The organism is Pseudomonas sp. NGC7, from assembly GCF_047159675.1.
GTDB lineage: Bacteria > Pseudomonadota > Gammaproteobacteria > Pseudomonadales > Pseudomonadaceae > Aquipseudomonas > Aquipseudomonas kermanshahensis.
Window position 1 is genome coordinate 2,315,149 of sequence record NZ_BAAFZY010000001.1, and the last position, 55,252, is coordinate 2,370,400.

57 protein-coding genes and 1 pseudogene (2 of these 58 running past the window's edge) are annotated in these 55,252 nt (G+C 62.8%); 31 read left to right on the plus strand and 27 right to left on the minus strand.

Annotation, left to right across the window (positions count from 1 at the left end; translation table 11 throughout):
- Positions 1-96 carry the start of a transcription-repair coupling factor gene (gene mfd / locus ACMCNM_RS10570; RefSeq protein ID WP_412764308.1) on the minus strand. 3,354 nt of this gene lie to the left of the window's left edge, so 96 of the gene's 3,450 nt are visible here — the first part of the coding sequence; the start codon lies at positions 94-96; its stop codon lies beyond the left edge, outside the window.
- 167 nt (positions 97-263) lie between these two features.
- On the opposite strand from mfd, the gene ACMCNM_RS10575 reads away from it, so the two are divergent.
- The 3 genes from ACMCNM_RS10575 to sthA all read left to right on the plus strand — a co-directional run bounded on the left by ACMCNM_RS10575 (position 264) and on the right by sthA (position 4,516).
- A complete protein-coding gene (locus ACMCNM_RS10575; RefSeq protein ID WP_027596617.1) occupies positions 264-1,727 on the plus strand; it encodes a glyceraldehyde-3-phosphate dehydrogenase in 1,464 nt (487 codons plus the stop codon).
- Between the two features lie 194 nt (positions 1,728-1,921).
- Positions 1,922-2,920: an FAD:protein FMN transferase gene (locus tag ACMCNM_RS10580; protein WP_186682252.1), complete on the plus strand. Its 999-nt coding sequence runs from the start codon at positions 1,922-1,924 to the stop codon at positions 2,918-2,920.
- 201 nt (positions 2,921-3,121) lie between these two features.
- Complete coding sequence (gene sthA / locus ACMCNM_RS10585; RefSeq protein ID WP_027596615.1) at positions 3,122-4,516, plus strand: Si-specific NAD(P)(+) transhydrogenase; 1,395 nt, start codon at positions 3,122-3,124, stop codon at positions 4,514-4,516.
- A 48-nt stretch (positions 4,517-4,564) separates the two neighbouring features.
- On the opposite strand, the gene ACMCNM_RS10590 is transcribed toward sthA, so the two are convergent.
- Positions 4,565-5,281, minus strand: a complete 717-nt coding sequence (locus ACMCNM_RS10590) for a glycerophosphodiester phosphodiesterase (protein WP_186682250.1) — start codon at positions 5,279-5,281, stop codon at positions 4,565-4,567.
- A gap of 30 nt (positions 5,282-5,311) precedes the next feature.
- Positions 5,312-5,896: a PilZ domain-containing protein gene (locus tag ACMCNM_RS10595; protein WP_412764309.1), complete on the minus strand. Its 585-nt coding sequence runs from the start codon at positions 5,894-5,896 to the stop codon at positions 5,312-5,314.
- 93 nt (positions 5,897-5,989) lie between these two features.
- Here ACMCNM_RS10595 and ACMCNM_RS10600 point away from each other — a divergent pair, with 93 nt between their 5' ends.
- From ACMCNM_RS10600 to ACMCNM_RS10610, 3 genes are read left to right on the plus strand one after another with little or no spacing between them, the layout of a single operon-like run.
- Positions 5,990-7,240 (plus strand): lipoprotein-releasing ABC transporter permease subunit, encoded by a 1,251-nt coding sequence (locus ACMCNM_RS10600; RefSeq protein ID WP_027596612.1) that lies wholly within the window; start codon positions 5,990-5,992, stop codon positions 7,238-7,240.
- Positions 7,241-7,247: 7 nt separating this feature from the next.
- Entirely contained in the window at positions 7,248-7,931 is a 684-nt protein-coding gene (gene lolD / locus ACMCNM_RS10605; protein WP_172960376.1) for a lipoprotein-releasing ABC transporter ATP-binding protein LolD, read from the plus strand.
- A 56-nt stretch (positions 7,932-7,987) separates the two neighbouring features.
- Positions 7,988-9,229, plus strand: a complete 1,242-nt coding sequence (locus tag ACMCNM_RS10610) for a lipoprotein-releasing ABC transporter permease subunit (RefSeq protein ID WP_027596610.1) — start codon at positions 7,988-7,990, stop codon at positions 9,227-9,229.
- Between the two features lie 136 nt (positions 9,230-9,365).
- On the opposite strand, the gene ACMCNM_RS10615 is transcribed toward ACMCNM_RS10610, so the two are convergent.
- Complete coding sequence (locus ACMCNM_RS10615) at positions 9,366-10,718, minus strand: heavy metal sensor histidine kinase (protein WP_412764310.1); 1,353 nt, start codon at positions 10,716-10,718, stop codon at positions 9,366-9,368.
- Positions 10,715-11,395, minus strand: a complete 681-nt coding sequence (gene cinR / locus ACMCNM_RS10620) for a two-component system response regulator CinR (RefSeq protein ID WP_412764311.1) — start codon at positions 11,393-11,395, stop codon at positions 10,715-10,717. The genes ACMCNM_RS10615 and cinR overlap by 4 nt, the downstream gene beginning before the upstream one ends.
- 162 nt (positions 11,396-11,557) lie before the next feature.
- Between cinR and ACMCNM_RS10625 the strand changes: the two genes are divergently transcribed.
- Together ACMCNM_RS10625 and queF are read left to right on the plus strand one after the other, a co-directional pair.
- Positions 11,558-12,064 carry a plastocyanin/azurin family copper-binding protein gene (locus ACMCNM_RS10625; RefSeq protein ID WP_412764312.1) on the plus strand — a complete coding sequence of 169 codons (507 nt, stop codon included), beginning with the start codon at positions 11,558-11,560 and terminating at the stop codon, positions 12,062-12,064.
- 67 nt (positions 12,065-12,131) lie between these two features.
- Entirely contained in the window at positions 12,132-12,962 is an 831-nt protein-coding gene (gene queF / locus ACMCNM_RS10630) for an NADPH-dependent 7-cyano-7-deazaguanine reductase QueF (RefSeq protein WP_252827203.1), read from the plus strand.
- A 128-nt stretch (positions 12,963-13,090) separates the two neighbouring features.
- On the opposite strand, the gene ACMCNM_RS10635 is transcribed toward queF, so the two are convergent.
- A complete protein-coding gene (locus ACMCNM_RS10635) occupies positions 13,091-13,354 on the minus strand; it encodes a DUF4404 family protein (protein ID WP_186703861.1) in 264 nt (87 codons plus the stop codon).
- A gap of 122 nt (positions 13,355-13,476) precedes the next feature.
- The gene (locus ACMCNM_RS10640; RefSeq protein WP_186682238.1) at positions 13,477-14,040 is read right to left on the minus strand and encodes a phosphonoacetaldehyde phosphonohydrolase-related protein; all 564 of its coding nucleotides are present in this window, start codon (positions 14,038-14,040) and stop codon (positions 13,477-13,479) included.
- 191 nt (positions 14,041-14,231) lie between these two features.
- Here ACMCNM_RS10640 and ACMCNM_RS10645 point away from each other — a divergent pair, with 191 nt between their 5' ends.
- On the plus strand, positions 14,232-14,939 hold the full coding sequence (locus tag ACMCNM_RS10645; protein WP_027596604.1) for a VacJ family lipoprotein: 708 nt from the start codon (positions 14,232-14,234) through the stop codon (positions 14,937-14,939).
- Positions 14,940-14,982: 43 nt separating this feature from the next.
- On the opposite strand, the gene ACMCNM_RS10650 is transcribed toward ACMCNM_RS10645, so the two are convergent.
- Positions 14,983-15,282, minus strand: a complete 300-nt coding sequence (locus tag ACMCNM_RS10650) for a PilZ domain-containing protein (RefSeq protein WP_027596603.1) — start codon at positions 15,280-15,282, stop codon at positions 14,983-14,985.
- Positions 15,283-15,552: 270 nt separating this feature from the next.
- Here ACMCNM_RS10650 and rssB point away from each other — a divergent pair, with 270 nt between their 5' ends.
- Both rssB and rssC read left to right on the plus strand, forming a co-directional pair.
- Entirely contained in the window at positions 15,553-16,737 is a 1,185-nt protein-coding gene (gene rssB / locus ACMCNM_RS10655; RefSeq protein WP_027596602.1) for a two-component system response regulator RssB, read from the plus strand.
- The gene (rssC, locus tag ACMCNM_RS10660; RefSeq protein WP_027596601.1) at positions 16,734-17,216 is read left to right on the plus strand and encodes an anti-sigma factor antagonist RssC; all 483 of its coding nucleotides are present in this window, start codon (positions 16,734-16,736) and stop codon (positions 17,214-17,216) included. Before rssB ends, rssC begins: the two co-directional genes overlap by 4 nt.
- Positions 17,217-17,329: 113 nt before the next feature.
- Here rssC and ACMCNM_RS10665 read toward each other — a convergent pair whose 3' ends face one another.
- The 10 genes from ACMCNM_RS10665 to ACMCNM_RS10710 form a co-directional block, all read right to left on the minus strand.
- Positions 17,330-19,195 carry an alkaline phosphatase D family protein gene (locus ACMCNM_RS10665; protein WP_412764313.1) on the minus strand — a complete coding sequence of 622 codons (1,866 nt, stop codon included), beginning with the start codon at positions 19,193-19,195 and terminating at the stop codon, positions 17,330-17,332.
- A 179-nt stretch (positions 19,196-19,374) separates the two neighbouring features.
- Positions 19,375-20,301, minus strand: a complete 927-nt coding sequence (gene tal / locus ACMCNM_RS10670; RefSeq protein ID WP_412764314.1) for a transaldolase — start codon at positions 20,299-20,301, stop codon at positions 19,375-19,377.
- A gap of 227 nt (positions 20,302-20,528) precedes the next feature.
- Positions 20,529-20,789: a hypothetical protein gene (locus ACMCNM_RS10675; protein WP_265970312.1), complete on the minus strand. Its 261-nt coding sequence runs from the start codon at positions 20,787-20,789 to the stop codon at positions 20,529-20,531.
- A gap of 25 nt (positions 20,790-20,814) precedes the next feature.
- Positions 20,815-21,825, minus strand: coding sequence for a tRNA dihydrouridine(20/20a) synthase DusA (gene dusA / locus ACMCNM_RS10680; protein ID WP_099453399.1), 1,011 nt, complete (start codon positions 21,823-21,825; stop codon positions 20,815-20,817).
- Between the two features lie 807 nt (positions 21,826-22,632).
- A complete protein-coding gene (locus ACMCNM_RS10685) occupies positions 22,633-23,148 on the minus strand; it encodes a hypothetical protein (RefSeq protein WP_143491104.1) in 516 nt (171 codons plus the stop codon).
- Positions 23,149-23,461: 313 nt separating this feature from the next.
- On the minus strand, positions 23,462-23,695 hold the full coding sequence (locus ACMCNM_RS10690) for a hypothetical protein (RefSeq protein ID WP_027596596.1): 234 nt from the start codon (positions 23,693-23,695) through the stop codon (positions 23,462-23,464).
- A gap of 562 nt (positions 23,696-24,257) precedes the next feature.
- The gene (locus tag ACMCNM_RS10695) at positions 24,258-24,695 is read right to left on the minus strand and encodes an acetyltransferase (protein WP_412764315.1); all 438 of its coding nucleotides are present in this window, start codon (positions 24,693-24,695) and stop codon (positions 24,258-24,260) included.
- 213 nt (positions 24,696-24,908) lie between these two features.
- A complete protein-coding gene (arsH, locus tag ACMCNM_RS10700) occupies positions 24,909-25,610 on the minus strand; it encodes an arsenical resistance protein ArsH (protein ID WP_186682226.1) in 702 nt (233 codons plus the stop codon).
- A gap of 9 nt (positions 25,611-25,619) precedes the next feature.
- Entirely contained in the window at positions 25,620-26,090 is a 471-nt protein-coding gene (locus ACMCNM_RS10705; RefSeq protein WP_027596594.1) for an arsenate reductase ArsC, read from the minus strand.
- Positions 26,091-26,118: 28 nt separating this feature from the next.
- The gene (locus tag ACMCNM_RS10710; RefSeq protein WP_099453403.1) at positions 26,119-26,466 is read right to left on the minus strand and encodes a metalloregulator ArsR/SmtB family transcription factor; all 348 of its coding nucleotides are present in this window, start codon (positions 26,464-26,466) and stop codon (positions 26,119-26,121) included.
- A 622-nt stretch (positions 26,467-27,088) separates the two neighbouring features.
- Here ACMCNM_RS10710 and ACMCNM_RS10715 point away from each other — a divergent pair.
- The 10 genes from ACMCNM_RS10715 (at position 27,089) to ACMCNM_RS10760 (ending at position 37,168) form a co-directional block, all read left to right on the plus strand.
- Positions 27,089-27,376 (plus strand): DUF3077 domain-containing protein, encoded by a 288-nt coding sequence (locus ACMCNM_RS10715; RefSeq protein ID WP_258703843.1) that lies wholly within the window; start codon positions 27,089-27,091, stop codon positions 27,374-27,376.
- Positions 27,377-27,624: 248 nt separating this feature from the next.
- Positions 27,625-28,719, plus strand: a complete 1,095-nt coding sequence (sfnG, locus tag ACMCNM_RS10720) for a dimethylsulfone monooxygenase SfnG (RefSeq protein ID WP_412764316.1) — start codon at positions 27,625-27,627, stop codon at positions 28,717-28,719.
- Between the two features lie 130 nt (positions 28,720-28,849).
- Positions 28,850-29,449, plus strand: coding sequence for a DUF2491 family protein (locus tag ACMCNM_RS10725; RefSeq protein WP_412764317.1), 600 nt, complete (start codon positions 28,850-28,852; stop codon positions 29,447-29,449).
- 12 nt (positions 29,450-29,461) lie between these two features.
- Positions 29,462-29,887, plus strand: a complete 426-nt coding sequence (locus ACMCNM_RS10730) for a DUF350 domain-containing protein (RefSeq protein WP_027596588.1) — start codon at positions 29,462-29,464, stop codon at positions 29,885-29,887.
- Between the two features lie 16 nt (positions 29,888-29,903).
- Positions 29,904-30,632, plus strand: a complete 729-nt coding sequence (locus ACMCNM_RS10735; RefSeq protein WP_225935667.1) for a DUF1190 domain-containing protein — start codon at positions 29,904-29,906, stop codon at positions 30,630-30,632.
- A gap of 2 nt (positions 30,633-30,634) precedes the next feature.
- Positions 30,635-31,792 carry a glutathionylspermidine synthase family protein gene (locus ACMCNM_RS10740; protein ID WP_412764318.1) on the plus strand — a complete coding sequence of 386 codons (1,158 nt, stop codon included), beginning with the start codon at positions 30,635-30,637 and terminating at the stop codon, positions 31,790-31,792.
- Between the two features lie 264 nt (positions 31,793-32,056).
- Complete coding sequence (locus tag ACMCNM_RS10745; protein WP_027596585.1) at positions 32,057-32,539, plus strand: formate dehydrogenase subunit gamma; 483 nt, start codon at positions 32,057-32,059, stop codon at positions 32,537-32,539.
- Complete coding sequence (locus tag ACMCNM_RS10750; RefSeq protein ID WP_412764319.1) at positions 32,533-34,092, plus strand: formate dehydrogenase beta subunit; 1,560 nt, start codon at positions 32,533-32,535, stop codon at positions 34,090-34,092. The genes ACMCNM_RS10745 and ACMCNM_RS10750 overlap by 7 nt, the downstream gene beginning before the upstream one ends.
- A complete protein-coding gene (fdhF, locus tag ACMCNM_RS10755) occupies positions 34,089-36,968 on the plus strand; it encodes a formate dehydrogenase subunit alpha (protein ID WP_412764320.1) in 2,880 nt (959 codons plus the stop codon). Before ACMCNM_RS10750 ends, fdhF begins: the two co-directional genes overlap by 4 nt.
- Entirely contained in the window at positions 36,965-37,168 is a 204-nt protein-coding gene (locus ACMCNM_RS10760; protein WP_412764321.1) for a formate dehydrogenase subunit delta, read from the plus strand. Before fdhF ends, ACMCNM_RS10760 begins: the two co-directional genes overlap by 4 nt.
- Before the next feature lie 130 nt (positions 37,169-37,298).
- On the opposite strand, the gene ACMCNM_RS10765 is transcribed toward ACMCNM_RS10760, so the two are convergent.
- Entirely contained in the window at positions 37,299-38,162 is an 864-nt protein-coding gene (locus tag ACMCNM_RS10765; RefSeq protein ID WP_412764322.1) for a universal stress protein, read from the minus strand.
- Between the two features lie 154 nt (positions 38,163-38,316).
- On the opposite strand from ACMCNM_RS10765, the gene ACMCNM_RS10770 reads away from it, so the two are divergent.
- Positions 38,317-38,934, plus strand: a complete 618-nt coding sequence (locus ACMCNM_RS10770; protein ID WP_027596580.1) for a tRNA-(ms[2]io[6]A)-hydroxylase — start codon at positions 38,317-38,319, stop codon at positions 38,932-38,934.
- 34 nt (positions 38,935-38,968) lie between these two features.
- Here the strand turns inward: ACMCNM_RS10770 and ACMCNM_RS10775 are convergent, their stop codons facing one another.
- Positions 38,969-39,289, minus strand: coding sequence for a DUF883 family protein (locus ACMCNM_RS10775; RefSeq protein WP_027596579.1), 321 nt, complete (start codon positions 39,287-39,289; stop codon positions 38,969-38,971).
- Between the two features lie 127 nt (positions 39,290-39,416).
- Between ACMCNM_RS10775 and ACMCNM_RS10780 the strand changes: the two genes are divergently transcribed.
- The gene (locus ACMCNM_RS10780) at positions 39,417-39,680 is read left to right on the plus strand and encodes a hypothetical protein (RefSeq protein WP_027596578.1); all 264 of its coding nucleotides are present in this window, start codon (positions 39,417-39,419) and stop codon (positions 39,678-39,680) included.
- Positions 39,681-39,684: 4 nt separating this feature from the next.
- On the opposite strand, the gene ACMCNM_RS10785 is transcribed toward ACMCNM_RS10780, so the two are convergent.
- Positions 39,685-40,164, minus strand: coding sequence for an LEA type 2 family protein (locus tag ACMCNM_RS10785; protein ID WP_099453414.1), 480 nt, complete (start codon positions 40,162-40,164; stop codon positions 39,685-39,687).
- Positions 40,165-40,300: 136 nt separating this feature from the next.
- Between ACMCNM_RS10785 and ACMCNM_RS10790 the strand changes: the two are divergent.
- The 7 genes and pseudogenes from ACMCNM_RS10790 to zapE form a co-directional block, all read left to right on the plus strand.
- A pseudogene (locus ACMCNM_RS10790) lies at positions 40,301-40,804 on the plus strand (RNA polymerase sigma factor); the annotation flags it as partial.
- Between the two features lie 7 nt (positions 40,805-40,811).
- On the plus strand, positions 40,812-41,684 hold the full coding sequence (locus ACMCNM_RS10795) for a FecR family protein (RefSeq protein WP_238348928.1): 873 nt from the start codon (positions 40,812-40,814) through the stop codon (positions 41,682-41,684).
- Positions 41,685-41,857: 173 nt separating this feature from the next.
- Positions 41,858-44,239 (plus strand): TonB-dependent receptor, encoded by a 2,382-nt coding sequence (locus ACMCNM_RS10800; protein WP_412764323.1) that lies wholly within the window; start codon positions 41,858-41,860, stop codon positions 44,237-44,239.
- Between the two features lie 182 nt (positions 44,240-44,421).
- Positions 44,422-45,501 carry an extracellular solute-binding protein gene (locus ACMCNM_RS10805; RefSeq protein WP_085274169.1) on the plus strand — a complete coding sequence of 360 codons (1,080 nt, stop codon included), beginning with the start codon at positions 44,422-44,424 and terminating at the stop codon, positions 45,499-45,501.
- Between the two features lie 147 nt (positions 45,502-45,648).
- Positions 45,649-45,966: a hypothetical protein gene (locus ACMCNM_RS10810; protein WP_027596572.1), complete on the plus strand. Its 318-nt coding sequence runs from the start codon at positions 45,649-45,651 to the stop codon at positions 45,964-45,966.
- A 22-nt stretch (positions 45,967-45,988) separates the two neighbouring features.
- Positions 45,989-47,137, plus strand: a complete 1,149-nt coding sequence (locus tag ACMCNM_RS10815; RefSeq protein WP_412764324.1) for a PQQ-dependent sugar dehydrogenase — start codon at positions 45,989-45,991, stop codon at positions 47,135-47,137.
- Positions 47,138-47,311: 174 nt separating this feature from the next.
- Positions 47,312-48,418: a cell division protein ZapE gene (zapE, locus tag ACMCNM_RS10820; protein WP_339550585.1), complete on the plus strand. Its 1,107-nt coding sequence runs from the start codon at positions 47,312-47,314 to the stop codon at positions 48,416-48,418.
- Between the two features lie 139 nt (positions 48,419-48,557).
- Here zapE and ACMCNM_RS10825 read toward each other — a convergent pair whose 3' ends face one another.
- From ACMCNM_RS10825 to yegQ, 6 genes are all read right to left on the minus strand, one after another.
- Entirely contained in the window at positions 48,558-49,556 is a 999-nt protein-coding gene (locus tag ACMCNM_RS10825; RefSeq protein WP_412764325.1) for an alpha/beta fold hydrolase, read from the minus strand.
- 75 nt (positions 49,557-49,631) lie between these two features.
- A complete protein-coding gene (locus ACMCNM_RS10830; protein ID WP_412764326.1) occupies positions 49,632-50,069 on the minus strand; it encodes a YqaA family protein in 438 nt (145 codons plus the stop codon).
- Positions 50,069-50,497, minus strand: coding sequence for a DUF411 domain-containing protein (locus ACMCNM_RS10835; RefSeq protein ID WP_027596567.1), 429 nt, complete (start codon positions 50,495-50,497; stop codon positions 50,069-50,071). The genes ACMCNM_RS10830 and ACMCNM_RS10835 overlap by 1 nt, the downstream gene beginning before the upstream one ends.
- Before the next feature lie 14 nt (positions 50,498-50,511).
- Complete coding sequence (locus tag ACMCNM_RS10840) at positions 50,512-51,381, minus strand: copper resistance protein B (protein WP_412764327.1); 870 nt, start codon at positions 51,379-51,381, stop codon at positions 50,512-50,514.
- On the minus strand, positions 51,374-53,062 hold the full coding sequence (locus ACMCNM_RS10845) for a copper resistance system multicopper oxidase (protein WP_412765914.1): 1,689 nt from the start codon (positions 53,060-53,062) through the stop codon (positions 51,374-51,376). Before ACMCNM_RS10845 ends, ACMCNM_RS10840 begins: the two co-directional genes overlap by 8 nt.
- A gap of 81 nt (positions 53,063-53,143) precedes the next feature.
- Positions 53,144-54,478 carry a tRNA 5-hydroxyuridine modification protein YegQ gene (yegQ, locus tag ACMCNM_RS10850; protein WP_412764328.1) on the minus strand — a complete coding sequence of 445 codons (1,335 nt, stop codon included), beginning with the start codon at positions 54,476-54,478 and terminating at the stop codon, positions 53,144-53,146.
- A 130-nt stretch (positions 54,479-54,608) separates the two neighbouring features.
- Here yegQ and ACMCNM_RS10855 point away from each other — a divergent pair, with 130 nt between their 5' ends.
- Positions 54,609-55,252 carry the 5' portion of an AI-2E family transporter gene (locus tag ACMCNM_RS10855; protein WP_027596563.1) on the plus strand. It continues 421 nt past the right edge of the window, so only the first 644 of its 1,065 coding nucleotides appear in the window; it begins with the start codon at positions 54,609-54,611; its stop codon lies beyond the right edge, outside the window.

Sequence of the window (55,252 nt, forward strand, 5' to 3'; positions counted from 1 at the left end):
TTCGGCAATGGCAAGGCTGAGGGCGGCACCGGGCAGGTTGCCCCAGGTTTGTTTGCCGGCCGTGGCCGACAGTTGCGGTAGGCGCAGAACTGACACGGGAGATTGCACTCCAAGCGTTGCGGCAAAGACACCGATTGTACCGGTGCCGGTGCCTGCTGTCAGGCTCCAAAGGCCATGAACACTGGCTCTGGCTGCCGCGACAGGCGCTCATTGCCCGTTCCGCGTTGGGGCGTCATAATGTAGCCCCTTTTTTCTGTCCCTACATGTGGAAGGTTCCCGTGACTCAGAAGCCCGACCAGTGTCTTGGTGAGTGGATTGATCGTGAAGCATTGGCTGAAGCGATGATCCCGCTTATCGGTCAGCTCTACCGCAACAACAACGTGGTGAGCTCGATTTATGGCCGCAGCCTGATCAACCGTTCGGTTATCTCGATCCTCAAAGCCCACCGCTTTGCGCGTCATCGTCAGACCGACGAGACCGAACTGTCTGTCCACGAGACGTTCCCTCTGCTCAAGGCCATGAGCGAGCTGAAACTGGGCGCCGCTTCGGTTGACCTGGGCAAGCTGGCCAACAAGTTCAAGCAGGAAGGCAACGGCCGCAGCGCCGAGCAGTTCGTGCGTGAAGAGCTGGCTGACGTAGTTGGCCAACAGAACGCTTCGGCCCGTAAAGGCACCGACGTCGTCCTGTACGGTTTCGGCCGCATCGGCCGCCTGCTGGCGCGCATCCTGATCGAGAAGACCGGTGGTGGCGACGGCCTGCGCCTGCGTGCCATCGTCGTGCGCAAAGGCGCCGAGAACGACTTGGTCAAGCGTGCCAGCCTGCTGCGCCGTGACTCGGTGCACGGCCCGTTCGATGGCACCATCACCATCGACGAAGCCAACAACACCATCACCGCCAACGGCAACCTGATCCAGGTTATCTACGCCAAGAACCCGAGCGAAGTCGACTACACCCAGTACGGCATCGACAACGCGCTGATCGTCGACAACACCGGTGTATGGCGTGATGCCGACGGCCTGGGCCAGCACCTGGCCTGCCCGGGCGCTGCCCGCGTGATCCTCACCGCACCTGGCAAGGGCGCGCTGAAGAACATCGTGCACGGCATCAACCACGGTGACATCACTGCCGATGACAAGATCATCTCGGCCGCTTCCTGCACCACCAACGCCATCGTGCCGGTGCTGAAGGCTGTCAACGACAAGTACGGCATCGTCAACGGCCACGTCGAAACCGTTCACTCGTTCACCAACGACCAGAACCTGATCGACAACTTCCACAAGGGCAGCCGCCGTGGCCGTGCCGCGCCGCTGAACATGGTTATCACCGAGACCGGTGCCGCCACTGCAGCCGCCAAGGCACTGCCCGTGCTGAAGGGCAAGCTGACCGGCAACGCGATTCGCGTACCGACGCCGAACGTCTCGATGGCTATCCTGAACCTGAACCTGGAAAAGCCCACCACCCGCGAAGAGATCAACGAGTACCTGCGCCAGACGGCCATGCACTCGGAGCTGCACAAGCAGATCGACTTCGTCAGCTCGCAGGAAGTGGTTTCGACCGACTTCGTCGGCTCGCGCCACGCCGGTGTGGTTGACGCAGAGGCGACCATCGCCAACGACAACCGCGTTGTGCTGTACGTTTGGTACGACAACGAATTCGGTTACAGCTGCCAGGTAGTTCGTGTGATGGAAGACATGGCTGGTGTGAACCCGCCAGCGTTTCCACGCTGATTCGCTTGTAAGGCAATGAAAAAACGGGAACCTTCGGGTTCCCGTTTTTTTTGCCTAGCATTTATGTTGTCTCTACTGGCCTCTTCGCGGGTAACCCCCCCACAGGTTCGTCTGCGTTCTTGAGGGCGGTGCAATACCTTGTGGGGGCGGGTTTACCCGCGAAGAGGCCAGTGTCGGCGACCGAGAGTCCGAATTTGCGCGCAGCCCTCCTGTTCATCCTGATGCTCCTCACCGCCTGCAACCAGGGCCCGACCCTTGAGCGCCTGGGCGGCCCGACCATGGGCAGCAGCTACAGCATCCAGTACGTCCGCGCCCCCGGTGGCCCGGCCCCAGCCCAGGTGCAGGCTGAAGTCGAAGCCATCCTCCAGGACATCGACCAGCACTATTCCACCTACCGCAGCGATTCCACTGTCAGCCAGTTCAACCAGCTGCCGGCCAATCAATGCCTGGCATTGCCATCAGACATGCTCGACCTGGTCCGCTTCGGCCAGCAGTTGGCGGCGCAAAGTGCCGGCGCCTTCGACCTCACTGTCGAGCCGCTGCTCGACCTCTGGGGCTTCGGCCCCCAGGCCCGTCACGAGCAGGTGCCCGACCCGCGAGCCCTGGCCCAGGCCCGCCTGCGCGTGGGCTACCAGCACCTGCGCATCGAAGGCCAGGCATTGTGCAAGGATGCCCCGGTGGAACTGGATTTCAACAGCATCGCCGCCGGCCACGCCGTCGACCTGATCGCCCAGCGCCTGCAGGCCATGGGCATCAGCAGTTTCATCGCCGAAGCCACCGGCGAGCTCAAGGCGGTTGGCCGCAAACCCGACGGCAGCCCGTGGCGCATCGCCCTCGAGCTGCCCCGTGAAGACCGCCAGATCGCCCGCCAAGTCATCCCGGTGGATGGGCTTTCGGTATCGACCTCGGGTGACTATCGCCACTATTTCGAGCAGAATGGCCGGCGCTATTCGCACACCTTCGATGCCCGTCTCGGGCGCCCGGTCGCGCACGACCTGGCTGCGGCCACTGTGCTCGACGCCTCGGCGCTGAAGGCTGACGGGTTCTCGACCCTGCTGCTGATTCTCGGCCCCGAGCGCGGCTGGGATTTCGCCGTCAGCCATAACCTTGCCGCCGTATTGGTGACTCGGGCCGAGGGTGGCTTCGTCTCCCGAGCGACCCCAGCGTTTGCACGGGCAATGAAAGGCGAGTGAAAGCGCAAGGATGGATGATCGCCAGGGAATCGGTGAACCACATGTAGTGCAGGCAAAATTGGCCTACGACGCGACCAAGGGTTAATGTGCGCGGCGTTCACGCTTGATTAGACTGCAACCGAATTTTCTCATGGCGCCCCGGCGACATGATCGCGCCCCGCGAGCCACCGTGACTCGCGGGCCAGTTCTGAAGGAGTACGCATGGCTGTCTACAACTACGACGTAGTGGTGCTGGGTTCCGGCCCGGCCGGAGAAGGCGCGGCAATGAACGCCGCCAAAGCAGGGCGCAAGGTGGCGATGGTCGACAGCCGTCGCCAGGTCGGCGGCAACTGCACCCACTTGGGCACCATCCCGTCCAAGGCACTGCGTCACTCGGTGCGGCAGATCATGCAGTTCAACACCAACCCGATGTTCCGCGCCATCGGCGAGCCGCGCTGGTTCTCCTTCCCGGACGTGCTCAAGAGCGCCGAAAAGGTCATTGCCAAGCAGGTCGCTTCGCGCACCGGCTACTACGCTCGCAACCGTGTCGACCTGTTCTTCGGCACCGGCAGCTTCGCCGACGAGCAGACCATCGAAGTGGTCTGCCCCAACGGTGTGGTCGAAAAGCTCAACGCCAAGCAGATCATCATCGCCACCGGCTCGCGCCCGTATCGCCCGGCCGACATCGACTTCCACCACCCACGCGTCTATGACAGCGACACCATCCTCAGCCTCAGCCACACCCCGCGCAAACTGATCGTCTACGGCGCCGGCGTGATCGGTTGCGAATACGCCTCGATCTTCAGCGGCCTGGGTGTGCTGGTCGAGCTGGTCGATAACCGTGGCCAGCTGCTGAGCTTCCTGGATTCGGAAATTTCCCAGGCGCTGAGCTACCACTTCAGCAACAACAACATCACCGTGCGCCACAACGAGGAGTACGACCGGGTCGAAGGCTTGGACAACGGTGTGATCCTGCACTTGAAGTCGGGCAAGAAGATCAAGGCCGACGCCTTGCTGTGGTGCAACGGCCGTACCGGCAACACCGACAAGCTGGGCCTGGAAAACATCGGCATCAAGGTCAACAGCCGCGGCCAGATTGAGGTCGACGAGGCCTACCGCACCACCGTGTCGAACATCTACGGTGCCGGTGACGTGATCGGTTGGCCGAGCCTGGCCAGTGCCGCCCATGACCAGGGCCGTTCGGCTGCGGGCAGCATCGTCGACAATGGCAGCTGGCGCTTCGTCAATGACGTGCCGACCGGTATCTACACCATTCCGGAGATCAGCTCGATCGGCAAGAACGAGCAGGAACTGACCCAGGCCAAGGTACCGTACGAAGTGGGCAAGGCCTTCTTCAAGGGCATGGCCCGCGCGCAGATCGCCGGCGAGCCACAGGGCATGCTGAAAATCCTGTTCCACCGCGAAACCCTGGAAATCCTCGGCGTGCACTGCTTCGGCTACCAGGCTTCGGAAATCGTCCATATCGGCCAGGCGATCATGAACCAGCCGGGCGAGCTGAATAACCTGAAGTACTTCGTCAACACCACGTTCAACTACCCGACCATGGCCGAAGCCTATCGGGTAGCTGCCTACGACGGCCTGAACCGGCTTTTTTAAGCGGCTCCGACCGGTGGCCTGAGCCGGTCGGGGATACCGATTTCAGCCCTACCCGAGGGTGGTCTTGGCCAAACCGGGAAAGTCTGTAATCAGGCTGTCCACGCCAAAATCAGCGAGCCGGCGCATCAGTGCCGGTTCGTTGACTGTCCACACCGACACATGCAACCCCTGGCCCTGGGCTTTGAGCAGGCGCTCTGGGGTGCACAGTGTCCAGTTCAAGGCCAGCAACTCGCAGCCGTAGTTTTGCGCGACCTTCAGTGGGTCGAGCCAGGCGTATTCGGCCACCAGCCCGCGAGACACGTCGGGTACCAGCTCTTGTGCGGCGCCCAGCACTTCGCGTGAGCTCGAGGTGATGGTGACCTTGTCCAGCAGGCCGTATTGCTGGGCCAGTTCACGAATGGCCAGCACCGTGGTGGCGGCGCGGGTGCGCGAGGCACTCTTGACCTCCAGCTGCCAATGCTCGAAGGCGCATTTTTCGAAGAGTTCTTCCAGTTTCGGGATAGGGCAGGGCTGCACATGGCCCGGGCCGCCTTTGCGTGCGTCATAGGTGACCAGGTCGGCTGCCGGGTGCTCGACCACCTTACCGCGCCTGCCGGTGGTGCGCTTGAGCGTCGAGTCGTGGATCACCATCAGTTCGTTGTCGGCCGACAGGTGCAGGTCCAGTTCACAGCGATTGACGCCGTGGGACAGGCACTGGCGGAAGCTGTTCAGGGTATTCTCGGGCGCTTCGCCCTTGGCGCCGCGATGGCCGTAGATCAGGGTCACGTTCGTTCCTTCAATTCAAGGGGAAGAGGCTCAGGAGGCAGGGTCATTCTGCTCCAGCTGCTGGCGCCGTTGTTGTTGCTGGCGCTGCAGGATGTATCGGGCCAGCAGTTGGCGCTGGGCGTCGGTCATGTCGATGAATTCGGTGCCGACCTCAAAGCCGCCGTCAGGGCGTGGGTCGCAGTGGGTGACCTTGCCGCGCAGCAGCAGGCCGTGGGCGCGGGGCATCAGCACCATCTTCACCTTCACGCGGGTGTCGGGGGCGATGGCCTGGGCCTGGGTGAACTCGATGCCGCCTTCGGAGATGACCACTGTCTGCGGCTGGCCGACCTCACCGATGAGGGTTTGCGCGACCACGGCGCTGAGCAGGTCGAGGCGTTTGCTTTGCGCGCGCAAAAACGCCGCCAGGGTGCGGTCCTTGTCACTCAGCTGGCGCAGCAGGTGCTGGGCTTCGAAGTCGGACAGGTGCAGCTCGCTGAGCAGGTTGAACAGCGGCGAATCATCCTGCAACACTTCTGGGTCAAGGGCTTCAGCCGCGCTCAAGGGGTTGATTTGAAGTGCGATCCGATCTGCGATGCGGTAGTATTCGCGGCGATCTTCTTCGTCTAATGTCGTCATGGCGAACCCATGGTAGCGGCGGTGGTCCGAGTGTAAAGCCGCCGTAAGCGCCCCGCCACAAGGACGTTCCCTTTCATCCGAACAAGCCCCGACATGTTCAGACCTCTTTTCGCATTCATCGGCACGCGTTATACCCGTGCCAAACGTCGCAATCACTTCGTCTCGTTCATTTCCCTGACCTCGATGATCGGCCTCGCCCTGGGCGTGGTGGTCATGATCGTGGTGCTCTCGGTCATGAACGGTTTCGACCACGAGATGCGTACCCGCGTGCTCGGCATGATTCCCCATGCCACGCTCGAGAGCGGCCAGCCGCTTGACGACTGGCCTGCGCTTGCCCAACAAGTAAAGCAGAATCCGCAGGTGGTGGCGGTAGCGCCCTTCACCCAGATGCAGGGCCTGCTGACCCATGAAGGCAAGGTGCAGAAGGTGCTGCTCAATGGCATCGACCCGGCCCGCGAGCGCGAGGTGTCGATCATCGACAACTTCGTCCAGCAAGGCCGTCTCGACCAGTTGGCACCGGGCGAGTGGGGCATCATGATCGGCGACAAGGCTGCCGCCAAGCTGGGTGTGGCCATCGGCGACAAGCTGACCTTCGTCGCCCCCGAGGTCAGCGTGACCCCGGCCGGCATGTTCCCGCGCATGAAGCGCTTTACCGTGGTCGGTACCTTCCACGTGGGCGCCGGTGAAATCGACGGTTACCTGGGCTTGACCAACATCAGCGACCTGTCCCGCCTGCACCGCTGGAAACCGAACCAGGTGCAAGGCCTGCGGCTGAAGTTCGACGACCTGTTCCAGGCGCCGCGCGTGGCCTGGTCTATCGCCCAGCAGCTGGGCGAGCAGGAGTTCTACAGCCGTGACTGGACCCGCACCCATGGCAACCTTTACCAGGCGATCCGCATGGAAAAGGCCATGATCGGCCTGCTGTTGCTGCTGATCGTGGCGGTGGCGGCGTTCAACATCATTTCTACCCTGGTGATGGTGGTTAATGACAAGCGCGGCGACATCGCGATCCTGCGCACCCTCGGCGCCACGCCTGGGCAGATCATGGCCATCTTCATGGTGCAAGGTACGGTGATCGGGGTGATTGGCACCTTGATCGGCGCCGGCGTCGGCATTCTTGCCGCGCTCAACGTGAGTGCGGCGATTGCCGGCATCGAGAAGCTGATCGGGCACAAGTTCCTCAACGCCGACGTGTATTTCATTGATTACCTGCCGTCGCAGATCATGGCCAATGACGTGTACATGGTCTGTGCCGCGGCACTGGTCCTGAGTTTCTTCGCCACCCTGTATCCGGCCTGGCGTGCGGCCCGCACCCAGCCTGCAGAGGCGCTACGTTATGAGTGAGTCGCGCATGAGTGATAAAGCCGTTCTGAGTTGCCGCAACCTGGGCAAGTCCTACGACGAGGGCCCGGAGTCGGTGCAGGTGCTGTCTGGCTTGCAGCTGGAGCTGCACCCGGGTGAACGCGTGGCCATCGTCGGCAGCTCGGGCTCTGGCAAGAGCACCTTGCTCAACCTGCTTGGCGGCCTCGACACGCCTACCCAGGGCAGTGTCTGGCTGGCGGGCGAGGAGCTGTCGGCCCTGGGTGAGCGCGCGCGTGGCCTGTTGCGCAACCGGGCACTGGGCTTCGTTTACCAGTTTCACCACCTGCTGCCCGAGTTCACCGCCATGGAGAACGTGTGCATGCCGCTGTTGATCGGCCGCACCGCCATCCCTGAGGCGCGTGAGCGCGCCGAGGCTCTGCTCAAGCGCGTCGGCCTTGGCCACCGCCTGCACCACAAGCCTGCTGAGTTGTCCGGCGGTGAGCGCCAGCGTGTGGCGATCGCCCGCGCCCTGGTCAACCGCCCGGGCCTGGTGATGCTCGACGAGCCGACCGGCAACCTCGACCACCATACCGCCCAGGGCATCCAGGAACTGATGCAGGAGCTGTCTAGCGCTTCGCGTACCGCGTTCCTGGTGGTGACCCACGACCTCAACCTGGCGCGCCAGATGGACCGTGTGTTGAAACTCGACGACGGTCACCTGGTGGCGATCTGAGCCGCTTGCACGGGGTGGCCTGAGCTGCCCCGCAACTCTTTCATTGGGTGTTTTACATGTTCAGACCCTTGCCCTTGTTCATTGGTGCTCGCTACACCCGTGCCAAGCGCCGCAACCATTTCATCTCGTTCATCTCGATGACCTCGATGATCGGCCTGTCGCTGGGCGTGCTGGCGATGATCGTGGTGCTGTCGGTAATGAACGGCTTCCAGCGCGAGATGAGCTCGCGCATCCTCGGCCTGGTGCCCCATGCCAGCATCCTTGGTGTGCAGCCGCTGGATGACTGGCGCACCGTCGCCGATGCCGCCCTGAAGGACCCGGCGGTGATGGCCGCGGCGCCAATCACCGAAATGGAAGGCATGCTCTCTTACAAGGGCGCGATGCAGCCGATCCAGGTCAGCGGCATCGACCCGGCAGAGGAAGGCAAGGTTTCGATTGTCGGCCAGCATATTGTCCAGGGCCGCCTGCAGGACCTTAAGCCAGGTGAGTTTGGCGTGGTGCTCGGTGAGCTGAGCGCGCGGCGTTTTCGCTTGAACACGGGCGACAAGCTGACCCTGATCGTGCCGGAAATCAGCAAGGCGCCGGGTGGCATCACCCCGCGCATGCAGCGCCTGACCGTGGTCGGTATCTTCAAAGTCGGCGCAGAGCTGGATGGCTCGCAGGCGTACATTCACGTCGCCGATGCGGGCGAAATGCAGCGTTGGGCGCCGGGCCAGGTACAAGGCGTGCGGCTCAAGCTGCATGACCTGTATGCGGCGCCGCAGGTGTCCAAAGCCATCGCGGCCGGCCTGGGCGATGCCTACCGTGCTGATGACTGGTCGCACACCCAAGGCAGCCTGTTCAGCGCCATGAAGATGGAAAAGACCATGATCGGCCTGCTGCTGATGATGATCATCGCGGTGGCGGCGTTCAACATCATTGCCACGTTGGTCATGGTGGTGAACGACAAAGGGCCGGATATCGCCATCCTGCGCACCCTGGGTGCCACGCCTGCGCAGATCATGGGTACGTTCATGGTCCAGGGCAGCTTGATTGGTATTGTCGGGACCTTGATCGGCGGTGTGCTGGGGGTGATTGCCGCGTTCAATGTCAGCCAGATCGTTGGCTGGCTGGAGCGGGTCAGCGGCCAGCATATCTTCACCTCGGACGTGTACTTCATCAGCAGCCTGCCGTCGGAACTGCAGTGGGGCGATGTGGTGATCATCTGTGCGGCGGGGTTGGTGATGAGCTTCTTGGCGACCATTTACCCGGCGTACCGGGCATCGCAGGTGCAGCCGGCGATTGGCCTGGCGGTTTGAAGCGCTGATCCGCGTTCATTGTAGGAGCAGCCTTGTGCTGCGAAGAGGCCGGTGCAGGCAAACAGGTTGCTGCAGCCTGCACCGGCCTCTTCGCAGCACAAGGCTGCTCCTACACGCCGATGCAGGAGCTGCGGTTCTATTGATTGCCAGGTAACTCGATCACAAACCGCGTCCAGCCACCCTCGCACTCTGCCCGTATACGCCCACCATGCGCCTGCACGATCGACCGGGTAATCGCCAGCCCTAACCCAGCGTGCTCCGTGCTGCCTTCGCGCCGCGCCGGGTCCACACGGTAGAACCGGTCAAACAAGCGGGGCAATGCAGCCGGTGCGATTGCCTCCCCGGTATTGGCCACGCAAACCCGCAAGCCAGGCTCCAGCGTCACGCGTACCTGCCCACCGGGTGGGGTGAAGCGCAAGGCATTGTCGAGCAGGTTCGACAACGCGCGGCGCAGCATGGGCCGATCCCCCTGCAACAGCAGCTGGCCTTGGCGCAGCAGCGTCACGTCGCGGTCCTCGGCCAGCGGCGCGTAATACTCCAGCAATGCATCGACATCTTCATGCAGTGCCAGCGTGGCTTGGCCAGGCACCAGAAGGCCATGGTCGGCCTTGGCCAGGTACAGCATGTCGTTGATCATCTGCGCCATCCACTGCAGCTCCTCCAGGTTGCCATGCAAGGCCTCGCGGTACTCCTCAAGGCTGCGCGGGCGGGTGAGGGTGACCTGGGTGTGGGTCAGTAGGTTGGACAGTGGTGTGCGCAGTTCGTGGGCGATGTCGGCGGAGAATGCCGACAGGCGCTGGAAGGCATCGTCCAGGCGCTGCAGCATGGCGTTCACGGTGGTGGCCAGTTCGGCCAGCTCTTCCGGCATCTGCGCCACTGGCAGCCGGGTGGTCAGCGAGCGGGCCGACACGCTGGCCGCAACCTGGCCCATCTGCCGCAGCGGCCTCAGCCCCCGGCGTACGGCCCAGGCACCGAGCAGGGCGGTGGCCAGGGCCGAGAGGCCGACCGTTAGCCAGATCAGGCGCTGCATGCCCTGCAGGAAGTGCTGATGGTGGGTGATGTCGAGGTACAGGGTCAGCTGCGCAGACTGCGGGTCGGCCGGGTTCAGGGGCATGGCCAGGCTGCGGTAGTCGGCGCCGTCGGTGTGCAAAGTGGCAAGCCCAGAGGGCGGCGTGGTGTTGGGCAATTGCGTGCGGCTGTCGAACCACGGCGTACCGTCATGGCCGCTGATGCGCAGGGCCAAGTCGGCCTGGTGGCTGAGTTCATCGCGCAGGGCGGGGAGGCGGGCGCCCAGTTCGGCGGGCCCGACGACGCCGGCCAGCTGCGTGCGAAACAGCGACAGGCGAGATTCCAGCAACTGTTGGTCGAGTTCGATGAAGTGCTGCTCGCTGGCACGGCTGAACAGCACGCCAGCCCCCAGCGAAACGGCAGCGGTGCAGGCCGCGAACAGCAGCGCCAGGCGGCTGCCGAGGGAAAGTCGGCGCATCAATCCTGACGCTCCTCCAGCACATAGCCCATGCCCCGCACGGTGTGGATCAGCTTGTTGGTGTGCGGCTCGTCGATTTTCAGGCGCAGGCGGCGGATGGCCACTTCGATGACGTTGGTGTCACTGTCGAAATTCATGTCCCAGACCTGCGAGGCAATCAGCGATTTGGGCAGTACCTCGCCCTGGCGCCGCAGCAGTAATTCGAGCAGGGCGAACTCTTTGGCGGTCAGGTCGATGCGCTGGCCGGCGCGCTCGGCGCGGCGGCGGATCAGGTCCAGGCGCAGGTCGGCCAGGCTCAAGGTGGTGTCCTGGCTCGGGCTGGCGCCACGGCGCAGCAGGCTGCGTACACGGGCCAGCAGTTCGGAAAAGGCAAACGGCTTGACCAGGTAATCGTCGGCGCCCAGCTCCAGGCCGTGCACACGGTCTTCTACCGCATCGCGGGCGGTCAGGAACAGCACGGGGGTGTCCAGGCCGGCCTGGCGCACTGCGTGCAAAATCTGCCAGCCGTCGCGGCCTGGCAGCATCACGTCGAGGATCAGCAAGTCGTGGTCGCCGGTCAGTGCCAGGTGTTGGCCTGTTTCGCCATCGGCCGCCAATTCGGTGGCAAAGCCTGCCTCGCTGAGGCCCTGGCTCAGGTACTGGCCGGTGCGGGCCTGGTCTTCAACGATCAACAGTTTCATGCAGTGTCCACAGTTCTGGAGGGGGCGCAGCGTCTACCGGGAAATGATACGTGACGATGTCGGCGCTCGCCCAAACTGACAAAGTTGTAATCTTCCCGTCAGGTAGCCGCCAGCCCCACCTGATTAAGGTGCTCTCATCACGTTGTGTATTTTGGAGTCATCATGAAACGCCTGTTCATCGCCGCCGCCCTTGCCGTGGCAAGCCTGCCCACGTTTGCGGGCAGTGCCGACAGTTTCGCCTTTGGCGAGCCTGCCCCGGCTGGCAAGGCCACCCGTACGGTCGAGGTGGTGCTCAAGGACATTGCCTTCGAACCGAAAAGCCTGGAGGTCAAGGCAGGCGAGACGGTGCGCTTCGTGTTGATCAATGAGGGCAAGTTGCCCCACGAATTCAACCTGGGCGACAAGGCCATGCATGCTGAGCATCAGAAAGAAATGATTGCGATGCAAGGCAAGCTGTTCACCGCAGGCATGAACCATGAAGGCATGGACCACGGCCAGATGAACCACGGCGAAGGCCACGGCCACGGCGGGGGCAACACCGTACTGGTGCAGCCTGGCCAGCGTGCCGAACTGACCTGGACGTTCCGCAAGTCGGCACCCATCGAGTTTGCCTGCAACGTACCTGGGCATTACCAGGCAGGGATGGTCGGGCCATTGACCATCGAGTGACATCAGGCCCAAGGCGGGGCGCAAAAACGGTAGACTAGGGGCATTTCGAACCTTCAGGTCAGTTTCCATGCATCCCGCCGCCGAACACTCCCCGCTGGGCAAGTCCAGCGAATACATCGCTACCTACTCCCCTGAGCTGCTGTTCCCGATCCCGCGTACTGCCAAGTGGGCCGAGTTGGGCGTTACTGCCCAGACCCTGCCGTGGCAGGGCGTGGATTATTGGAACTGCTTCGAGCTGTCGTGGCTGCTGCCGTCGGGCAAGCCGGTGGTGGCGATCGGCGAGTTCGCCATTCCTGCAGACTCGCCGAATATCATCGAGTCCAAGTCGTTCAAGTTGTACCTGAACTCGCTGAACCAGACGGTTTTTGCCTCGATCGGCGAGCTGCAGGCCTGCCTGGAGAAAGACTTGTCTGCGGCGGCTGGCAAGCCGGTCGGCGTCAAGGTTCGCACGTTGGCCGAGGTGGAGGCTCAGGGCGTTGTGGCATTGCCGGGGCAGTGCATCGACGCGCTGGATGTGACCATCAGCAACTATGAGCAGCCGCAGCCGGAGTTGCTGCGTTGCGATGCGCAGCGTGTGGTTGAAGAGACCCTGCACAGCCATTTGCTCAAGTCCAACTGCCCCGTCACCGGCCAGCCGGATTGGGGCAGCGTGGTGGTCGAGTACAAGGGCAGGGCGCTGGACCCTGCCAGCCTGCTGACTTACCTGATCAGCTTCCGGCAGCACGCCGACTTCCATGAGCAGTGCGTGGAGCGGATTTACCTGGACTTGAAGAACCTGCTGCAGCCGGAGCATTTGACGGTGTATGCACGGTATGTGCGCCGGGGTGGGCTGGATATCAACCCGTACCGCAGCATGGGGGCGATCAGCCCAGTGAATGGGCGGTTGGTTCGGCAGTAAGGTCACCGCCGTTGGGGGCGCTTCGCGCCCCATTCGCGGGCAAGCCCGCTCCCACAGGTTTTAGCGCAGCGCGCTGTCCTGTAGGAGCGGGCTTGCCCGCGAATGGGGTGCGAAGCGCCCCCAGCTATTCAGATACCCATGCTGTGCAATGAGTTGAAAACATTGCGCAGGGTAGCGGCTAAATCTGGGTGGTCGAGCTCAAAACGATCGATCGCCAGATTGACCCCGTCCACCAGGTTGTTGTCAGGCGTGGCTTCCTCAAGCTTCAGTTGCGCTTCGATCTGGCGCGCTTCTTCGTGCATTTCGGTCAGCTCTTCTTTCGAAAGCGGCACGTTACGGTCCAGTTGCTCGCGCAAGCTGTTCAGTCGCTCTTGCAATTCGCGGGCAGGCATTGGCTTTTCTCCATCAATGGCTTGGCAAGCCATGGACCTCAGCGAAGCGGCAAAGGTTCTGGCCTGCTTTCAATGTAATCCACTCGCAGCCGCTTTGCATGATCCGCGTCAAAGGTGCTGTATCAGGGTTTTTCGCCCTTGCGCCGACGCTGGGCGATGTCCTGCAGGCAGGTGTCCAGGGCTTCGAGGTGATCGATCACCGAGTGCACGCCCAGGCTGAACAGCGCGAGGGTGGCCTTGCCACGGGCCAGGTCTTGTTCCTGTTGGCTCATGGCTTGCCAATGCCGGGAGCTGAGGTCGCAGTACGGGCTGCAGGCCGCCAGGCCCACGGTCCACAAGCCGGCGTTCAGGCCCGATTGCAGCAGTGCAGGGTCACCGCTGACCAGTACGCAGCCATCCAGGCGCGCGCTGTCCAGTGCCATCAGCGCCTGCCAGCAAGCGTTTGGCGCGGGCCAGCGCACGCCGTTGACCGCGTGCCCCGGCAGCCAGTCGGGCAGCACGTTGGCCAGGCGTTTGCCTTGTGTGGCAGTCAGGTCGTCCAGCCAGATGCAGGGCACCTGGCGCTGGCGCAGGCTGGTGAGCGTTGCCAGGGCGCCGGGCGCGGGCAAGGGGTTGCCGTTCGCACCCTGGACCAGGCAGCCACGCAGGCCAAACAGCACAGCAGTGAAGGTGGACGCATCGTGCATGGCAACTTCCCTGAAATAGTCCGCAGGCTAGGCCGCTATTGTTACCAGCCGATGACGAGGCAACATACGTTCACAAAATCTTGAGCAAAAATGTGTAATGCTGGTGATCAGCCCGCAAGCCCTTATACTTGCGCCTTATCAGCAGCACGCCCGGTGCGGCTGCGGCCAAGAAATTCGATGGAGAGACATCTATGCGTAGGATCGGTGCCGGTGTGATCGAGCGAGTCACCCAGGCCTGTGTCTGCGCCAGCTTGTTGCTGGCGCCCGTGGCGGCCACCCAAGCGGCCACCGAGGAAGACCCTTGGGAGGCGGTCAACCGCCCGATCTTCAGGTTCAACGATACGGTCGACACCTATGCCCTCAAGCCATTGGCCAAGGGCTACCAGGCAGTGACGCCGCAGTTCCTCGAAGATGGCATCCATAACATCTTCCGCAACCTGGGCGATGTCACCAACCTGGCCAACGACATTCTGCAGCTCAAACCGCATGCGGCGGGCGTGGACACGGCGCGGCTGATCGTCAACACCACCTTCGGCCTTGGTGGCTTCTTCGACGTCGGCACCAAGATGGGCCTGCAGCGCAACGACGAAGATTTCGGCCAGACCTTGGGTTACTGGGGCGTGGGCAGCGGCCCTTACGTGGTTATCCCGTTGCTGGGCCCAAGCACCGTGCGTGACGGCCTGGCCAAGTACCCGGACAGCTACACCGAACCCTACCGCTACATCAACCACGTACCGACGCGTAACACGAGCCTTGCGGTTGACGTCGTCGATACCCGTGCCAGCCTGTTGTCGGCTGAGAAGCTGATGCAGGGTGACAAATACATCTTCATTCGTAACGCCTACCTGCAGAACCGTGAGTTCAAGGTAAAGGACGGCGAAGTCGAAGATGATTTCTGATTGTTTCTAATTTAAGCCACGGGGCTGCCAAGCAGCCCCAGCGTCAATGCATCGCCAGGATGCGCAAGCCGAATTTCTGCTGCCCGTCGGGCTGGTCGGCGATCCACACCACCTCGGTGCTGGCATGCAGGCCTTTCAGCGCCTTGTGATCGGAATCGATCCTCACCTCAAGCGTATCCCCTACCTGAAACCGCTGCGGCGCCTGCACTTGCATGCCCCCGCTGGACAGGTCCAGGCACACGGCTGCAATCACCTGGCCTTGGTGCAACAGGCTGATGTCGGTGTCGATGCGCATGCGGATGAAATCGCGTTTTTCGCTGTGGTTAGAGGGTGTCTGGGGCATGCTGCATCCTTCCCTTTAGGTTGCGCGGGTCGGCTTTCTTATAACTCTCGGTGATTTGCCCTGTAAAGAGCAGCGAGGTCGACCCTTGCACGCTTGAAACGCCTGGCGGATGGGAGTACCGTCTGCGCCTTACAGGGTACCTCTGACAGTTGCCGGGCGGGTCTTCTTGTCCTACAACTCAAGTAGAGTGTTACCACAGAGTATTCCCGTAGCTGGCCGTCAGCCTTGCCGACACCGCTGCACCAACCTAAATCGGCGCCGTTCGCCCACATGCAGAAAACCAGTGCAACGCTGCTGATCATCGATGACGACGACGTGGTCCGTGCGAGCCTCGCCGCCTATCTTGAAGACAGTGGTTTCAGCGTCCTCCAGGCCGGTAATGGCCAGCAGGGGCTTCAGGTCTTCGAAGAACACCAGCCCGACCTCGTGATCTGCGATCTGCGCATGCCGCAGATGGGCGGGCTCGAACTGATCCGCCAGATCAGCGAGCGCGCGCCGCAGCTGCCGGTGATCGTGGTGTCGGGTGCCGGCGTGATGAGCGATGCGGTCGAGGCCTTGCGCCTGGGCGCCGCCGACTACCTGATCAAGCCGCTGGAAGACCTTGCCGTGCTCGAGCACTCGGTGCGCCGGGCCCTTGACCGTTCGCGCCTGGTGCTGGAAAACCAGCGCTACCGCGACAAGCTCGAAGCCGCCAACCGCGAGCTGGAGGCCAGCCTGCACCTGTTGCAGGAAGACCAGACCGCTGGCCGGCAGGTGCAGATGAACATGCTCCCGGAAAGCCCCTGGGTGGCCGGCGAGTTTGCCTTCGAGCACCAGATCATCCCGTCGCTGTACCTGTCGGGCGATTTTGCCGACTACTTCCGCGTGGATGATCGGCGCATTGCCTTCTACCTCGCCGATGTCTCGGGGCACGGCGCCTCGTCGGCGTTCGTCACGGTGTTGCTGAAGTTCATGACCACGCGCCTGTTGTTCGAATTCAAGCGCGGGAGCAAGATGCGTGAATTCAAGCCCTCGCAAGTGCTCAGCCACATCAACCGCGGGCTGATCAACTGCAAGTTGGGCAAGCATGTGACCATGGTGGGCGGCGTGATCGATGAAGACACCGGGCTGTTGACCTATGCCGTGGGCGGCCACCTGCCGCTGCCGGTGCTGTACACCCCGGGCAATACCCGCTACCTGGAAGGCCGCGGCCTGCCGGTGGGGTTGTTCGACGAGGCCAGTTACCAGGACCTGGTGGTGGAGCTGCCGCCGGTGTTCAGCCTCAGCTTGATGTCCGATGGCATTCTGGACCTTTTGCCAGGTGACACGCTCAAAGATAAAGAAGCCGCCTTGCCAGAAATCGTCAAGGCAGCGGGTGGCAGCCTGGATGGGCTGCGGCAACGATTTGGATTGGCTACGCTTGGGGAGATGCCGGATGATATCGCCCTATTGGTGTTGAGCAGGAACCTTCAATGAGTACCGGTAGAATTCAGTTCGCCGAGCAAAGCGGTACCTTTGTACTGAAATTCGTCGGTGAAGTGCGCCTGACCCTGTGTTCGGCGCTGGATGCGACGATCGAGAAGATTTTCACCGCGCTGAACTTCTCGGCCATCGTCATCGATTTGACTGAAACCGAGAGCATCGACAGCACCACCTTGGGCCTGCTGGCCAAGTTGTCGATTCTGTCGCGCCAGAAAGTGGGGCTGCTGCCAACCGTGGTCACCACCAACCCGGACATTTCCCGGTTGTTGCAGTCCATGGGCTTCGATCAGGTGTTCAACATAGTCGATCGCCCAATACCGTGCCCAGAGTGCCTGACCGACTTGCCGTCGCAGGACCAGAACGAAGAAGTGGTGCGCTCCAAGGTGCTGGAGGCGCACAAGATTCTCATGGGGCTCAATGACTCCAACCGCGAAGCGTTTCATGACCTGGTGAATGCGCTGGAGCGGTCTTGAGTACGCTTTAAACCTGTGCCGGCCTCTTCGCGGGGCAAGCCCGCTCCCACAGGTATCTCAACTGTGGGAGCGGGCTTGCCCCGCGAAGAGGCCGGTACAGGCTAAAAACTCCCTCATTCCGGCCCAACAAACTCCGTCACATCCCGCCCACCGGCATCCAGCTGAAACACCCGTGCCGGCCGCCCCTGCTCATCAAAAAACACCTGCCCCAACCCCGCACCATTCCACAACCGCTCACCCGCCTTGCTACCGCTGGGCGTACGCGGCACCACTTCCATCTCCCGCCGCTTGGTAAACCAGTTCAGCGGCGAGCGCGGTGAATACAGCCAGCGGTTAAGCCGGTCGAGCACATCCAGCAAACGCCTGGGGAATTCGTTCTTGATCCCGCTGCTGGTGATCTGCCACAAGTGCGGGCTGCGTTGGCGGTGTCGAATCAGCACTTCATAGACGAACGAATAATGCACATCCCCTGAGAGCACCACGTAATGCCCGGGCGTGCGCGAGTGGCGGAAGATATTCAGAATCACCTGGGCCGCGCCCCGATGGGCCATCCAGTTCTCGGCATCCACCAGCAACGGGTAGCCCATCCAGCTGAATACCTTTTGCACGGTTTCTATCAGCTTTACCCCGAAGATCGGTGCCGGTGACACGATAATCGCCGAAGGATGATCGAGCAGCGCCTGCTGCAGCTCGCTCAGCGCCTCCCAGTCGAGCAGGCCCGAAGGCTTTGCCAGGCTGGTTTCGCTGCGCCAACGCCGGGTGCGGGTGTCGAGTACCAGCAAGGGTGGGTTGCTGGGCAGGCTGAACTGCCAGCCTTGGAAGCGCAACAGCTCGCCGATCAGCTCATCCTGTGCCTGGCTGGCCAGTGGCGCACCGGTCAGCGCCTGGCAGCGTTCGACCAGCGGCCCGCAGCCATCCGGGTCGTTGCCCCAGGCCTGGCACAGCAGGTAGCCCAGCAGCGCATTGCCGATGATCCGCCGCGAGAACGGGTGGCCATAGGCGGTTTCTTCCCACTGCGCCGAGAGGTTCCAGTCGTCGGTGATGTCGTGGTCGTCGAAGATCATCAGGCACGGCAGGTGTGCCATCACCCGCGCCACCTGGCCGAGGTTGTCGGCGAAGGCCTCGATCAGTGGCACCTCCTGCCGATAACGCGCCTGGCGTTCATCGGTGAGGCCTGCGGGCATGTCCAGGTTGACCAGCCGCCAGGGTTCGGGTGACCACACCAGCAGGTACATGGCCATGACCTCGGCGAAGGTTACCAAGTGGTTGTCGGCGTTGCTGGACGAGAAGATCGGCTTGCGCTTACCCCCGAAAAAGCGCTCGCGCAGGCTGTCGTTACGTTCCTGCGCGGGCAGCAGGTCGGCGCGGTGGTAGTAACTGGCCGGGTGGCGATAGAGCGCCGCGCTGTCGGCGACGACTGCACCGTCCAGCTGTTCGTCGAACAGCCCCAGGCGTTCGATCAGGACGTGGATCGCGCGCAGCATGGGCCCGGCGACATCATCGGCATACACCTGGTCGCCGGTCATCAGCAGCACCGCAGGGCGTTGTTCGGGGTGTTGGCACTGTTGCAGCAAACGGTCGGCGCAGAGCAGGCCGTCAGCGGCGGGGTGGTGCGGCTTGCGGCAAGAACCGTGCAGCAAATGGTCCAGGCGATCACGCAACACGAAGTGTGGGCGCGTTTCACCGGGGTAGAGCATGTGGGGTGCCCAGTCTGCGATGCCCTGGCCATTGATGCGCAGGTCGTAGCCCAGCGTCTGGTTGCAGGGGAGCGGCTGGGCAACGTGGATGTCCAGCAAATGAATAAACGCGTGCTGGCCTATCGGGATCACCTGGCAAGTGACCTTGGCCGAGTGTTCTACGCCATCAAGGGCAAATTCAGGTTGCAAGGGATGCGTTGCGACCAGCCAAATGGCCAGGCGCTGTGGCTCCAGGCGGCGCAGTACCGGGCCGGCGAGAACAAGGGGTAGGGAAGAGGTCATCAACAGCTCTGGTGGCTAGACAGCCCATTCACGCAGCACGGTACCGGTGGGAGCGGGCTTGCCCGCGAATAGGCCATCGAATTCAAAATACCTCGGAAGCCTGGCGCAGCTTAGCGCCAAACCAAAAACGGGCGGAAAATGCTGAACATTTCCCGCCCGTCAGGCAAACCCAAAATGTATCAGGCCTTTTCAGCCATCAACTTCTCCAGCTTCTCCTGATCCCGCGCGAACTGGCGAATACCCTCGGCCAGCTTCTCGGTGCCCATGGCATCTTCGTTCATCGCCCAGCGGAACTGGCTCTCGCTCAATACCTGCTTGGCCTCGCCCGTGTTGCCCGGCTCGAGCACGCGCGGCAGGTCGCCCTGGTCATCGCTCAACTGCTGCAGCAGTTCGGGGCTGATGGTCAGGCGGTCGCAGCCTGCCAGTTGCTCGATCTGGCCGATGTTGCGGAAGCTGGCACCCATGACCACCGTGTTGTAGCCATTGGTCTTGTAGTAGTCGTAGATGCGCGTAACCGACTGCACACCCGGGTCCTCGGCACCGACGTATTCCTTGCCGGTGCTCTTCTTGTACCAGTCGTAGATACGGCCCACGAACGGCGAGATCAGGAACACCCCGGCATCGGCGCAGGCTTGGGCCTGGGCGAAGGAGAACAGCAGGGTCAGGTTGGTCTGGATGCCTTCCTTCTCCAGCTTCTCGGCGGCGCGGATGCCTTCCCACGTCGAGGCCAGCTTGATCAGCACGCGGTCTTTACTGACCCCGGCGGCGTCGTACAGCGCGATCAACTGGCGGGCCTTGGCCAGCAGGGCCGGCTCATCGAACGACAAGCGCGCATCCACTTCGGTGGAGATACGGCCAGGGATGACTTTGAGGATCCCAGAACCGACCGCGACCGCGAACTTGTCGCAGGCCAGGTCCACATCGCCCTTGGCATCACCTTTTACCTGCTTGAGCAGGTCGGCATAGCCGGGGATGGCGGCGGCTTTGAGCAGCAGCGACGGGTTGGTGGTGGCATCGACCGGTTTCAGGCGGGTGATGGCGTCCAGGTCCCCGGTGTCGGCGACCACGGTGGTGAACTGCTTGAGTTGTTCCAGCTTGGAGGTCATGGGCGTGCTCTGTCCTGTGCAATGGCTCGACATTACCCGAGCCCCGGCGGCCGCTCAAGGCCCGTCGAAGCCGCTCGGGCAAACCGCGTGTGGGCGCGGCCATGCGTCGCGAATGGGTTACGCAGCAGCCCCAAGGTCTCAGCCCAGCTCAGCAGGCAAGCCCCTGAAGTTCTACGCAAGGTGATGATTCGATTCACCCACAGCCCCGAGGTTCCCAAGGCTGCCGACTACCTGCTTTTCAGGGCTTCGCCCAAGGTGCCCGATTGCCCTTCCTGGAGCCGTTGGCCGTCGGGCATGATAATTTCCAGCGTGGTCCCCTCAGGGCGAGGCGCCGGCTGTGCCGCACGCGCCTGCGCCTTTCTCGCCTCAACCCTACGCTCGATCATTGTCGGGTATTGCGAGGCGACCGCCAGAATGATGCCCACCGGGGCAAAGATCGCCACTGCCACACCCAAGCTGCCTTGCGAACGCGTGCGCCTTTTCTTCATTGCCAATCCATCCCTGGTTCATTCATCAATGACCCTGCATTAACTCCGCTGCCTGATCAAACACCACCAACGGCTCTGGCGCCTTGTGAATATCCGCCGACAACAACTGCCGGAACCGCCGCGCCCCCTTGAAGCCCTGAGCCAGCCCCAGAATATGCCGGGTGACGTGATGCATGGCCCCACCGCTCTCGATGTGCGCCACGATATAAGGCCGCAACAACGCCAGCGCCTCACTGCGGCTGATCACCGGCGCCTCGCTGCCAAACAACTGCTGGTCCACCTCGGCCAGCAGGTAAGGGTTGTGATACGCCTCACGCCCCAGCATCACCCCATCAAACGTTTCAAGGTGCGCCTGGCATTCCGCCAGCGTCTTGATCCCGCCGTTAAGCACGATCTCAAGGTCCGGGAAGTCCGCTTTCAGCTGCGCCGCCACGTCGTAGCGCAAAGGTGGCACCTCACGGTTCTCCTTGGGCGACAGCCCTTCGAGAATCGCAATCCGCGCATGCACGGTAAAACTCCGGCACCCAGCCTCGCGCACCTGGCCGACGAAATCGCACAGCTCGGCATAGCTGTCACGGCCATTGATGCCGATACGGTGCTTCACCGTCACCGGCGTCGACACCGCATCGCGCATTGCCTTGACGCAATCAGCCACCAACGCCGGGTGGGCCATCAGGCACGCACCGATCATGTTGTTCTGCACCCGGTCGCTCGGGCAGCCAACGTTAAGGTTGACCTCGTCGTAGCCCGCCTCCTCGGCCAGGCGCGCGCAGGCCGCCAGGTCGGCCGGCACGCTGCCGCCCAGTTGCAGGGCCAGCGGGTGCTCGGACACGTCGTGGCGCAGGAAGCGGTGGGCGTCGTTGTGGAGTAGGGCGCCGGTGGTGACCATTTCGGTGTAGAGCAGGGTGTGCTTGGAGAGCAGGCGCAGGAAGAAGCGGCAGTGGCGGTCTGTCCAGTCCATCATGGGTGCTACGGAGAACCGGCGCGACGGCTCAGGCCTTGTCGCAACTGGGTTAGAGCCTGATTTTGCAGTCATTTCGTTCAACGTGTTTCGTACCGGATTCGGGGTTTTCAGGGCGATTTCAGCAAGCGGTGGCTGCGATTTAGCAACCGGGCGGCGACGTGTAGCAAATTCCCGTGGCAACGAGCAGTGCACACACTGGCGGATTGTTAAGCCTGTTACACAGGCCATGTTCGCTTGAGGAGGGAAGGTAGCTAGTTTACCAAGAGAAATCGCGGTTCGTCCGGAAACAGGTTCTTCGGATGCTATTGGCGCGACATGAGGCCTCCATACCTCAACCGCGGTGAGCCATGGGCACTCATTTAGACCGCCTCACCGAGACTGGCCCGACGTGATCACACTGCATCATAGCGATACTCGATATCGCGCTACCTCCCAGCCAGGTTCGGCCATCGAAGCCCCTATTCCTCTCGACGCTAAGGACCATCGCTGGCACCCAGCACCAGTGTCGGCAACGTAAATCTCAAAGCCTACGCCGCACCTGTAGGAGCTGGCTTGCCTGCGACGGGCTGTGAAGCAGCCCCAATACAGGCAACACCCCTCTCAACCCTGAGCGCGCATATCGCAGCAATCTTGCTCTGATAGATCTGATGGCGTTGGTCGAATATAGCGATAAGCGCTCATTCAAATCACGTCATGTGACAGCCGCGAGCCATGCAGCAAGCTTCGGTTATCTGACGGCTCCTCACGTAATGCCTCGGATCTGCTCAAACAGATGATCTACTTAAATCTCAAGGCCTGCGCTGACCCTTAGTAGCTGATGCCTGCGATGGGCTGTAGAGCCCCCAATACACCATATCTACTTGATTTCATTTCCGGTTTTTAGTCTGGAAGTAAATAGTAATTTTCCGAAAGGCGAGCTTCCAGATAGTCAAAGAGCGCTAACGCATCCCCTGCGTACAAAAAACCATCTTCAGTTCCGTCGGCCAAAAGTTTTGTGCCGTTCAGGGACTTAGTAATCGTATATGAGTCGAACTGAGCTGCTTTTTTTAGTTCTGTTTTTATATTGAAGCGGTTCCCGTGGGCGATGGCGTTCCTAATGTGCCTAAGGAACTCAAGCTCAGGCGCTTTGTTTAAATATCCAAAGCGAGAAAAGGCGTCACCTACATGAAGGATTGCAGCCTTAATAGGTAGGGTCAAGAATTCAATATTTTTGTTAGGGTTTTTCTTTATGTGCTCCATAGATGGTTTTAGCGGTAGATGGTAAGCCAGGGGGCTATTGATTCTTCCGATGCTGTCAGTGTGTAGTGATGGGCTGGCTTTAGTAGGGATGACTATGTTGTGTGCTCGTTTGGCTAGTTGAGAGTTAGGGTCTGCATATCCTGCTATTCCAAGCATGAATGCTCCAATTGGTGATCGTGCAGTATTTATCGCGTCTATGAGCTCGAGTTGTACCGAATTAACCATTTTTAAGGACCTGCTCTGGCGGGTTGCTGTGTTCGACTATGTAGGGTTTGAGCAACCAGCTACCAGCCTTTGGGAGATCGCTCAGCTTAGCCTAATTTCGTTCAATCGGGGTTAGCAGTCACTGAAACTTGCAGCAATCACGCCCATGAACTAAATATACATCGATTTGCAACCATCTGCACCCGCATCATCAAGCGTGGTTAACCCGAATGTATGCGGGCACAGTCACAGCCTTTTCAAAAAATTAGAGCATAATGTCAGTGCCCAACCCTGTCCCTGGATTTGCCTCACCCACCGCGGTCATGATCACCTGGGCACCCGCAAGATGTGGGGGCTGGTTCTTCTTCGATAAGTACTGCAGGCACGCATTGTTCAGTGATGCAAAGTCTATGGTCATGAATGCAGCCAGATTTTCAGTATCGTCGAAAATGCCCGTGGCATGTAGCTTTACCTCCTCCAGAGCTTCATTCAGGTTCATTTGCGCGTAGATGAGTTTTGGATTGTCATTTCTACTTCTGAATAGTTTGTCTAGATTTCATGGGTCGTAGGAGATGCTTCGCTTTCCTCGCTCAGCGCGTGAACCCTCGCAAAGGCTGTCTCGGAAAGCTCAATCGTAAGTATTCATCTTCACTTCAACTTTTGCGAACGTGGAGGCGAGAATGAAAGAGATCATATCAAGGTCGGAAATGGTTGGTGTCTTGCGAATGAGTTCTTTTGCAGACTTGGTTGTTTTACGATCAGGTTTTGCAGTTTTGCAACGTATAAAGTCTCAGTGGTTGTAGGCATGATGCTGTTTCTCATAGGTGTTGCCTATGTACATTTGCAGCAGGGTAATTCAAGTGTTTGTCAGTAGGTAGATTCGGCTGGCCGTCATGTTGTGCAGTACGCATGATAGCCGTACTCATAAAGGCCTAGCCATACAGTGAAGGCCTGTCAAGGAGTACGGCTATCATACTTTTGGAGCGCTAGGGATGCCCAGTAAACGGCATGGGGCGGATGCCTTAGCTCCGCGAGCCCAGCTGCCCATCAAGCTCGACCGTTTAACTCGGCAAACTCATATGCAACAACGGAAACGGCCGCCCCTCACCATCCACCTCAGAGCGCCCCGTCTGCACAAACCCATAATGCAGATAAAACCCCACAGCCTCAGGGTTCTGCTCGTTCACATCCACACTCAGCGTGTGCCGCGAACCGCGTGCGTAATCCAGCAGCGCACGCCCAATCCCACGCCCACGCAGGTCGGGGTCGATGAAGAGCATTTCCACATGCTCCTGATTCAGCCCGATGAAGCCTAACGGGTAATCTTCAGCATCGACCGCGACCCACAACTCGACAGCGGGAAGGTAAACATCGCGCAACTGCGGCAGCAGCGCGTCTATGTCGGATGCCTGCAAAAAATGGTGAGTGGCGCGAACGGCGCGCAGCCAGATGTCGAGCAGCAGTGGATGGTCTGCGGCGTTGGCCTGACGAATGATCATGTAATCAACCTTGTTCACTTGATAACGGAGTAGCGGCACGCCATTAGGCGACCGTATAAGTGTCGGCATCTTGAATGCCCGCTTCGCGAATTAACGCCTGGGCGGTGCACTGCAGAGGGGGCCGAAAAGGAAGGGGCTGAAAACGTACTGATACCCGCAGGTTGCGTCAAGGGCCGGGGACGGCTTCAAAGCCGCGCCGTCCCCGGTAATCACTCAGATCGAACGTTGGTTGACCCGCGCCGTAAGCTGCTCGGCGCTTTCTTTGCGCTCGGAATAGCGGTCCACCAAAAACTCGGTGCGGTCGCGCAGCAACAGGGTGAACTTCACCAGCTCTTCCATCACGTCGACCACCCGGTCGTAGTAGGGCGATGGCTTCATGCGGCCGGCATCGTCGAATTCCAGGTACGCCTTGGGCACCGAGGACTGGTTGGGGATGGTGAACATGCGCATCCAGCGGCCCAGTACGCGCAGTTGGTTGACCACGTTGAACGACTGCGAACCCCCGCACACTTGCATCACGGCCAGGGTCTTGCCTTGGGTGGGGCGTACGGCGCCGAGGGCCAGGGGGACCCAGTCGATCTGCGCCTTGAACACGGCCGACAGGGCGCCGTGGCGTTCGGGCGAGCACCAGACCTGGCCTTCGGACCACAGCACCAAGTCACGCAGTTCTTGCACTTTGGGGTGCTCTACCGGCACGTCATCAGGCAACGGCAGGCCGGAGGGATCGAAGATGCGCGTCTCGGCACCGAAATGCTGCAGAAGGCGGGCGGCCTCTTCAGTCAGCAAGCGGCTGAAGGAGCGTTCGCGGGTCGACCCGTACAGCAGCAGGATGCGCGGTTTGTGCTCGCTGGCACGGGGCGCGGCTGGGGCTGCGTCGAACAGGGATAGGTCGAGGTTGGGCAGTTGCTCGGGCATGGGGCCTCCTTAAAGCGTGCCGATGCGGTCCAGCTCGCGCTGGAGCTCGTCGTGGCCGAGGGTATTGAAGGGGAGGGCGAAGAGGGCGTTGCAGCGTCGCTCGATGATGGCCAGCGTGGCGTTGAACGCGGCGTCAATCGCGGCCTCGTCACCCTCGACCTCGGAAGGGTCTTCCAGGCCCCAGTGGGCTTTTAGGGCTGGGCCGAAGTACACGGGGCACGGTTCACCGGCGGCTTTATCGCAGACGGTGATGACGATGTCTGGCGGGTTGGCGGCGAAGGCATCGTTACCTTTGCTGCGCAGGCCTTCTGTGGAAATGCCGGCCTGCTGCAGGGTGGTGAGGCTGCGCGGCAGCACCTGGCCTTTGGGAAAACTGCCGGCACTGACGGCTGCGAAGCCTGGCGGTGCCAGGTGATTGAACAGCGCTTCGCTGAGGATGCTGCGGCAGCTGTTGGCGGTGCACATGAACAGGACTTGCATTGGAAGGCTCTCTCGCGGGGTGGCGGCTTCAGCAGCAGGCGGCTGCGCGGACGGGGCGGTCGGCCATGTGCTGCAGGCGTGCTGTGTTCGCCTGCAGCCAGGTGGCGTTGGCCTGCAACGTCACCTGCAGCATGTCGTGCACCCACGTGGGCAGGTTCGGGTTGAGGCGGTAATACACCCATTGGCCTTGGCGGCGATCCAGCAACAGGCCGCTGCTTCGCAGTTGGGCGAGATGGCGGCTGATTTTCGGCTGGCTGTCGTCGAGCGCGCACATCAGCTCGCAAACGCAGAGCTCGCCTAGGTTGGCGATGAGCAGGGTGGCACGAGCGCGGGTCTCGTCGGCCAGGTTCTTGAAGACCTCGGGTGGGGTGATCATGGAGGTGCTCTTTACATATGGATAATCGAATATACGGATTTCCATATGTATTAGGCAAGCGGGAAAAATGCGGCACGAAATTGATACAGAGCTACCGGAAATGATCAGACTTTGGCTCTTCTTTGGAGGGCGTTTCTGAATAACTCTTTGCAGGCAATTGCGTCATTGCGATGGAAAGCTGAGCCCCCTAGTCTCGCTGGGTCGTTGCATATTCAACGACCGGGTCTGCAAGCCCGTTGCTTGGATTGGTCTCAGTTTGCTGTTGGCTTTGTTCAATGGTGGCTGCGTGCGGGTGGCCTTCGGGTCAGCCGGGCAATTGACCTCCAAGTCCGGTCTTGCAGGCCCGCACGTAGCCGCCACCACGCCGTCTCCACACTCCCCAAGTCGCCTGCCTCGATCATGACCCTGGCCGTCAGGCACGAAATGGAAGCTGTGCGCACATTGCTGGACTCGGCGGTTGCGCAGGTGCAACTGACCGTCACGCCACACATGCAGACGCTGCATTGACATTCACCGATGCCGGGGCTGCTTTGCAGCCCTTCGCGGGCAAGCCCGCTCCTACAGGGGGCGTCGATACGCTTGCGAACGTTGTTTTCGGCGCGACAGCGCAGGGGGATATGCAATGGACAAGGTATTACCAGAACGCACCGGCACGCTGGGTTTGACCATAGGCTCCGCGTCGTGCCTGGACGGCGTGATTCAGGGCAAGCGCCTGTTTCGCGTAGAACCCGGCAACTGCTGCGACCATGCCATCGAGCAGGCGTCGGTGCTGATGGACTGCTCAAGACGAGCCTCGTTCATCGGCGTGATGGACGACGAACCTGCGCTGGTCTGGGCCTCGCACTTTCTTTGCGAAATGGCCAAGGCGTTGATGGACGATGCGCACATGGGCATGCGCAAGCATCGCTGATGCGTCAGCGCTCAACAGTGAGGATGTAAACAATGAAGATCTTTGCCGAAGGTGATATCGGCAAGAACCCTCCCAGTCGCTGCTAGCCGTGTTGCCCCCGCAACAGTGTTTCGACAGTCTGCTGCGCAGAGGGCACCGCGCCCGGTCTGCGCTGTTGGCTATCCCATTGAGGCTCAACGCTATTTTTGTTTGGCACGGTTGCTGCGTTGTCTCCTTCAACCCTTCGAGGACAGCCAAGGAGCCTCCCCATGAGCCAAGCCCCAATCAAGTTCGCCTACTGGGTCCCCAATGTCAGCGGTGGCCTGGTGGTGAGCACCATCGAGCAGCGCACCAGCTGGGACATCGACTACAACCGCAAACTGGCGCAGATCGCCGAAAAGGCGGGCTTTGACTACGCCCTGTCGCAAATCCGTTTCACTGCCGGTTACGGCGCTGACAACCAGCACGAGTCGGTCACCATCAGCCATGCGCTGCTGGCCGCCACCGAGAAGCTCAAGGTCATCGCGGCCATCCTTCCAGGGCCATGGAACCCGGCGCTGGCGGCCAAGCAGCTGGCAACCATCGACCAATTCACCCACGGGCGGATCGCCATCAACCTGGTGTCGGGCTGGTTCAAGGGCGAGTTCCACGCCATCGGTGAACCGTGGCTGGACCATGACGAGCGCTACCGCCGTTCAGAGGAGTTCATCCGTGCGCTGAAGGGCATCTGGACCCAAGACAATTTCACCTTCAACGGCGATTTCTATCGCTTCCGGGACTACACCCTCAAGCCCAAACCCCTGCAGCAGCCGCACCCGGAAATCTTCCAAGGTGGCAGCTCGCGAGCAGCGCGGGACATGGCGGCGCGGGTGTCGGACTGGTACTTCACCAATGGCAATACCGTGGAGGGGATCAAGGCCCAGGTCGACGATCTGCGTGCCAAGGCCGCCGCCAACGGCCATGCGATCAAGGTGGGGGTGAATGCCTTCATCATTGCCCGCGACACCGAGGAAGAGGCGCGGGCGGTGTTGCAGGAGATCATCGACAAGGCCAACCCCGAGGCGGTAAAGGCGTTTGGGCATGAGGTCAAGAACGCCGGGGCGGCCAGCCCGGAAGGCGAGGGCAACTGGGCCATGTCCAGCTTCGAGGACCTGGTGCAGTACAACGATGGGTTCAAGACCAACCTGATCGGCACACCGCTGCAGATTGCCGAGCGCATTGTTGCGCTGAAGGCGGTGGGGGTGGATTTGATCCTTTCAGGGTTCCTGCATTTCCAGGAGGAGGTGGCGTACTTCGGTGAGCATGTGTTGCCGCTGGTGCGCGAGCTGGAGGCCGGGCGCCGGGTGGAAAAAGCGGTGGCGTGAGGCCTGCCAGGCACGGCCCTACAAGGGCCGCGCCTGACATCAATGCAAACAGTGCTTGGATTGGCTCAATCGGCCAAACCCGTTAAGGTATCGCCCCTCGCAAGGATTGCCCCGCTTCAGGAAAGGTTCGATGCCGCTTTCGCCCAGTACCAACCCGCCCTTCGGCCTGCTCAACGGCCGCCGGCTCATACCCGACGCATCACTCAAGCCACTGCTCGAGGGTTATTCAGCGTTGCAGGTTCCCGGCCCGGAAACGGTCTGGGCCACCGGCGAGGTCGACCTCGGCGATTCGGTGCACCTGCTGCGGTATTACCTGGACAACGAAGACTACTGGCTGCAAGTGCTGATGAACGGCGACAAGGTGGGCGATAGCGTGCTGTTCGGTTATCACAGCGCCGTACCGATCCACGACGAAGCGCACCTTCAGCGCCTTGTCGGTAGCCAGTCCAAGGTCGGCCTGCCGATCTACGAACACGACGGCTGTCTGTATTCCCGCCAGTGGGGCCGTGAGCCGGGCCAGGCCAGGTTGGTGCCGTTGTATGAGCGGGTGGTCAGCCCCGACGCCCGTTATGGCATCCAGCACCTCTCAATGCTCTACGCCCGCGACACTGGCCTGCCTGAGCGCCGCGAATTTCTGCTGTTGTCGGCGGAGGAAGACGAGGCGGGCAAGGCCACCCTCACCACCTCGCTCGGCATCACCCTGTTCCCCACGGACTTTCACGTAACCTGACAAGGACTCACCATGCTCGACGCGCTACGCCTGTCGCTCAATGCCTCTGCAGTGACTGGCTTCATCCTCTATATCAGCGTGGCACTGTTGCTGTTCTGGCTGTTCCAGTTCATCTACACCCGCCTTACCCCGCACCGGGAGTTCGCGCTCATTCGTGAGAACAACCCGGCCGCGGCCATTGCCTTGGGCGGCTCGCTGATCGGCTTCTCGCTGCCGGCCAGCAATATCATTGCCTACAGCGTTGGCATCCTGGACTTCGTGGCCTGGGTCGTGATCGCCGCTGTGGTTCAATTGATTGCCTTTGGCATTACCAGCCTGGTGCTGCGCGACCTGTCCAGGCGTATCGCCGCCGGTGAGCTGGCCGCGGCCATCTACGCTGCCAGCGTGGCGATCAGCGTCGGCTTCCTCAATTCGGCCTGCATGACCCCGTCGGCCTGACGCCCAAGGAGCTCCCATGAAACCCCCAATGAGACGCAGCTCCGTCAAGCTGGTACTGGCCAGCTCGCTGCCCTTGGCCCTGACCGCGTGCAGCCCGCAAGAGGAGATTTACACCGTCAGCCAGCAGGTGAACTACGACAGTGTCGAAGCCTGTGTCAGCGACAAGGTGCCTGAGAAGGCCTGCAACGATGCCTACAAACAGGCGCTGGCCGAGTACCGGCGTACCACGCCGACCTATGTGTCCAAGCCCGCCTGCGAAGCAGAATTTTCCCCCGATGGCTGCCAGATCAGCGTCGGTGGCCGGTACATGCCGCGCATGAGTGGGTTCGCGTTGGAGACCACCGGCGAGGTGACCCAGGCCCAGGTCGATGCGGCGCACGCCCAGGGCGGCGGTTATGGCCATGTCGCTACCGCCGTAGTGGCGGGCATGCTACTGGGGCAGATGGCCAGCAGCGCCGACCGCCGTTACCGCGCGCAGCCGCTGTATGCGTATCGCGAGGGTGCCGGGCAGCGCAATGGCCTGCTTGGGCAGCGCTACGGTACGGCCGGGGGCATTCAGCGCAGCAACAAAGACGAACAGAGCAGCAGCGGCGGTGGCTCCGGCGGCGGCGGTAGCTATGGCGCCTCAGGCCGCAGCGCGTCGCGCTCGGCGGTGTCTGCATCCATCTCGCGGGGTGGGTTTGGCAGCCAGGCGACGGCTCGAAGCGGCTGGGGCGGCAAGTCCGGTAGCTTCTTCGGGGGGTGATCATGCGCAAGGTCGCACTCGCAGAGCGCCCAGGCTGGCGCAAGACAGCCCAGCAAGAAGGCTTTGCCTTCCACACCCTCGACGGCGAGCGTTACTGGGATGAACGGGGTTACTACCAGTTCAGCCAGGCCCAGGTCGAGCGGGACCTGCAGGCCCCGACCGAGGCGCTGCACGCGATGTGCCTGGAGGCTGTCGGGCGCATCGTCGACAGTGAGGCGCTGATGGCACGCCTGGCGATTCCACCGGCATTCTTCGACCTGGTGCGGCAATCGTGGCTGGCGCGGGAGCCGCACCTCTATGGGCGTTTCGATTTCAGCTATGACGGCCATGGCCCGGCGAAACTGATCGAGGCCAACTACGACACGCCGACTTCGTTGTACGAAGCCGCGGCGTTTCAGCTGATCTGGCTGGAAGAACAGATCCAGCGCGGCGTTCTGCCCGCGCAGGCCAGCCAGTTCAATACCCTGGCCGAAGACCTGGTGCAGGCGTTTGCCGCGCAGCCGGGGCAGGGCACGTTCTACTTCTCGACCATCTCGGGCTCGGTGGAAGACCGTGGCACCACGGATTTTCTGCGCAAGATGGCCGCCCACGCAGGTATTCATACCCGGCACATCGACCTGGAGGACATCGGCCTGAATGGCGAGGGGCGTTTCGTCGACCTGGAGGGGCGGCCGATCCCGCGGCTGTTCAAGCTGCATGCCTGGGAGCATATCTTCCACGAAGACTTCGGCAGGGCTATCCCGGGGTGCGACACGCAGTTCGTCGAGCCGCCCTGGAAGGCGCTGATCTCCAACAAGGGCATCTTGCCGTTGCTGTGGGAGTGGTACCCAGGGCACCCCAATCTGTTGCCAGCCTTCGTCGATGACAACCCTTCGCGGCCAGTGCCTAGAGGGTGGGTGCGCAAGCCGTATTTCTCGCGGGAAGGGGCCAACGTCGATATCCGCACCGGCACGGGGCAGCGGGTCTTCGTAGACGGCCCTTATGACGACGCACCGTACATCCTGCAAGGGTTTGCGCCGCTGCCCAGGTTTGGCGACAGCTACACGCTGATCGGTTCGTGGGTGGTCGGCGACAAGGCGGCAGGGATGGGGATTCGTGAGGATGATTCGCTGATTACCAAAGACAGTTCGCGGTTTGTGCCGCATGTGGTACTGGGCTGACGGACTGCAAAGCGGGGCAACCGAAACAGCCTGAACCTCACGTCGGTTTCAGGATGCGCCTGGTCGTTCGCATGCAACCCTCCGGCGCCACAAGTGCCATGCTTGCAGGATGCTCCTGGACCAGTGCGCGCAGACGCACGGCCGTGGGCAAGGAGGCTGCCGACACCCCGCAACCGTGACGTGGCCGGCACGCCGCAGCAGAACACGCCGGACACCTGCCCCTACAACAACACAGGCAGGGTCCGTGATGCCGAGGTCCGCTGTATGCCTGATGAACTGCTCCACCTGCCTTTGATCCACAGCATCCTGGCCCGTGAAAAGGACACCCCCGGCGCCCTGTTGCCGATCCTTCACGCCATTCAGCAAGACATCGGCTTCGTGCCGGATGCGGCCGTCCCTGAAATTGCCCATGCCCTGAACCTCAGCCTGGCCGAGGTGCGCGGGGTGATCAGCTTCTACCACGATTTCCGCACCACCGCGCCGGCACGCCATACCCTGCGCCTGTGCCGGGCCGAGTCGTGCCAGAGCCGTGGCGCCGAGGCCCTGGCCGCGCAACTGCGCGACCAACTGGCACTGGACGACCATGGCACCAGCGCCGACGGCGCTATCAGCCTGCGTCCGGTGTATTGCCTGGGCGCCTGCGCTTGCTCGCCCGCGCTGGAACTGGACGGCCAACTGCACGCGCGGCTCACGCCTGAGCGCCTGCGTGCCCTGGTGAACGGTTGCCTGGAGGGCGAAACATGCTGAAGGTGTACATCCCCTGCGATTCGGTGGCCCGTGCCGTGGGTGCCGACCAGGTTGCCGAGGCCCTGCAACGCGAGGCCGAGCGCCGGCAGTTGGCGGTCGATATCCAGCGCACCAGTTCGCGTGGGCTGTATTGGCTGGAGCCGCTGGTCGAATGCGACAGCGCCCAAGGACGCCAGGGTTTCGGCCCGGTGACTGCGGACGATGTGCCGGCGCTACTCGATGCCTTGGCCGGCCAGCCCCAGGCCCATGGCCTGGCCTTGGGGCTGGTTGAAGACATCGCTTATCTGAAATCCCAGCAACGCCTGCTGTTCGCCCGTGCCGGCGTGACCCGGCCGCTGTCGCTGGACGACTACCGCGCCCATGGCGGTTTTGCCGGGCTGGAGCGCGCCGTGGCCTTGGACGGTGCCGAGGTGGTCGCTGCCGTACTTGATTCTGGCCTGCGTGGCCGGGGTGGCGCCGCCTTCCCGGCGGGTATCAAGTGGCGCACCGTGCGTGATGCCGGGGCTGGGCAAAAGTATGTGGTTTGCAACGCCGACGAAGGCGACTCCGGTACCTTCGCCGACCGCATGCTGATGGAAGGCGACCCGTTCCTGCTGATCGAAGGCATGATCATCGCTGGCCTCGCCGTGGGTGCCGACAAAGGCTACATCTACGTGCGCTCGGAATACCCGGACGCCATTCGCGTGCTCGACCAGGCCTTTGCCATAGCCCGCGACGCCGGTTACCTGGGCGATGACGTGGCCGGCAGCGGCCAGGCCTTCGACCTGGAAGTCCGGGTCGGTGCTGGCGCTTATATCTGCGGCGAAGAAACCGCGTTGCTGGAATCGCTCGAAGGCAAGCGCGGGATCGTCCGGGCCAAGCCGCCCCTACCGGCCCTGCAGGGCCTGTTCGGCTTGCCGACGCTGGTGCACAACGTGCTCACCCTGGCGTCTGTGCCAATCATTTTGGCCAAGGGCGCGGCGTTTTACCGCGATTTCGGCATGGGCCGTTCGTTGGGCACCATGCCGTTCCAGCTGGCGGGCAACATCCGCCACGGTGGCCTGGTGGAGCGCGCGTTTGGCCTGACCCTGCGCGAGCTGGTGGAAGGCTACGGGGGTGGTACCGCCAGCGGCCGGCCATTGAAGGCCGCACAAGTCGGCGGCCCGCTCGGGGCCTGGGTGCCGCCCAGCCACTTCGACACGCCGCTGGACTATGAGGCCTTCGCTGCCATGGGCGCGATGCTCGGCCACGGCGGTGTGGTGGTGGCGGACGACACCATGAACATGGCCAGCATGGCCCGCTTCGCCCTGCAGTTCTGCGCCGAAGAATCGTGCGGCAAGTGCACACCGTGCCGCATCGGCTCGACCCGTGGCATGGAGGTGGTGGACCGGCTGATCGCCACCACCGATTTCACCGAACGCCACGACCAGGCCCTGCTGCTGCGCGACCTGTGCGACACGATGCAGTACGGCTCGCTGTGCGCCATGGGCGGGATGACCGCTTACCCGGTGGCCAGCGCGCTCAAGTACTTCCCCGCCGATTTCGGGCTGACCCACACGGAGGCCGCGCAGTGATCAATTTCTTCGACCCCGAGACCGACCTTGGCACCCCAGCACGCGACAGCCAGGTGCAGGTCAGCCTGAACATCGATGGCCGTGCCATCAGCGTGCCTGCCGGGACTTCGGTCATGCGCGCCGCCGCCATGCTTGGCACCAGCATCCCCAAACTGTGCGCCACCGACAGCCTCGAGGCGTTCGGCTCGTGCCGCATGTGCATGGTGGAAATCGACGGCATGCGCGGTTACCCGGCGTCGTGCACCACCCCGGTCAGCGAAGGCATGGTGGTGCGCACCGAAACCCCGCGCCTGGCGGGGTTGCGGCGCAATGTGATGGAGCTGTACATCTCCGATCACCCGCTTGACTGCCTGACCTGCTCGGCCAACGGCAACTGCGAGCTGCAGACCGTTGCCGGCCAGGTCGGCCTGCGCGAGGTCCGCTACGGCTATGACGGCGCCAATCACCTGGCCGAGAAAAAGGACGTTTCCAACCCGTATTTCGACTATGAACCGAGCAAGTGCATCGTCTGCAGCCGCTGCGTGCGCGCCTGCGAAGACATCCAGGGCACCTTCGCCCTGACCATCACTGGCCGCGGCTTCGACTCGCGGGTAGCAGCCGCTGGCGGGGACAACTTCCTGGCCTCGGAGTGCGTGTCGTGCGGTGCCTGCGTACAGGCCTGCCCGACCGCGACCTTGACCGAAAAAAGCCTGATGCAGCTCGGCCAGCCTGAGCGTGCGGTGATTACCACCTGCGCCTATTGCGGTGTCGGTTGTTCGTTCCGTGCCGAGATGAAGGGCGACCAGCTGGTGCGCATGGTCCCGGACAAGAACGGCGGCGCCAACCATGGCCACGCTTGCGTCAAAGGCCGCTTCGCCTGGGGGTATGCCACCCACCCGGACCGCATCACCACACCAATGATCCGCAAGCGCCTCGAAGACCCGTGGCAAGAAGTCAGCTGGGACGAGGCGGTAACCTACGCCGCCAGCGAGTTCCGCCGCATCCAGCTCAAGTACGGGCGTGATTCCATCGGCGGCATCACCTCCAGCCGCTGCACCAACGAAGAAGCCTACCTGGTACAGAAGTTGGTGCGTGCGGCGTTTGGCAACAACAACGTCGACACCTGCGCGCGGGTGTGCCATTCGCCCACGGGCTATGGCCTCAAGCAGACCCTCGGTGAATCGGCGGGCACGCAGAGCTTCGATTCGGTGATGCAGGCCGACGTGGTGCTGGTGATCGGCGCCAACCCCACCGATGCCCACCCGGTGTTTGGCTCGCAGCTTAAACGCCGCCTGCGCCAGGGCGCGCGGCTGATCGTCATCGACCCACGGCGTATCGACCTGGTCGACTCGCCCCACGCCCGCGCCGAGCTGCACCTGCAACTGCGCCCCGGTACCAACGTGGCCATGCTCAACGCCCTGGCCCATGTGATCGTCAACGAAGGCTTGCTGGCCCAGCGCTTTATCGACGCCCGCTGCGAGACCGAGGACTTCGCCCGCTGGCGCGACTTCGTCAGCCAGCCAGAGAACGCGCCAGAACTACTCGGCCCGGTCTGTGGCGTGCCTGCCGAGCAGATCCGCGCCGCCGCACGGCTGTACGCCACCGGTGGCAACGCGGCCATCTACTACGGCCTGGGGGTCACCGAGCACAGCCAGGGCAGCACCGCCGTGATGGGCATCGCCAACCTGGCCATGGCCACCGGCAACATCGGCCGCGAAGGGGTAGGGGTGAACCCGCTCCGCGGGCAGAACAACGTGCAGGGCTCGTGCGATATGGGCTCGTTCCCGCATGAACTGCCTGGCTACCGGCATATTTCCAACGAAGGTGTGCGTGCCGAGTTCGAGCAGGCCTGGGGGGTAACGTTGCAGCCAGACCCAGGCCTGCGCATCCCCAACATGTTCGAGGCGGCCCTGGATGGCAGCTTCAAGGCGCTGTACTGCCAGGGTGAGGACATCGCCCAGAGCGACCCCAACACCCAGCACGTCACGGCCGCCTTGCTGGCCATGGAATGTGTAGTGGTGCAGGACATCTTCCTCAACGAGACGGCCAAGTTCGCCCACGTGTTCCTGCCGGGCAGTTCGTTCCTTGAAAAGGACGGCACCTTTACCAACGCCGAACGCCGTATCTCGCGGGTGCGCAAGGTCATGGAACCCCTGGCCGGCAAAGCTGACTGGGAAGCGACCGTTGCCCTGGCCAACGCCTTGGGCTACCCGATGCAGTACCGCCACCCGGCCGAGATCATGGACGAGATCGCGCGCCTGACGCCGACCTTCCACCGCGTCAGCTACGCCGAGCTCGACCGCCATGGCAGCCTGCAGTGGCCGTGCAACGATGCCGCGCCCGATGGCACGCCGACCATGCATATCGACCAGTTCGTGCGGGGCAAAGGGCGCTTCATGCTCACTGGCTATGTGCCGACCGACGAGAAGGTCAATAGCCGCTACCCGCTGTTGCTGACCACCGGGCGTATCCTCAGCCAGTACAACGTCGGTGCCCAGACCCGCCGCACTGGCAACGTCGCCTGGCATGACGCCGACCGCCTTGAGCTGCACCCCACCGACGCCGAAAGCCGTGGCATCCGCGATGGCGATTGGGTCGGTATCGGCAGCCGCGCCGGGCAGACGGTGCTGCGCGCCAAGGTCAGTGCGCGGGTGGCGCCGGGGGTGGTGTACACCACGTTCCACTTCCCTGAGTCGGGGGCCAACGTGATTACCACCGACAACTCCGACTGGGCCACCAACTGCCCTGAATACAAAGTCACGGCGGTGGAGGTGGTGAAAGTGTTCCACCCGTCTGAATGGCAGAAGCGTTACCAGGACTTCAGCGACGAACAGCGCCGCCTGCTCAAAGAGCGCCGTACTGCCGAGCAGCAAGAGAAAGCCGAGGTGCGCCGATGAGCAGTGACAACCTGGTCAAGATGGCCAACCAAATTGCCCATTATTTTGACAGCGAACCGAACCGGCAGCTGGCGGTGCAAGGGGTGAGGCAGCACATCCAGAGCTTCTGGACGCCGGCGATGCGCCGGCAGTTGCTGGCGTGGAGCGAGGCCCATCCGGGGGAAGGGCTGGACCCGAAAGTGCGCGAGGCGCTGGTGTAAACGCGCCGCCCTTTGTATTTGTAGGAGCAGCCTTGTGCTGCGAAGAGGCCGGTGCCAGCTCAGTGAATCTATGCTGCTTTCACCGGCCTCTTCGCAGCACAAGGCTGCTCCTACAAGGGCCACGCATGCATTAACCGCGGGCCAGTTCTGTCAGGTGGGCAATTGCTTGTTCGCTCTTGAGCACCAGCACATCCCCCTCGAGCGAATCGAGCACCACCTCGGAGGTATTCCCGATCAATGCCCCGGAAATACCCGTGCGGGCCACCGTGCCGATCACCGTCACCACGGCATTGTATTGTTTCTCGGTGTAGGGAATCAGCACATCCGCCGGGCCTTCGGCGACATGCAGGCGGTCATCGCTGATGTCGAACTCGGCCTGAAACGCGCGGCAGGCTTCCCGGTAGCGTTCGGCGATGGTCTCGCTGAGCTGGTAGGTCGGGTCCGAGGCGGACAGCATGGGGGAGGGGTGTGCGCTGATGACGTGTAAATCGCCTTTGGCCAGGCCGGCAATCGCATAGCCATGGTCGATGATACTCGCGTGCAACAGGCGGTGGTCCTCATCCTGGTTACCGACATCCACCGCCGCCAGAACCACCCCGCCGGTCCACGGCCGCTCGCTTTTTACCATCAGCACCGCGCTGGGGCACAGGCGCAGCAGCTTCCAGTCGGAGGGGGTCAGCAGTGCCTTTTTCAGCGGGTTGTCCGGCCGATGCTCCTTGATGACCAGCTCGCAGCCCTCGGCTTGCTGCACATAGATGATGGTGTCGTGCAGGTTGTCACGCCAGGCCGCCTCATGGGTGACGTTGTCGTATCCGTCATCGTGCAACTGGCTGCTCAGCAGGCTGAGCAACGCACTGTGATCCTGCTTTTTGTCGCACATCAACAGGTGCAGGCGCGCGCCGGTCACGCCTGCGATCAGCTTGGCACGGGTCAAGGCCCGGCTGTGGGCATGCGCGGGGTCGAGGACGACGAGGATGCTGCGGACGGCTTGCATGGGCGTGAGCTCCCTTCAAAGATGGCGACCAGTGCCTGACTATAGTCGGCGCCTCACCCGTCGCCGCTTGATGTACATCAAGCATAGTCACTGGCGCTGCCGGTTGCCGCCGGTATAATCGCCGGCCCTGCCTGTTCTGTCTGGTTGCACGCTTATGTCCTTGATCCCCGAAATCGACGCCTTTCTTGGCTGCCCGACCCCAGATGCCTGGATCGAAGCGGCGCTTGCCGACCAGGAAACCCTGCTGATCGACCACAAGAACTGCGAGTTCAAGGCCGCCAGCACTGCCCTGAGCCTGATCGCCAAGTACAACACGCACCTGGATCTGATCAACATGATGTCGCGCCTGGCCCGTGAAGAGCTGGTGCACCACGAGCAGGTGCTGCGCCTGATGAAGCGCCGGGGCGTGCCCTTGCGGCCAGTGTCGGCCGGGCGTTATGCCTCCGGCTTGCGCCGCTTGGTACGTGCCCACGAGCCGGTCAAGCTGGTCGATACCTTGGTGGTGGGGGCTTTTATCGAAGCACGCAGTTGCGAGCGCTTTGCCGCGCTGGTGCCGCACCTGGATGAAGAACTGGGCACGTTCTACCACGGCCTGTTGAAGAGTGAAGCGCGCCATTACCAGGGCTACCTGAAGCTGGCCCATCAGTATGGCGAAGAAGCGGACATCGCCCGCAGGGTTGAGCTGGTACGTGAGGCAGAAGCCGAGCTGATCCAGTCACCGGACCAGGAATTGCGCTTTCATAGCGGCATCCCAATGGCGCAGGCCGCCTGAAGCCGTTCAGGCGGCACTGCGTTCATAAATGGGCTTAGTAGCGGCGACCCAATAGCAGGCCGACCACCAGGCCGAAGCCTGCGGACACCGCGACGGTCTGCCAAGGGTGGCCGCCGATGTAGTCCTGGGTGGCATCCACCACCGGTTGAGCCTTGTCACGTACGTTACTCGCGGCCTGGCGAGCCTGGCGCAGTTTGAGGCTGACTTGCGCGCGCAGGGTTTCGGCCTCCTCGCCAACCAGGGCAGCGCTGTCGTTGAGCAGCTTTTCGGATTCTTCGATCAGTGACTGCAGTTCGCTGAAGACCTGATCCTTGATCTGATCGCTGGCGGCTTGTACGGCGTTTTTTCGGGCCATGAACTCATCCTCGTCAATGGGGGGGTGAACAATGGATGCCGGTGCGTCGGGAAAGTTGCGCCGGCTTTCCGATGACGCGTCGCTACGGTGTAAGATAGCGGCCATTTTTAGCAGGCAGGTACCTTCAATGAGTTTCAATCTGGCCAACAAGAGCTTCGAGGAACGGGCGCAGATCGAGGCAGAGAAGGCGCGGTTGTTCGAACTGTGGCAGAGCAACCTGGGCAAGGCCAAGGGCGAAGCCGCCCGGCTTATCTCCGAGAAGCCACGGCGCAAGGGCAAATGGGCGGAATGGGTGCGGGCTGAACTTGAGGCCATGTCGCCGCCCGAATACGCCAGCATGGTGCGCAGCGAAGTCAACAAGATGATGGCCGCCGCCAACAGCAATCGCTGAGTGTTTACCAGTAGGTGCCGGCTGCCTTGGGCAGGTCCAGCGTGCCCTCATCGGTGAAGCGGACGGTGCCCAGCAGCCCACCTGCCAACTTGCCGCGCAGTACATAGGGTAGCCCTTGCAGCGAACTCCGCTGGCCCAGGCCATAGGCCTGGCGCAGGAAGGAGAACGCGGTCACGCTCACCGGCACCACGATGACCGCCTCGTCGAAACGGCCTATGTGGCCCTGCTGGTCACTGACACCGGCGGCCAGCGGCTGGCCGTTCACCTGCAGGTCGAGCGCGATACCGTTGTAATCGATCGCGGTTTCGTTGGGGTTCTGCACACGTATCTTCACCGCCATGCGCAGTTCCAGCTCCTGCCCGGGCAGCGGTTCGATGCCAATCACGTTGATATTCAGTGGGTCACGCGCCTGGAACAAGGCGCAGGCATTGAGGCCGTAAGCCATCAGCAGTATCAGCAACCAGCGGTGCAATCGGGCAGTCATGGGTTGCAACCTTGCCTGAAAAATTCAACCGCCAGTGTGGCAAATGCGCGTTGACGTTGAAAGTAGCGCGTCTAATGAAAGATACTGTTTCTCATTAACGCCCGACAATCCCTCTTACTGGCCTTTCTCCTACCCCATGCTGACGTCTCCCGTGTCTGGTCTGCTGGCGAGTTTCCAGGAGCACTACGACGACCTCTTGCTGTTCCTGACTCGGCGCATGAGCGACCGGCAGCGTGCTGCCGACGTCGCGCAGGAGACGTACCTGAAGCTGGTGAAGATCGACGAGCAGGCCGTGCCGGTGCTGCATGCACGCAGCTTCATCTTCCGGGTGGCGGGCAACCTGGCGATCGATGCCTTGCGCCGTGAACAGCGTATCGCCGCCCGCCACGAAGATACTGGTGGCACTGGCGAGGTGGCCTGCCCGGCGCCTGCGCCCGAGGCCACGCTGCTCGCCCGCGAGCGCTTGCAGATACTCGATGAGGCGCTGTTGCAACTGTCCAGCAATGCCCGCCAGGCCCTGTTGCTCAACCGCGTCGAAGGCCTGACCCAGGCGCAGATTGCACAACGGTTGGGCGTTTCCGAGAGCATGGTGGCAAAATACATTGGCCAGGCGCTGCGCCATTGCCGTGACTGGCTCAAACACAACCATGACTGAGCCTTACGCCATGCCAGCCGCCCAACCGCTCAGCGACCTCTCTGACGATGCCCTCGATTGGCAGGTGTTGTTGCATTCGGGCAACGCCAGTGCGGCGGACCACGCGCGCTACCAGCGCTGGTGCGCACTGAGCCCGGCGCATGCCGAGGCCGCGCGTGAGGCAGAGGCTCTGTGGCTGGACCTCGGCCACACCCCAACCGCTCAGGTTGTCGCGGCACCGCCTGCCCGACGCAAACGGCACTGGGCCGCAGGCCTGGCAGCATCGCTGGCGCTGTTGGTCGCGGGTTATACCGGCTGGCAGCAGGCGCCTATCTGGCTAGCGGACTACCACACAGGCCTCGGGCAACGGCAGGCGGTGACCCTGGCCGATGGCTCGCGGGTACTGCTGAACAGTGGCAGTGCGTTGACCGTCGCGTTCACCGACCGCGAGCGCCGCGTGGTGCTCAATGCGGGCGAAGCCTTGTTCGAGACGGCCAGTGACCCACGGCCCTTTGTGGTCGATAGTGCAGGCGAGGCGGTGCGCGGCACGGGCGCGACGTTCAGCGTGCGCCGCGATGGCCGCGTGGTACTGGCCCAGGGCGAGGCCACGGTGGGTGAGCGCAGCGTACCGGTGTCGCCTGACGCCAGTGCACAGACCGCCTGGCAGCGCGGCAAGCTGATCTTCAACGGCAAGCCGCTGGGGCAAGTGCTGGCAGAACTCGAGCGCTACCAACAGGGGCGCATTCTGCTGTCTGACACCAAGCTGGCGGCCCTGGAAGTCAGCGGTGTATTCGACCTCGATGAACCCCAGGCGCTGCTGCGCACCCTTGAGCAACGTTATGGCCTGCAGGTCACCTATTTGCCGTGGCTGGCCGTGGTGCACTGAGCCGCTAAAAATAATCTAAATATTTTTCATCTGCCGCTGCAAGTTCAGCCAGGCCAGATCGTCGTAGTGGGACTGATCAGCAACCCATTCTCATTTACGACTTGTCTGGAAGCTCATTCGTGGCCCTTACGCTCAAGCCTGTTCACCGCCGCAGCGGTCCCCTTCATCACGCCATGTTGTCTTGCACTGCCTTGGCCATGCTGGCCGGCCCCTTGCAGGCGATGGCCTCAAGTGTTGCGCAACAGGCCCCGGTGGAAGCCCGCCAAGTGCAACTGGACCTGCCTGCCCAGGCGCTGGACCAGGCACTGACGGCCTTCGCCGACCAGGCCGGGCTGCACCTGCTGTACACCACCCAAGATGTCGCGGGCCTGAATAGCGCGGCGTTGCAGGGCAGCTACAGCATCGAGCAGGCACTGCAGCAGTTGCTGGCGGGCAGTGGCATGAGCTGGCAGTTCAGCGATGCCCGCACGGTCACCCTGCGCAAGGCGGACGCCGCGCCGCAGGCCGTCAACCTCAAGCCCATCGAGGTCAGTGTGGCCTCGCGCACCAGCACGGCGATCAGCGAAATCCCTGGCACCGTTTGGGTGGTCGACCAGCAGCAGCTGCGTGAGCAGATCGACAGCGGCGTGAGCCTCAAGGAAGCCATCGGCAAGCTGGTGCCTGGCCTGGACCTGGCACCAGAAGGGCGCACCAACTATGGCCAGAACATGCGCGGGCGCAATGTGCTGGTGATGATCGACGGGGTCAGCCAGAACAGCTCGCGCGGCCTGTCGCGCCAGTTCGACAGCATCTCGCCGTTCAACGTCGAGCGTGTCGAAGTGCTGTCGGGGGCCAGCGCCCTTTACGGCGGCGGCGCCACCGGCGGCATCATCAACATCGTGACCAAGAAGGGTGAGCCCGGCCCGGCCCGCTTCGAGACCCAGCTGGGTGCCAGCAGCGGCTTCAACAACAGTGATGACCTGGCCACCCGCATCGCCCAGTCGATCAGCGGCGGCAACGAGCGGGTCAGTGCCCGCCTTGGTATTTCCGGCGAACAGAACGAAGCCTTCTATGACGGCGCTGGCGATCAGATCTTCATCGACAACACACAGACCGACCTGCAATACAACCGCACCCTTGACGTGCTCGGCACCCTGGGGCTTAAGCTGACCGATGAGCAGAGCCTGGACTTGCTGGCCCAGTACTACGACTCGGGCAACCACGGCAGCACCGGCATCTACTTCCCCAACCTCAACTACAACGCTCCCTCGGACCTGGAAGACGCTGAGCTGCGCAGTGGCTATTCCTCTGACCTGGAGCCACGTACCCGGCGCCTGTTGCTCAACGCCAACTACCATCACACCGATGTGCTGGGCCAAGACTTCTACCTGCAGGCCTCGTACCGCAAGGAAGACGACAACTTCTACCCGTTCCCGTACTACAACCGCGCCACACCCACCGGTTCGCGCGGGGTGTACTTCGCCGCATCACAACAGAACTTCGAGGTCACCAGCCTCAAAGGCCTGTTCGCCAAGCAGTGGGAGACGCTCAAGCTGACCTACGGCGTCGACCTGGACCGCGAGCGTTTCAACGCCGAACAGACGACCTTCGACGCCCTGACCTCATCCGAAAGCGGTGGGCTGGACATGGAAAAGGCCAGCAAGGCCGCGCGCTACCCCAGCTACCGGGTTGACGGTGTGTCGGTGTACGCCCAGCTCGATTGGCATGCCACCGACAACCTGACCTTGTCCGGCGGCGCCCGGCGCCAGCAGATGGACGTGGATGTCAGCGAGTTCAAAGGCGTACCTGGCGGCAGCAACGATTACCAAGTCAACCTGTACAACGTCGGCGCCATCTACGACTTCAAGAATGGCCATCAGGTGTGGACCAATTACGGTGAAGGTTTCGACCTGCCGGACCCGGCCAAGTATTACGGCAAGCCGGGTTTGAGCGTCGCCGACAACCCGCTGGCCGGCATCAAGAGCCGCCAGGTCGAGCTGGGCTGGCGCTATGCCGACGTGGATTGGGACGCTCAGGCGGCGCTGTACTACATCTGGTCGGACAAGATCATTAATGTCGATTCGCAAACGCTGACCATCAACGTCGAAGAGCAGAAGAGCCGTGACTTTGGTTTCGAAGGTGCGTTGACCCGCCACTTCCAGAGCGGTTGGGAAGCGGGGGGTACGCTGCACCTGACCCGCTCCGAGGAAGAAGACGTCGACGGTGGCTGGATGAAACGCGATGCCCGTTATGCGTCGCTGTCCAAGTCCACGGCGTTTGTTGGCTGGAAGGGCGATGGCCGCAGTGCCCGCCTGCAGGCCAACCATGCGTTCACCCTCAAGGACGATGCCGACCACGAGATCGACGGTTACACCACCTTCGACCTGTTGGGCAGCCAGGACACCGCCTTCGGTACCTTCAGCGCAGGTATCCAGAATTTGCTGGACAAGCAGTACAGCACGGTCTGGGGGCAGCGGGCGACGTTGTTCTACGCACCGACCTATGGCCCGGCGTACCTGTATGACTACCAGGGCCGTGGGCGCACCTACACCCTGACCTGGAGCATGGCTTACTGACAGCTATGGCGGGTTTCAGGTAGGAGCAGCCTTGCGCTGCGAAGAGGCCGGTGCAAGCAGCGGAAATCTATGCTGTTGCCACTGGCCTCTTCGCAGCGCAAGGCTGCTCCTACCCGAATCGTGCAGGGTGCGAGTGGTGTGGACTACAGTGACGGACAGCTCCCTTTGCCGAGGTGTCCGTCATGCGTCGATCGCTGTGCCTGCTGTCCCTGTGCCTGGCCCTGCCGCTGCAAGCCCAGGAGAAGGTCGTCAACCTCTACAGCTGGGCCGACTATGTCGCCCCGCAAACCCTCCAGCGCTTCGAGCGCGAAACGGGCTACAAGGTACGCTACGACACCTTTGACACCACCGAGGTGCTGGAGACCAAGCTGCTGACCGGTGGCAGCGGCTATGACGTGGTGGTGCCGTCATCCACCGTGCTGGCCCGGGCGCTCAAGGCCAAGGCCCTGCAGCCGCTCGATGCCCAGGCAATGCCCGGCTATGCCAACCTCGACAAGGACTTGCTGGCCAAACTGGCCGAGGCCGACCCCGGCAACCGCTACGCGGTGCCTTACACCTGGGGCACGCTGGGCCTGGGGGTAAATGTCGAGGCCGTGCGCCAGCGCCTGGGAGATGTGCCGCTGGACAGCCTCGACCTGTTGTTCAAACCGGAGTACGCCAGCCGCCTGAAGGATTGCGGCATCGCCATGCCTGATTCGCCGCAGGAAGTGATCGGCCTGACCTTGAACTACCTGGGCAAGGACCCTTACAGCCAGAACAAGGCCGACTTGGACGCCGCGCAGGCACTGCTGAACCAGCTGCAGCCCTCTGTGCGCTATGTTGCCAACGGCCGGCAGATCAGCGACCTGGCCAATGGCAGCGTGTGCCTGGCGCTCACCTACAACGGTGATGCGGCGATGGCCGCCGACCAGGCACGCCGTGCTGGCAAACCGTTCGAGCTGATCTACCGCATCCCCCAGGAAGGCACCTTGGTCTGGCAGGACAACCTGGTCATCCCCAAGGACGCGCCACACCCCGAGGCAGCCCGCGCGTTCATCGCCTTCATGCTTAAGCCGGACTCGGTCGCCGCGCTGACCAACACGCTGTTCTTCGCCAATGCCAACCAAGCGGCCACCCCCTTGGTCGACGCTGCCGTGCGCAACGACCCGGACATCTACCCGCCAGCCCAGGTGCGTCAACGGCTGTACGCCGACCGCAGCATGGCGCTGTCCGACTTGCGCCAGCGTAACCGCCTGTGGATGGCCTTCCGCAGCGGCCAATGAGCCCGGCGGGGCTGCGCTGCAGCCCCTTGGTGTCCATACTGAAACATAAGGAATTATCTCCAGCCGCTTTCACACTTTTGCCGCGAACCCCTCGCGCCTTAGGCTATCCAACGCACAAGGCGCGGCATTTCGTACAGGAGGTGAAGCATGAACCTAGCACTGCCAATCCTGGCCATTGGCCTGGCGTTGTGCCTGCCCGCGCGCGCAGCGCCGGTTGCGCCCTTGCAACTCGCGGCCAGCAACAACAACCCCTACAACAGCCCGATCCAGCGCGCCAACCCCAATAGCCGCCAGGGCAGCATGCCGGCCACACCGCCCGTGCGTGGCCCGTCCACCGACCCCTACCAGCGCACGCCCTCGCTGGACAACCGCGGCATTGGCAACGGCGACAACCTGCGCCGCCAACAGCAAGCGCCCAATCTGGAACCCACCCGGCCGCCGCGCGATAACCCACGCGCGCCGTAAGCCCCGTCGAAAGGAATTCTGCATGACCCGAGCTACCTGGCTGACCACCTTGACCGCTGCCGCGCTGCTGCCCCTGTTGGCGCACGCGGCTTCCGAGCAGCAGTTCCCCAGCGAAGAAGGGCCATTGACCGTCAGCACCGTCGCTGATGGCCTGCGCAACCCTTGGGCCTTGGCTTTCTTGCCGGGCGGCAAGGACATGCTGGTGACCGAGCGCCCCGGCAACCTGCGGGTAGTCAACGCAGAAGGCAAGGTCGGCCCGCCCATCAGTGGCGTGCCTCAGGTCTGGGCCGAAGGGCAGGGCGGGTTGCTGGACGTGGTGTTGTCGCCGGAGTTCGGCAAGGACCGCACCGTTTACCTGTCTTATGCCGAAGCGGGCAATGATGGCAAGGCAGGGACGGCGGTCGGCCGCGGTCAGTTGTCCGAAGACCGCGCACGGCTAGAGAACTTCACGGTGATCTTCCGCCAGCAGCCCAAGCTCTCGGTGGGCAACCATTTCGGTTCGCGGCTGGTATTCGACCGAGACGGTTACCTGTTCATTGCCCTGGGCGAAAACAACCAGCGGCCGACTGCCCAGGACCTCGACAAGCTGCAAGGGAAGGTCGTGCGGATCTTGCCTGACGGCGAAGTGCCCAAAGACAACCCCCTCGTCGGCAAAGACAACGTGCGCTCCGAGATCTGGTCGTTCGGCCATCGCAATCAGCAGGGCGCAGCACTCAACCCTTGGACTGGCAAGCTCTGGACTCACGAACACGGCCCACGGGGCGGCGACGAAATCAACATTCCCCAGCCCGGCAAGAACTACGGCTGGCCGGTTGCCACCCACGGCATCAATTACTCGCTGTTGCCGATCCCGGAGGCCAAGGGCAAGCACCTCGATGGCATGGTCGACCCGCACCATGTCTGGGAAAAGTCCCCTGGCATCAGCGGCATGGCGTTCTACGACAGCCCGACGTTCAAAGCGTGGGACCACAACCTGTTCATTGGGGCGCTGGCGACCCAGCAATTGATCCGGCTGCAGCTCAAGGGTGACAAGGTGGTGCACGAAGAGCGTTTGCTGGGGGACCTCAAGGCGCGTATCCGTGATGTGCGGGTAGGCCCGGATGGGTATCTGTACGTGTTGACCGATGACAAGGACGGGGCGCTGTTGAAAGTGGGGCTGGGCGAGGGCTGAAGCGCTGGCTTCTGCCATGCACGGTCGGTGTAGGAGCAGCCTTGCGCTGCGAAGAGGCCGGTGGTGACACTTTAGATAGTTGTGGCCTGCACTGGCCTCTTCGCAGCACAAGGCTGCTCCCACACAGGAGCGGCGTTGGCTTGCTGACGATGGGGCCAGTACCGATAATGCGGCATGACCGCCCAACCGCAGACCCTCTACCAACAAGCCCTGACCGACCACGGCTATGTCCATGACCCCGCCCAGGCCCACGCAGTCGATGCGTTGCAAGCCTGTTTCGAGGCGATCGAACAGGGCCGCCTGACCCAGGGTGTCTACCTCTGGGGCCCTGTCGGCCGGGGCAAGACCTGGCTGATGGACCAGTTTCACCGTTGCCTGCAACACCCCAGCCGGCGCCAGCACTTTCACCATTTCATGGCTTGGGTGCACCAGCGCCTGTTCCAGCTCAACGGCACCGCCGACCCGCTGCTGGCCCTGGCCCGTGAACTGGCCCGGGAGATTCGCGTACTGTGCTTCGACGAATTGTTCGTCAATGACATTGGCGACGCGATTATCCTCGGCCGGCTGTTCCAGGTGTTGTTCGACCAGGGCGTGGTGATTGTCGCCACCTCTAACCAACCGCCCGACCAACTCTACCGTGATGGCTTCAACCGTGACCGCTTCCTACCCGCGATTGCCGCCATTGAACGGCACATGCGGGTGTTGTCGGTGGCCGGCGAGCAGGACCATCGCCTGCATCCGGGCGCTGTGCGGCAACGTTACTGGGTCACTGAGGCCGGCGAGCGCGGCGTGCTGGGTGAAGTGTTCCACCAACTCAGCCCGGCTGACCCCGGCAGCGAGCAGCCGCTGACCATTGGCTCAAGGCAGATAAACGTCATCCGGCGCAGCGAGCACGCCATCTGGTGCCGCTTCACCGACCTCTGCGAGCAGCCCTTGGCGGCGATGGAGTTCATGGCCCTGTGCGACCGTTTCCCGTCGATTCTGCTGGAAGGCGTCCCAGCGTTAGGTGGCGAGCAACGGGCCGGGCGGATTGCCCGCGGTACCGAGGATGGCGCGGCGCGGGTCGCGGCAGGAGACCGGGAGCTGCCGGCGCTGTCGCCCAAGGACGATGCGGTGCGCCGGTTCATTGCCCTGGTCGACGAATGCTACGACCGCCGGGTGGCGTTGTACCTGGAGGCGCAGGTGCCGCTTGACGCGCTTTATACCCAAGGGTACTTGGCGTTCCCGTATCAACGCACCTTGAGCCGCTTACGCGAGATGCAGTTGCAACGCTTCGGCTAAGCCCCTGTGGGAGCGACGCGATGGATGGCACGGGCTGCGCCCGTGTTCGCGGGCAAGCCCGCTCCCACAGTGATCGCGCATAAGTTGAGATTTTGCCCAAGTCAGTTGTGCCCACTCAGTAGGTTTGGGCGTAGCCGACTCAGCGCCCCAACCACTCGATCAGCGTACGGTTGAACCGCATCGGCTCTTCGATCTGCGGCGCGTGGCCCATACCCTCGAACGTCACCAGTTCACCCTGGGGGATCAGCTTGGCCACTTGCGGCCCCAGCACCTGGTATTTGCCCAAACGTGCCTTGACCTCTGGCGGCGCGATGTCGCTGCCGATGGCCGTGGTGTCCTGATCACCGATCAGCAACAGGGTCGGCATCTTCAGGTCCTTGAACTCGTGGTACACCGGCTGGGTGAAAATCATGTCGTAGATCAACGCCGAGTTCCACGCCACTGCTTCATGCCCCGGCCCTTGGTTGAGGCCCACCAGCATCTGTACCCAGCGCTCATACTCCGGCTTCCAGCGCCCGGCGTAATAGGTCTTGCGCTCATACTCACGCACCCCGGCGGCATCGAGCTTGAGCTCCCGTGCATACCACTGGTCCACCGTACGGTAGGGGACGCCCAGGGCCTTCCAGTCTTCCAGGCCAATCGGGTTGACCATCGCCAGGCGTTCGACTTGCTGCGGGTACATCAGCGCATAGCGGGTCGCGAGCATGCCGCCGGTGGAGTGGCCAAGCACAATGGCCTGCTTTACGCCCAGCTGGTCGAGCAAGGCGTGGGTGTTATGCGCCAATTGCTGGAAGCTGTACTGGTAATACGCAGGTTTGCTTGAGGTGCAGAAGCCGATCTGGTCCGGGGCGATGACCCGGTAGCCGGCTTTGCTCAGGGCATTGATGGTGGTTTCCCAGGTAGCGGCGCAGAAGTTCTTGCCATGCATCAGCACCACGCTGTGGCCATTGGCCTGGCCTTGGGCGGGTACGTCCATGTAGCCCATCTGCAGGGCTTGGCCCTGGGAGCTGAAGTCGAAATGCTTGAGCGGGTGAGGGTAGCTGAACCCTTCGAGTTGTTTGCCGTAGGTGGGCGACTCGGCAGCAAGGGCCGGGCCGCCGACAAGGCAGGCAAGGGCCAGGGCGGTTGCGCGCAGCATGGGGGCACTCCGTGTAGGGCCGTGTAGGAATAGGCGACTGTATCAGCCAGTTGACCGCCTGAAGCGGCAAAGGTGTTACCAGGCGTGAAACCAGCCCAGGGTGATCATCGCCACCACGGCGTAACGGCCGCCCTTGGCCAGGGTCACCAGCAGCATAAAGCGCCAGAAGGGCTCACGCATGATCCCCGCGATCAGGGTCAGCGGGTCGCCGATCACTGGCATCCAGCTCAGCAGCAGCGACCACTGCCCCCAGCGCTGGTAGCGTTGTTGCGCGCGTTCGAGCTGGCGGGCGCTGAACGGGAACCACCGCTTGTCACGCAGGTGCTCGATGGCCCGGCCCAATACCCAGTTGACCACTGAGCCAAGCACATTGCCCAAGGTGGCCACCAGCAACAAGGTCGGCCAAGCGTCGGGCTGGCGCAGCAGCAAACCAACCAGCACGGCCTCCGATTGCAACGGCAACAGGGTGGCGGCGCCGAAGGCGCTGAAGAACAGCGCCCACTCGCTGAGCATCAGTAGTTGGCGACCACGGTGTCCTGGCCATCCTGGGTCACACCGATGACCTGGTAGGCGTCTTTGTGGTCACCCATTTCCATGCCCGGCGAGCCCATGGGCATGCCGGGGACGGCCAGGCCCTTGAGGTCGTTGCGTTTGGCCAGCAGGCGGACCTGTTCGGCCGGCACATGGCCTTCGACGAACTTGCCGTCGATCACCCCGGTATGGCACGACGCCAGGCGCGGTGCCACGCCCAGGCGTTGCTTGACTGCGCTCATGTTCGGTTCGACGTGGTCGTTGACGGTGAAGCCGTTGTCGCGCAGGTGGCTGATCCAGGCCTTGCAGCAGCCGCAGTTGGGGTCGCGATAGACATCGATGGCCTCGGCGGCCTGGGCCAGGCCAGTGATAGCCAGCAGCCCGAGGGTCAGCAGGTGTTTGTGCAGCATGGTGAAACACTCCTTTAGAAACGCAGGCGGATACCGGCCACCAGGCGGGTCTGGCCGGTGTCTTCGCCGTCTTCGCGGGCCTGGTCGGCGCGGTTGCCGTGCAAGCGATTGAAACTGACCCCGACGTACGGCGCGAAACCACGGCTGATTTCATAGCGCAGGCGCAGGCCGATTTCGCTGTCGGCCAGCCCCGTACCTTGCTCGCGGCGCGTATCGTCGCGGCCAAAAACGTTGGCTTCCAGGGTGGGTTCGAGTACCCAGCGGTTGGTCAGCAGCATAGCGTAAGCGGCTTCCAGGCGCAGCGCGGTCTGTTGCCGCTCGCCGACGTAGGCAGTGGCCTCCAGCTCAACACCATACAGCGGCGTGCCTTGGATACCGAAGGCTCCCCAGGCCTGCCCGCTGGCGGGCTTGAAGTCTTGGCGCAGGCCGCCGACCAGTTCCCACCAAGGGCTGATGGCGTGGCCCCAGAGCGCCTGCAGTTCGGCCTTGTGGGTCTTGCCCTGCTCGCGTTCGCCTTCGCTGCGCAGCCACAGGCGGTCGATGTCGCCACCGAGCCAGGCGCTGGCGTTCCAGTTCAACGCGCCGCTGCTGTCGAAGTGCTGGTATTCAAGCTGGTCGACGATCACCGCCCCGTTCAGTGCCCGGTCATGCACCTGGTGCCCTGGCAGCGGCGGGAAGGCTGCGCGACGGTCGGCGTCACTGAGCACCGGCAGCGGCGTACGCGGCTGTTGCGCAGGCGGCGTTGCGTGGTTCATCTGGCTGTGGTCCATGGGCATGGCGCCGTGGCCCCTGTGCTGCAGGCCGGAGGCCATGGCGCGTTCACTGGCGAGCAGCGCCACCAGGGCCACACCGGTGACGATGCGACGGTTATTGAGCTCATTCATCGACGCGTACCTCGCGGAACATGCCGGTCTCCATGTGGTAGAGCAAATGGCAGTGGTAGGCCCAGCGGCCCAGGGCGTCGGCAGTGACTCGGTAGCTGCGGCGGCTGCCAGGCGGGATGTCGACGGTGTGCTTGCGCACCAGAAAGCGCCCCTGTTCGTCTTCCAGGTCGCTCCACATGCCATGCAGGTGGATGGGGTGGGTCATCATGGTGTCGTTGACCAAGGTGATGCGCACCCGCTCGCCATAGGCCAGGCGCAACGGTTCGGCATCGCTGAACTTGACCCCGTCGAACGACCAGGCAAAGCGCTCCATGTGGCCGGTCAGGTGCAGCTCGATGTCGCGTGAGGGTTCGCGGCCATCGGGGTCGGGGTAAGGGCTGCGCAGGTCGGCGTAGGTCAGCACGCGCCTGCCGTTGCCGCGCAGGCCGATGCCTGGGTCGGCGAGGTTGGGCTGTGGGGCCATGGTCTGCATGTCCACCAGTGGGTTGCCGGTTTCGCTGGGTGGGTGTTGCTGCAGGGTGGCCATGCTGGAATGGTCCATGCCTGCCATGTTGCTGTGGTCCATGCCTGCCATGGCGCCGTGGCCCATGTCGGCCATGCTCAGTACGGGGCGCGGGTCGGGTTGCGGCACGGGGGCCTGCAGGCCGTTGGCGCGGGCCAGGGTGCCGCGCGCGTAGCCACTGCGGTCCATGCTCTGGGCATACAGTGTGTAGGCGGGCAGGTCGCCGACGGTCACCAGCACGTCGTAGGTTTCGGCCACGGCGATGCGCAGTTCGTCCACGCTCACGGGTGTCACCGGCAGGCCGTCGGCGGCGATCACGGTCAGTGTCAGGCCGGGGATGCGGAAGTCGAAATAGGTCATGGCCGACGCGTTGATCAGCCGCAGGCGCACGGTTTCGCCCGGCTGAAACAGGCAGGTGAAGTTGCCATCCGGTGGTTGGCCATTGAGCAAGTAGGTGTAGGTAGCTGCGCTGACATCGGCCAGGTCCGTGGGGCTCATGCGCATGCGCGCCCAGCTCATGCGTTCGGCGACGGTGGTGCTCCAGCCATTGGCGGCCACGTCATCGATGAAATCGCCGAGCGTGCGTTTGTGGTAGTTGAAGGCGTCGGACTGTTTTTTCAGGGTCGCCAACAGCTGTTCAGGGGGCTGGTCCGACCAGTCGCTGAACAGCAGCACATGGTCACGCTGGTACTGATGCGCCTCGGGTTCGCGGGGTTCGATCACGATCGCCCCATACACCCCGGCCTGCTCCTGCAGCCCGGAATGGCTGTGGTACCAGTAGGTGCCGCTTTGGCGCAGGGTGAACTGGTAAAGGTAGTCGCCGCCGGGCTCGATACCGGCAAAGCTCAGGCCTGGCACACCGTCCATGTTGGCCGGCAGGAGGATGCCATGCCAATGGATCGAGGTGCTTTGGGCGAGGCGGTTACGCACGCGCAGGCTGACGGTGTCACCTTCGCGCCAGCGCAGCAGCGGGCCGGGTAGGCTGTCGTTGACGGTCAGGGCGGTGCGCGGGCGGCCGGTGATGTTGACTGCGGTCTGGCCGACCGACAGCTCGAAGTGCTGGCCGGCTAGGTCGCGGCCATTGGCAGCCTGGGCCAGCGGCCGCCAAAGCCCCAGGCCCGCCAGCGTAGTGGCGGCGCCCAGGCCTTTGACGAAGGTACGGCGGGAGGGGTTGCGCAACATGGCGTGGCCTCATGCGAGAGAGCCTTGATGTTGGCCGTTGCTGGCTGTCAGCCAGCTGAGCTGCGCATTACAGCGTTGTCAGGCGGCGGCCTCGTCGTGGCGCAGGTCACGCATCAGCAGGCCGTACTCCAGCGGGACCTGCTCCGGAATCGGCAGGTACACCACATGGCCGTCACCCGGAGCTACCTCGATGGCCTGCTGCTGGCGGTCGCACAGGCGGTGCAGGTCGAAATGGTAGTTGCCGCGCGGGGTCATCAGCTCCAGGTGGTCGCCCACGGCGAAGCGGTTCTTGACCTTGATCTCAGCCAGGCCGTCCACACGCGCGCCGGTCAGTTCGCCGACGAACTGCTGGCGGTCAGACACCGAGTTGCCACGCTGGTAGTTCTGGTACTCATCGTGCACATGCCGGCGCAGGAAGCCTTCGGTGTAGCCGCGCTGCGCCAGGGATTCGAGGTTGCCCATCAGGGCGCGGTCGAAAGGCCGGCCTGCCACGGCGTCGTCGATGGCCTGGCGGTAGGACTGCACCGCGCGGGCGCAGTAGAAGTGCGACTTGGTGCGGCCTTCGATTTTCAGCGAGTGCACGCCCATGCTGGCCAGGCGTTCGACGTGCTGGATGGCGCGCAGGTCCTTGGCGTTCATGATGTAGGTGCCGTGTTCGTCCTCGAACGCCGGCATCGCTTCGTCCGGGCGGTTGCTTTCCTGCAGCAGGAAGACCTGATCGGTAGGGGCACCGAGCCCCAGGGTCGGTTGCACTTCGCGCACGATGTCGCCGGTGGCATCCTCGCTGGCCGGCGTGGCGTCGTACTTCCAGCGGCAAGCATTGGTGCAGGTGCCTTGGTTGGCGTCGCGCTTGTTGAGGTAGCCCGACAGCAGGCAGCGGCCAGAGTAGGCCATGCACAGGGCACCGTGGACGAACACTTCCAGTTCCATGTCCGGCACGTGGTGGCGGATGTCTTCAATCTCTTCGAGCGACAGCTCCCGCGACAGGATCACCCGGCTCAGCCCCAGCTGCTGCCAGAACTGCACGCTGGCCCAGTTGACGGTGTTGGCCTGCACCGACAAATGCACCGGCATCTGCGGGTAGTGCTGGCGCACCAGCATGATCAGGCCGGGGTCGGACATGATCAGCGCATCTGGCGCCATCGCGATCACCGGTGCGAGGTCCTTGAGGAAGGTTTTCAGCTTGGCATTGTGCGGGGCGATGTTGATCACCACGTAGAAACGCTTGCCCAGGGCATGAGCCTCCTGGATGCCCAACGCCAGGTTGGCGTGGTCGAATTCGTTGTTGCGCACCCGCAGGCTGTAGCGTGGTTGGCCGGCATAGACGGCGTCGGCGCCGTAGGCGAAGGCGTAGCGCATTGTCTTGAGGGTGCCAGCGGGGGCCAGCAGTTCGGGCTTGGCGGGAAGGGTCATGTGCGCACCGGGGCAAAAGGCCTGAATGCTATGGCTTGGCGGTTTTGCTGGCATTGACCTGAATCAACGGCGCGACGGCACTTTTACCCTTACGCCGCGCACTAACGTTCAGGACACTTGAGGATCCTTCATGAACGAAACCGCTTTGCAGAACAGAGCCTTGGCCGTGCTACTGGCACTGGTGACCATCGCCTTCGTGTGGATCTTGCTGCCTTACTACGGGGCCATCTTCTGGGCGGTGATTCTTGGCATCCTGTTCGCGCCGCTGCAGCGCAGCCTGCTGATACGGTTTGGCAGACGGCGCAACCTTGCCGCCGCCACGACGCTGTTGATTTGCCTGGTGGTGGCTGTATTGCCTGTGATCATCACCAGTGCCTTGTTGGTGCAAGAGGGGGCGACGTTGTACCAGCGCATCGAGAGCGGGCAATTGGACATTGCCGGCTACGTCGAGCATGGCATGAACATGCTGCCGGGGTTTGTGCAGCACGGCCTGGACAGCTTGGGCATCGGCAACCTGGAAGGGCTGCGCGAGAAGATCACCAAATGGGCCACCCAAGGCAGCCAGGCGTTGGCCAGCCAGGCCTATAGCTTTGGGCAGGGCACGTTCGAGTTTCTGGTGAGCTTCGGCATCATGGTGTACCTGTTGTTCTTTTTCCTGCGCGAGGGTGCGGAAGTCGCGCGCCGCGTGCGGCTTGCGGTGCCGCTGCCCGAACACCAGAAGCGCCGCTTGCAACTGAAGTTCAACCGCGTGGTGCGGGCAACGGTCAAGGGCAA

Coding starts and splice junctions, on each gene's coding strand:
- ACMCNM_RS10575 (WP_027596617.1), top strand. CDS start 264: ATGTGGAAGGTTCCCGTGACTCAGAAGCCCGACCAGTGTCTTGGTGAG.
- sthA (WP_027596615.1), top strand. CDS start 3,122: ATGGCTGTCTACAACTACGACGTAGTGGTGCTGGGTTCCGGCCCGGCC.
- ACMCNM_RS10595 (WP_412764309.1), bottom strand. CDS start 5,896: ATGACGACATTAGACGAAGAAGATCGCCGCGAATACTACCGCATCGCA.
- ACMCNM_RS10600 (WP_027596612.1), top strand. CDS start 5,990: ATGTTCAGACCTCTTTTCGCATTCATCGGCACGCGTTATACCCGTGCC.
- lolD (WP_172960376.1), top strand. CDS start 7,248: ATGAGTGATAAAGCCGTTCTGAGTTGCCGCAACCTGGGCAAGTCCTAC.
- ACMCNM_RS10610 (WP_027596610.1), top strand. CDS start 7,988: ATGTTCAGACCCTTGCCCTTGTTCATTGGTGCTCGCTACACCCGTGCC.
- cinR (WP_412764311.1), bottom strand. CDS start 11,395: ATGAAACTGTTGATCGTTGAAGACCAGGCCCGCACCGGCCAGTACCTG.
- ACMCNM_RS10625 (WP_412764312.1), top strand. CDS start 11,558: ATGAAACGCCTGTTCATCGCCGCCGCCCTTGCCGTGGCAAGCCTGCCC.
- queF (WP_252827203.1), top strand. CDS start 12,132: ATGCATCCCGCCGCCGAACACTCCCCGCTGGGCAAGTCCAGCGAATAC.
- ACMCNM_RS10635 (WP_186703861.1), bottom strand. CDS start 13,354: ATGCCTGCCCGCGAATTGCAAGAGCGACTGAACAGCTTGCGCGAGCAA.
- ACMCNM_RS10640 (WP_186682238.1), bottom strand. CDS start 14,040: ATGCACGATGCGTCCACCTTCACTGCTGTGCTGTTTGGCCTGCGTGGC.
- ACMCNM_RS10645 (WP_027596604.1), top strand. CDS start 14,232: ATGCGTAGGATCGGTGCCGGTGTGATCGAGCGAGTCACCCAGGCCTGT.
- ACMCNM_RS10650 (WP_027596603.1), bottom strand. CDS start 15,282: ATGCCCCAGACACCCTCTAACCACAGCGAAAAACGCGATTTCATCCGC.
- rssB (WP_027596602.1), top strand. CDS start 15,553: ATGCAGAAAACCAGTGCAACGCTGCTGATCATCGATGACGACGACGTG.
- rssC (WP_027596601.1), top strand. CDS start 16,734: ATGAGTACCGGTAGAATTCAGTTCGCCGAGCAAAGCGGTACCTTTGTA.
- ACMCNM_RS10665 (WP_412764313.1), bottom strand. CDS start 19,195: ATGACCTCTTCCCTACCCCTTGTTCTCGCCGGCCCGGTACTGCGCCGC.
- tal (WP_412764314.1), bottom strand. CDS start 20,301: ATGACCTCCAAGCTGGAACAACTCAAGCAGTTCACCACCGTGGTCGCC.
- ACMCNM_RS10675 (WP_265970312.1), bottom strand. CDS start 20,789: ATGAAGAAAAGGCGCACGCGTTCGCAAGGCAGCTTGGGTGTGGCAGTG.
- dusA (WP_099453399.1), bottom strand. CDS start 21,825: ATGACTGCAAAATCAGGCTCTAACCCAGTTGCGACAAGGCCTGAGCCG.
- ACMCNM_RS10685 (WP_143491104.1), bottom strand. CDS start 23,148: ATGCTTGGAATAGCAGGATATGCAGACCCTAACTCTCAACTAGCCAAA.
- ACMCNM_RS10690 (WP_027596596.1), bottom strand. CDS start 23,695: ATGAACCTGAATGAAGCTCTGGAGGAGGTAAAGCTACATGCCACGGGC.
- ACMCNM_RS10695 (WP_412764315.1), bottom strand. CDS start 24,695: ATGATCATTCGTCAGGCCAACGCCGCAGACCATCCACTGCTGCTCGAC.
- arsH (WP_186682226.1), bottom strand. CDS start 25,610: ATGCCCGAGCAACTGCCCAACCTCGACCTATCCCTGTTCGACGCAGCC.
- ACMCNM_RS10705 (WP_027596594.1), bottom strand. CDS start 26,090: ATGCAAGTCCTGTTCATGTGCACCGCCAACAGCTGCCGCAGCATCCTC.
- ACMCNM_RS10710 (WP_099453403.1), bottom strand. CDS start 26,466: ATGATCACCCCACCCGAGGTCTTCAAGAACCTGGCCGACGAGACCCGC.
- ACMCNM_RS10715 (WP_258703843.1), top strand. CDS start 27,089: ATGGACAAGGTATTACCAGAACGCACCGGCACGCTGGGTTTGACCATA.
- sfnG (WP_412764316.1), top strand. CDS start 27,625: ATGAGCCAAGCCCCAATCAAGTTCGCCTACTGGGTCCCCAATGTCAGC.
- ACMCNM_RS10725 (WP_412764317.1), top strand. CDS start 28,850: ATGCCGCTTTCGCCCAGTACCAACCCGCCCTTCGGCCTGCTCAACGGC.
- ACMCNM_RS10730 (WP_027596588.1), top strand. CDS start 29,462: ATGCTCGACGCGCTACGCCTGTCGCTCAATGCCTCTGCAGTGACTGGC.
- ACMCNM_RS10735 (WP_225935667.1), top strand. CDS start 29,904: ATGAAACCCCCAATGAGACGCAGCTCCGTCAAGCTGGTACTGGCCAGC.
- ACMCNM_RS10740 (WP_412764318.1), top strand. CDS start 30,635: ATGCGCAAGGTCGCACTCGCAGAGCGCCCAGGCTGGCGCAAGACAGCC.
- ACMCNM_RS10745 (WP_027596585.1), top strand. CDS start 32,057: ATGCCTGATGAACTGCTCCACCTGCCTTTGATCCACAGCATCCTGGCC.
- ACMCNM_RS10750 (WP_412764319.1), top strand. CDS start 32,533: ATGCTGAAGGTGTACATCCCCTGCGATTCGGTGGCCCGTGCCGTGGGT.
- ACMCNM_RS10760 (WP_412764321.1), top strand. CDS start 36,965: ATGAGCAGTGACAACCTGGTCAAGATGGCCAACCAAATTGCCCATTAT.
- ACMCNM_RS10765 (WP_412764322.1), bottom strand. CDS start 38,162: ATGCAAGCCGTCCGCAGCATCCTCGTCGTCCTCGACCCCGCGCATGCC.
- ACMCNM_RS10770 (WP_027596580.1), top strand. CDS start 38,317: ATGTCCTTGATCCCCGAAATCGACGCCTTTCTTGGCTGCCCGACCCCA.
- ACMCNM_RS10775 (WP_027596579.1), bottom strand. CDS start 39,289: ATGGCCCGAAAAAACGCCGTACAAGCCGCCAGCGATCAGATCAAGGAT.
- ACMCNM_RS10780 (WP_027596578.1), top strand. CDS start 39,417: ATGAGTTTCAATCTGGCCAACAAGAGCTTCGAGGAACGGGCGCAGATC.
- ACMCNM_RS10785 (WP_099453414.1), bottom strand. CDS start 40,164: ATGACTGCCCGATTGCACCGCTGGTTGCTGATACTGCTGATGGCTTAC.
- ACMCNM_RS10795 (WP_238348928.1), top strand. CDS start 40,812: ATGACTGAGCCTTACGCCATGCCAGCCGCCCAACCGCTCAGCGACCTC.
- ACMCNM_RS10800 (WP_412764323.1), top strand. CDS start 41,858: ATGTTGTCTTGCACTGCCTTGGCCATGCTGGCCGGCCCCTTGCAGGCG.
- ACMCNM_RS10805 (WP_085274169.1), top strand. CDS start 44,422: ATGCGTCGATCGCTGTGCCTGCTGTCCCTGTGCCTGGCCCTGCCGCTG.
- ACMCNM_RS10810 (WP_027596572.1), top strand. CDS start 45,649: ATGAACCTAGCACTGCCAATCCTGGCCATTGGCCTGGCGTTGTGCCTG.
- ACMCNM_RS10815 (WP_412764324.1), top strand. CDS start 45,989: ATGACCCGAGCTACCTGGCTGACCACCTTGACCGCTGCCGCGCTGCTG.
- zapE (WP_339550585.1), top strand. CDS start 47,312: ATGACCGCCCAACCGCAGACCCTCTACCAACAAGCCCTGACCGACCAC.
- ACMCNM_RS10825 (WP_412764325.1), bottom strand. CDS start 49,556: ATGCTGCGCGCAACCGCCCTGGCCCTTGCCTGCCTTGTCGGCGGCCCG.
- ACMCNM_RS10830 (WP_412764326.1), bottom strand. CDS start 50,069: ATGCTCAGCGAGTGGGCGCTGTTCTTCAGCGCCTTCGGCGCCGCCACC.
- ACMCNM_RS10835 (WP_027596567.1), bottom strand. CDS start 50,497: ATGCTGCACAAACACCTGCTGACCCTCGGGCTGCTGGCTATCACTGGC.
- ACMCNM_RS10840 (WP_412764327.1), bottom strand. CDS start 51,381: ATGAATGAGCTCAATAACCGTCGCATCGTCACCGGTGTGGCCCTGGTG.
- yegQ (WP_412764328.1), bottom strand. CDS start 54,478: ATGACCCTTCCCGCCAAGCCCGAACTGCTGGCCCCCGCTGGCACCCTC.